Genomic DNA, 57,111 nt, shown 5'->3' with positions numbered 1-57,111 from the left:
GCGAGCGGATCTGGCCGACACGGTAGCGGTCGTCCAGCTTCGGCGTGAACAGCAACGGGTTCATGCCGCGCTCACGGTAGTTGTGCGCAGACTGCAGCAACACCGTGGTCTTGCCGGCATTCATCGCGGAGTAATAGAAATACAGCTTGGCCATTACGGTTTCACCAGCACCGGGATCTCGGTCGCCCAGAGGTGCCATTGTGCCGTATGCCGGTCGAGCAGGTCGGCGACGAAGGCATTGACGCGGCCAATCGCGGCGTCCAGGTCGTCAAATCGCACAGGCTCAGAAACTTCCAGCACACGCTTACCCAGCGCATCGTCCCAGAACATGCCAAAGGTGGCCGCCGGGGCCTGGCTGGCCACGACCAGGTCAAGCCCCCTGGCGTTGATGGGCAGGTCATGCCCCAGCAGTTTCAGCTTGTCGCCGCGTGCACTGGCGGCCGGCGCATCGGGCACAAATACGATCGCGCAACCCGGCCTGCCAATGGCCTCGGCCAACGCGCCACTGCCACCTGGCACACGAATTGCGCCGCCGGTACAGATGCGCAACAGGTAACGAATCCGCCAAACCTGGTAGAGGTGGTATAGCGGCGCGCGGCGACGTTCTTCTCCAGTGACATCCCGGTAGACGATGACCGGCTTGAGCCCGGCATCGGCCATGCACCGCAATGACAATGTCGCCGGCCCCAGGTGGGCGCCCATCATGACGATGCTCTCGACCCTGGGCCAGGACTCCGGGCCATGGACCAGCGTCTCATTGATACGCCTGGTCGAACTGTAACGGCCATGCCAGGCATCGACGGCATCCAGGAAGCGCACTACGCGTAGCGTATAGGCCCATGATTCGGCGTCGACGTCGCCCAGCACCTCGCCGGCGTTCCGCAGCGCGTGCATGACGTGGCCGCGGTAGAACAGCGAGCTGCGACCGACGGCACGGATGATGACATTGGCGCCGCGGGCGGGCAGCGCGAAGCACAGCAGCGGCAACAGCCAGTAGGCCGCCAGGTCATGACATTGACGAAGGATCCAGCGCATCGTTGTGGCCCGCGACTACTTTCGATTCCAGGCGGACACGTAGAGCTCGGTATTGGCCAACTGCTCAAAACCGTACTGCTGCAGCTCCGGGGTGTACTCCACCAGGTTGCTGGTCCGCAGCGCCACGCGCCAGGGCTCGAAACCGAGATCCCGCAATTCCTTTTCGAAATCGGTGACGGTGATCGGGTTCAGCTCGGTGTACCACTGCCAGTAGTCGTCCGGGCTGGCAAACTCGCCGCCGCGATCCATGTAATCGGGTGGCGTGGCCTTGACCCGCTTTTCCAGCTCTTCAGGCGGCAGCTTCAGGTGGATCCAGGGGTCGTCGAAAAACTCGCCCAGGTGGTTGCCGTATTCGCCGTAGAACAGGCCCGGATGCGCGAACAGCAGGCCGCCGGGCTTGAGCACACGGCGAATCTCGCGCAGTGACTGGGCGTAGCCGCCGACGATATGCTCGAACGACCCCCAGGACAGCACCACGTCGAAGTGGTCGTCGTCGAAGGGCAGGGCGTTGGCATCAAAGGGCTCGAACCGCAGCGCCGGGTCGCGCTTCCAGTCATCGGGAATGTGGTTGCGCGCGGCCACCTCGTCCAGCAGGTCGAACCGGCGTGACGGGTCGATGCCGACGAATTCGCGCGGTCGGCAGCGCAGGAACACGCCCAGGTCGGTCATGCCGTCACCACAGCCGACATCCAATACTCGACCCTTCAGCAATTCGTTGTCAGCCAGCATCAGGTTAACGATCACGCGGGCGGCATGGTCGAAGTGCTTGAAGAACCAGTCGTCGTGGCCGCGGTTCCAGCTCAGGTCTTCCAGCGCCAAGCCGTCGAGCGAGCGCAGCGACCACGAGGGCTTCTGCAACCGGTCCGGCACGGCGATCCTGCCTTCCGTGATCGGCGTGCCTGATTCCAGCGCCGAAAGCAGTCGGGGCTTGTTGTTGGTCTGGTCCCAGAGCAATGCCTTGGGCCGCGCGCCGGTTGTCGGCAGGGTGACGCTGCCTGCGTCCACCTCGGCCACGTAACGTCCACGCGGTAGCCAGGCGACATCCCAGCCGGCCTGGCGGATATGGATGGACTGCAGTTCCTGGCCGCTGGCCACGCAGAACAGCTGCAGCTGCAAATCGATGTCGAACAGCATGTCATCGGCGATGGCGAAGGTGATCTCGAACCGGCCATCACCCAGCGACTTCAGCTGCTCGATCGAGTTTTCACCGCTCACGCGCGCACTCCTTCCAGGCGCACCCAGCCGTCCACGCTGTTGGCCACGGCCAGGTCGATGCCGTGTTCGCCGAAGGCGGCGATGACCGAATCGGCCTGGTCGTCGAGCACGCCAGCCAGCACCAGCGCGCCGCCGGGGCGGACCGAGGCGGCCAGTTCGGGGGCCAGGCGCTGCAGGATGCCGGCCAGGATGTTGCTGATCACGATGTCGGCCTGGCCTTCGCCCGGGGTTTGGCCCTGTGATACGTCCAGGCGGTCGGCGATGCCGTTGCGCTCTGCGTTGTCGGCAGTGGCGGTGACGGCCTGGGGGTCGTTGTCGATGCAGCGGACGTGGCGGGCGCCGACGATGGCGGCGGCAATGCCCAGCACGCCGGAGCCGCAGCCGTAGTCGAGCACATCACGGCCGTTGACGTCGGCGGCGTCGAGCCATTCCAGGCACAGGCGCGTGGTGGCGTGGGTGCCGGTGCCGAAGGCCAGGCCGGGGTCCAGGCGGACGATGTCGGCGTCCGGCTCGGGCGCGTCCATGCCGTGCGGGACAATCCACAGGCGCTCGCCGAAGCGCATCGGCTTGAACCGGTCCATCCAGGCGCGTTCCCAGGCCTGGTCGCGCACTTCCCGAACGCTCACGGTGTTGGGATCGACCAGTAGCGACAACGCCGCGCGCACGCGTTGTGCGTCGATATCGCCGTTAAAAAGGCCGATCATGACGACATCGTCCCACAATGGCGTCTCGCCGACGCCGGGCTCCAGCAGCGGCTGGTCGCCGGAATCGGACAGGGTCACGGCCAGCGCGCCCTGGCCCAGCAACAGGGATTCAACGAGGTCCGCCCGCGCCTTGCCGGTGCGGACGGCAACCTCGATATGGCCTTCACTCACTGCTTCTTGCCCTGGCGCTGTTCCAGGCGTTTTTCCAGGTAGTGGATGTTGAAGCCGCCTTCCAGGAAACCCGGGTCGGACAGCAGCCACTGGTGCAGGGGAATGTTGGTCTTGATGCCGTTCAGCACCATCTCGTCCAGCGCCACGCGCATACGGGCGATGGCCGAGTCGCGGTCCTGCCCGTGGGCGATGATCTTGGCGATCATCGAATCGTAGTTGGGCGGTACGCGGTAGCCGTCGTAGATATGCGAATCCACGCGAATGCCGGGGCCACCCGGCGTGTGGAAACCGTTGATGGTGCCCGGGCTGGGCATGAAGGTTTCCGGGTCTTCGGCGTTGACGCGGCACTCGATGGCGTGGCCGCGTATCTGGATGTCGTCCTGCGTGTAACCCAGCTTTTCGCCGGCCGCGACCAGGATCTGTTCGCGGATCAGGTCGACGCCGGTGATGCGCTCGGTCACCGGGTGCTCCACCTGGATGCGCGTGTTCATCTCGATGAAGTAGAAGTTGCCATCGTCGAACAGGAACTCGAAGGTGCCGGCACCGCGGTAGCCGATGCGCTTGCAGGCCTCGACACACACCGAGCCGATCTGCGCGCGCTGCTCCGGCGTAATGCCCGGCGCCGGCGCCTCCTCGATGACTTTCTGGTGGCGGCGCTGGGTGGAGCAGTCGCGCTCGCCCAGGTGGATGGCATTGCCGTGCTGGTCGGCCATGACCTGGATCTCGATATGACGCGGGTTCTCCAGGTACTTCTCCATGTAGACGGTGTCGTCGCCGAAGGCCGCCTTGGCCTCCTGCTTGGTCATCTGCAGGGCGTTTTCCAGGTGCGCCTCGGTGTGGACGACGCGCATGCCGCGCCCGCCACCGCCCGCAGCCGCCTTGATGATCACCGGGAAACCGATGCGCTCGGCAATCGCCGCGTTTTCTTCCGGGTCGTCGCCCAGCGGGCCGCCGGAGCCGGGCACGCAGGGCACGCCGGCGGATTTCATGGCCTCGATGGCCGAGACCTTGTCGCCCATCAGGCGGATGGTTTCGGGTTTCGGGCCGATAAAGATGAAGCCGCTTTCCTCGACGCGCTCGGCGAAGTCGGCGTTTTCGGCCAGGAAGCCGTAGCCCGGGTGGACGCCGACGGCGTCGGTGACCTCGGTGGCGGCAATGATGGCCGGGATATTCAGGTAACTCTCGGCGCCTGGCGGCGGGCCGATGCAGACCGACTCGTCGGCCAGGGCCACGTGCTTCAGGTTACGGTCGACCGTGGAATGCACCGCCACGGTCTTGATGCCCAGCGCCTGGCAGGCGCGCAGGATGCGCAGCGCGATTTCACCGCGGTTGGCGATGACGATCTTGTCCATGATGGCCATGTCGTCGACCGGCTCAGCGAATGACGAACAGCGGCTGGTCGAATTCCACCGGCTGGCCGTTCTCGGCCAGGATGGCGACCACGGTGCCGGAGAAGTCGGACTCGATCTGGTTGAACATCTTCATCGCCTCGATGATGCACAGCGTGTCGCCGACGGCCACGGTCTGGCCGGCGCTGACGAAGGATTCGGCTTCCGGGCTGGAGGCGGCATAGAACGTGCCGACCATGGGCGCGCGCACCACCTGGCCTTCGGGCAGCTCGGGCTCGCCACCGGCGGCAGACGCATCGGCCGCGGGTGCCGGCGCTGCGGCAGCCGGCGCGGGCGCGGCCATCACCGGGGCCGGCATGGCCACGGGCGCGGCCTGCACGGCACGGGAAATGCGCAGCGACTCTTCGCCCTCGACGATTTCGATTTCGGACAGGCTGGACTCTTCCAGCAGCTCGATGAGTTTTTTGATTTTACGAATATCCATGTCCGTCTCCGGTCAGGGTTTATACCTGGGGTTCGATTCGATTGATGATGGCCTGCAGCGCCAGCAGGTAGCCCTCGCCGCGGAAGCCGCTGATCACGCCTTCGGCGATATCAGCAAAGTACGACACCTGGCGGAATGGCTCACGCGCCGAGACCGCGGACAGGTGCACCTCGATAAACGGGATCTGCACTGCCAGCAACGCGTCCCGCAGCGCCACGCTGGTGTGCGTGTAGGCCGCGGGGTTCAGAATGATGTAGTCGACGCCATCCGCGCCCGCCTGCTGGACCGCGTCCACCAGGTCGCCCTCGGAATTGCTCTGCACCGCGTCCAGCGTGACATCACAGCTATCGGCGAAGACGCGCAGATCGGCGATGATCTCGTCCAGGCCGCGCCGGCCGTACTTGTCAGGCTCGCGTGTACCCAGAAGGTTCAGGTTGGGGCCGTTGATTACCAGGACGCGGGTCATTCAGGCGGTTTCCGAATGCGGGACGAAGGGGGCGAGAGTCTGACGCAACATCCTCTCATTGTAAACCGTTCGGCGCCGTTTTGGCGACGTTACCGACAAACGGCGTGTTGGGAAGGGTGTGGGAGTGGTTAGCTATACCCGGGACTCGCTCGAGTCCATCCATGGATCGCTCATCGGCAGCTTCCCTGCCGCCGAAGGTCCCGGGTATAGCTAACCACTCCCACACCACCAAACGCCATTGCGGGCTGAAGGGGTGGGGTCAGAGTCGACTCTGACCCCACTCTGACCCTACGCCGACCCCTTTATTATGGACTGGAGGGCGGGCCAGACGGCGGGGGCGGCGGCGAGCATGGGGGCGCCGGTGAGCAGGTCGTTGACGTCGCGGACGGGCTCGTTGGTGCGGCCGCCGGCTTCGCGGACCAGCAGGTCGCCGGCGATGGCGTCCCAGGCGTTCATGTGCGGCTCGTAGTAGCCGATCAGGCGGCCGGCGGCGACGTGGGCCAGGGTCAGGGCGCCGCTGCCGCAACGATGGAACATGCCGTTGGCGTCGAGCAGGCGCCGCATCGGGTCCAGGGTGTCGTCGGTGGTCACCCGGTTGGAATGGCCGATGCCGACCAGCCCCTGGTCCAGGCCGGTGGCGCTCGAGGCACGCATCGCCTGCCCGTTCAGCGTCGCGCCCTGGTCCAGGGCCGCGCTGAACAGTTCGTCACGGTTCGGGTCGTAGATCACACCCAGGCGTACCCGGCCCTCGGCGAACCATGACAGCGACACGCACCAGGTCGACAGGCAGCAGATGAACGGCTGGGTGCCGTCGATGGGGTCCACGACCCAGGTGCCGCGCGATGCATCGGGCCGGAACAGCTCGCAACTTTCCTCGCCCAGGAAGCCATCGTCCGGATAGGTGGCCTCGACCGCGTCACGAACCAGCCGTTCGACGGCGTCGTCGGCCTCGGTGGCCATGTCCTGCACGCCCTTGCTGCGCACATCGAGCGCGCCGATGTCGGCGGCATAACCCAGCGCCCGCTGCCCGGCCCGCCGGGCCAGGGCGCAAGCAAAATCCAGCCGTTCGGTGACATCAATAGCGTTCATGCTCACTGCAGCCGGTACAGGGGCGCGGGACAGGCGCGCAGAATAGCGAAGGTCTTGGTCGTCGCCGGCGTGGTCACCCGCACCAGCACCTCGTCCAGCGCCGGCAGGGTATCGAAGGCGGTGACATTCAGGGTCTTGATCACGTCTTCTCCTTCACACGTCATGTCGAATTCCAGGGCTTCGCCGCCATCGGCCATCTCGACACCGGACGAGCAGGCACCGGCATCTCCCGCGGTGAACAGCGCGCCCGTGGCCGCCAACTGTTCCAGCGCGCCAGCCGGCAGGTCCGCAGACGGGCTGAACCGGCCCCGGACGCTGCCGTTGTCATCGAAATCCAGCGTCAGCCTGGCGACCGCGTCAGCGTGCCCCGGATGCACCTGGTAGTGGTCCCGGCACGGGTCCGGCCCGCCGCTATCACCGCAGGCGGCGAGCAGCGTGGCGCCCAGCAGCGCCAGGGCCAACACCCCGCCGCGCCTAGTCACGCGCCTTCACCCGCCACAGGCATGCCGCCAGCAGCACCGAGACCACCGAGGCGCCCACCCAGAACACGATGGGCGCGGAGTAATCATAGAAATAGACGGTGGGCGTGGCATCACCCATATTGAACACCACCCGTGTTTCACTCTGGTAGATCAGCTTGCCGCTGATGTAGTCCTGCATGCCGGCGCCGATATAGCTGAAAATGCCGATAAAGCCCATCGCCGCGCCGGCCACGTTCTTGGGCGCCACGTCGATGGCGAACAGCCCTCCCAGCGAGGCCAGGATGCCGCTCAGGCCAAAGCCATACACCACCAGCGCCACGGCCAGCAGGACGTCATTCTGCGGCCCGAAGAAGATCACGAACAGCGGCACCAGCTCCATCAGCCCGAAGATCAGGTTGGCCGGTGGCCGCCGCGCGGAGAACCACTTGTCGGAGATAAAGCCAAAGGCGACGCAGCCCAGGATGCCGGCGGCCGTGTTCAGGAAGATGAACAGGTTGGCGTCGAACAGGTCGAAGCCGCGGATCTCCTGCAGGTAGACGTTGCCCCAACTGTTGATGGCGTAGCGCGTGATGTACATGCTGGCGCTGGCCAGCGCGATCACCCAGATCGACGGGATGGCCAGCACGCGCAGCTGGTCGCGCAGGATGGTGCCGGCGTCGCGCGCCCGGGTCGAGACCTGGTTGATGACATCGTTGCGCCACTCGGCCACCGGCGGCAGGCCCAGCGTCTGCGGCCGGTCCTGCAGGAAGCGTAGTGCAATCAGCGAGGCGAGCACGCACACCGCCGCCGGCGTGATGAAGCCCCACGACCAGTGCAGGCCCAGGCCCTTGGGCGGCATCGCCACCAGCAGGGCGATGCCCAGGTAGGTCAGGCCCTCGCCGATGGAATGCGCGGTGCTCCAGATGCCGTAGTAGCGGCCGCGCTCGTTGTTGCTGAACCAGTTGGCCAGCGCCACCACGCTGGACGGCGCGCCGAAGCCCTGGAACCAGCCGTTCAGCGCCCACAGCGCCGCGGACAGCCACACCACCGTGGACATCGACATGCCAAAGTTCATCAGCGCGGAGAGCAGCAGTCCGGCGGCGAAGAAGCGTTTGACGTTGGCGTAGTCGGCGAGGATACCGTTGCTGAACTTGCCCAGCGCGTAGCCGTACAGCAGCATGGAGCCGATCAGGCCCATTTCCTCGGGCGTGAAGATGCCCGCGTCCATCATCGGCTTCTTGACCACGTTCAGCGCCAGGCGGCAGACATAGCCCAGGCCGTAGCACAGCGTGATGACGACGATGACATTGCGCCGGTGGCGGCGGAATTCCGCGTCGATGGCGCCCTGGTCGCCCAGCGGCGGCGCGTCCGGTTGCGCGGCAAAGTATCGTAGGATCGAGTTCAAGCGGTTTTTACCCGTCTGTTCTGTTTATAAGAGCGTCCAACGAGTGGCATTATGCCCTCGAATGAAATAATATTTCCAGTCTTACTTGGTTAGGAATATTTGTTTCATGTCGTCTACGGTCCAACATTACATCAACGGCGCGGTGGTTTCCGGTGGGGAACGCCAGGCCGACATCATGAACCCCGCGCTCGGCGCCGCCAGCGGCCAGGTCGCCCTGGCCGACGTCGCCACCGTGCACCAGGCCATCGACGCCGCGGAGAAAGCGGCCGCCGGGTGGCGTGATGTCCCGCCGGCCAAGCGAGCGACGATCCTGTTCGAGTACAAGCGGCTGCTGGAAGAGAACTTCGACGCCATCGCCGGGCTGATCACGCGTGAGCACGGCAAGACCTTCAGCGACGCGCAGGGCGAACTGCGCCGTGGCATCGAGGTGGTCGACTACGCCTGCGGCGCGCCGGAACTGCTGAAAGGCGAGTTCTCCAAGAACGCCGGCCCCGGCATCGACACCTGGGTCGAACGCCAGCCACTGGGCGTGGTGGCCGGCATCACGCCGTTCAACTTCCCCGCCATGGTGCCGATGTGGATGTTCCCGATGGCCATTGCCTGCGGCAACGCCTTCATCCTGAAGCCGTCGGAAAAAGACCCGTCGGCCGCCATCGAGCTGGCGCGCCTGTTCAGCCATGCCGGCCTGCCGGACGGCGTGTTCAACGTGGTGAACGGTGATGTCGAGGCCGTCAGCGAGCTGCTGACCGAGCCGCGGGTGCAGGCCGTCAGCTTTGTCGGCTCCACGCCGGTGGCCGAGCATATCTACCGCACCGCCTCGGCGGCCGGCAAGCGCGTCCAGGCCCTGGGCGGCGCCAAGAACTGCGCCGTCGTCATGCCCGACGCGGACCTGGACAACGCCGCCAGCGCGCTGGTGGGCGCCGCCTATGGCTCCTGCGGCGAGCGCTGCATGGCCATCTCGGTGGCGATCTGCGTCGGCGACGAAACCGCCGATGCCCTGGTCGGCAAGATCAGCGCCCAACTCGATGGCCTGTCAATCGGCAACGGCATGGACGACGGCGTGGCCATGGGCCCGCTGATCACGGCCGAGCATTTGGAGCGCGTCCGCGGCTATGTCGCGAAGGGCGTTGAAGAAGGCGCGGACCTGGTGATCGACGGCCGCGACACCGTGCCCGCGGGGCTCGACGGCTACTTCCTGGGCGGCTGCCTGTTCGACCGCGTCCAGCCCGGCATGACCATCTTCGAGGAAGAGATCTTCGGCCCGGTGCTGTGCGTCATGCGCGCCGCCAACCTGGACCAGGCCATGACCTGGATCAACGACCACGCCTACGGCAACGGCACCTGCGTGTTTACGCGCGACGGCGAAAGCGCCCGCCGCTTCACCGACCGCATCCAGGTGGGCATGGTCGGCGTCAACGTCCCGCTGCCTGTGCCGGTGGCCTCGCACAGCTTCGGCGGCTGGAAGCGCTCACTGTTCGGCGACCTCTACGCCTACGGCCCCGACGCCGTACGCTTCTACACCCGCACAAAAACCATCTCGCAACGCTGGCCCGATTCCCGCACCCGCGAAGCTGCCAACTTCGACTTCCCCTCAAACGGGTGACTGGTGACACGTGACGCGTGACGCGTGACGCGTGACGCGTGACGAAAAGCGTTCCACGCCCTGGGGAGGGGGTTACTCTTTTCCGGACCTTCGGCGGCATGGATGCCGCCGATGAGCGATCCATGGATGGACTCGAGCGAGTCCGGAAAGGAGTAACCCCCCTCCCCAGGGCATGCGACGCCACCCCACCGTCACGCGTCACCTACTGCGCCAGCAGGATGTAGGTCGCGAGCGTAGCGAGAACGACCAGCGCTGAAATCGGCCGCGCCATGCGCCAGGGCGTCATATCGACGGGAGCCGGCGCGGCGGGTGCGTGTGAGCGGGTGTCGGGGCGCCAGGCGCTGATGGCGGTGATCAGCGCCACCGTGAACACGAACACCACGGCCAGCCAGTGCAGGAAGTGGATCTCCTCCTGCAGGCCGAAGGCGGACTGCACGGCGGCCTGGATGGGTTCGCGCCAGGCGAAATTCACCATGTAGAACACGACGGGGCCGACGACCAGCGCGGTCTTGGCGGCCAGCGCCGAGGCCCTGCGCGTAAACAGCGCGGCCAGGATGACCGCCAGCATTGGCCCGAAGAACGTGGCGTTGATCTGCTGCAGGTAGTTGTACAGGCTGCCACTGGTATCGATGCGGGGCGCGGTCACCATCGCGGCAATGGCCAGCACGATGGAGCACCAGCGGCCCGAGGCGACCATCTGCCGGTCGCTGGCGTCGCGTTGGAACAGCGGACGCCAGATGCCGTGGCTGAACAGCGTCGCGGCGCTGTTCAGCACACTGTTGAAGGTGCTGAGCACCGCACCCACCATCACCGCCGCGAACAGGCCGGCCAGCGCCGGCGGCAGCACCTCGGCCACCAGCATCGGGTAGGCCTGCAGGTAGTCTTCGCGCTGCAGCTCACCCTTGAAAAGATGCCAGGCGATCACGCCGGGCAGCACCACTACCAGCGGCCCCAACAGCTTGAACAGGGCCGCCAGCAACACGCCCTGCTGGCCGGCAGCCAGGCTGCGTGCGCCCAGCGCGCGCTGCAGGATGGACTGGTTTACGCACCAGAAAAACACCTGGTTGACGATCATGCCAGTGAACAGCACGCCGAACGGCAGGAAGCTGCCGGGCTCATTACCGGTAATGTCGAATTTCGGCTTCTCTTCCGTGTAGACCGTTTCCAGCCCGGCCAGCATGTCGCCGTCGCCCACCGCCATCAGAGCCAGCACCGGGATCATCAGGCTGGCCAGCAGGAAGCCGACGCCGTTGATGGTGTCGGAGATGGCGATCGCCCGCAGGCCGCCGAAAATGGCGTACAGGCTGCCCAGGCCGCCGATGCCCCAGACCAGCAGCCAGCGCGCCTGACCTTCACTGATGCCCAGTGTGCCGGACACATCGAACAGGCTTTCCATGCCGCTGGCGCCGAACAGCAGCACCACCGGCAGGATCGCCACCGCGTAACTGAGCAGGAACAGCGCCGACATGATGACGCGGGTGGTGGAGTCGAAGCGGCGGTCGAGAAATTCGGGGATGGTGGTCAGGCCGTTGCGCAGGTACAACGGCAGGAACACCAGCGCGGTCAGCACCATGGCAAGGGCCGCAGTGGTCTCCCAGGCGGTCACGGCAATGGTGTGCTGGAAGGCGTCGCCGTTCAGGCCAATCAGGTGCTCGGTGGACAGGTTGGTCAGCATCAGCGAGCCGGCGATAAACAGCGGCCCCAGGCTGCGCCCGGCCAGGAAATAGCCTTCGGCGGTGGCGCCCACCTGGTGACGCCGGGTGCCGAGCCAGGCGATCACCGCCACCAGGGCGGTGAAACCGACAAACCCGACCCAGTTCACGGTGAGGCCTGGGTCAGCGCTCCTGCATCACGGCCCGATCGGCGTTTGAAACGGTGGGTGAAGACTTCGTCGATGGCGCTCGAGCCGTCATCGGGAATGGCCAGCAGCGTCACCTCGGCCTCGTCCTCGCCCAGTTCCAGCGTGGCAAAGCCCCACACCTGGCCGCGCGCGTACAGCGTTTCTTTCTGCGGATAGGTGCGGTCCAGGTAATCCATGAACGTGCTGTGCAGGGCGCGCTGCTTGCCGGCCGCGCCGGAGACCAGGGTCATCAGCGGGCGGTCGTCGGGCTGGCCCAGGCCGTCACGGCAGTCATCCATGTGCACCTCCAGCGTGTGCTCGTGGCCGGCCAGGAACATGTCGGCATAGCGGCACAGCGCCGGGTAAAGCTGCTCGCGCAGCACCTTGGCCTGCTCGTACTTACCGCCCGAGCCGGACCACAGCGGGTGATGGGCGATGACGATCTTCCAGTGTGCGTCCGACTCGGCCAGGGCTTTCGCCAGCCAGGCGACCTGGTCGCGTTCCGCGCCGCGCGGGACCGTCCAGGGGTCCGCCTCGTCGATCTCGCCGGTATGCACGGGCGTACCGTCGTCGGCAAACGCGTATTCAGGCTCTTCGAAGGCCGACAACAACAGCGTGGTGTCGATGCCGAACACCTCGACCCCCGGCACGGGCTCGCTCTTCCACCAGAAGCCGTCCATGCGGTACAGCGGTGACGCCTGCAGGTAGGCCAGTTGCGCCTCGGCGCCCTCACGCGAGGTCTCCCAGTCGTGGTTGCCCATCACCGGGTAGATGACGAAGTCCTCGTCCTGCTCCTGCAGGCCGATGTACGGCTTGTTCATCAGGTCGTCGAAGCGCGCCGCGTCGTCGCGGCCGTCGGCGCCGACGGTAGCACCGGAGGGGTAGATGTTGTCGCCCAGCATGACGCCGAAGTCACAGCGGTCGGGTGACGCGCACCAGTCCTGGATCGCCCGGGCCACCGGCCACATGCCGCTGGCCGGCACCCAGCCGCCGGTCTGCTCGGCAAAATGAAATGGCGAGAGGCGGAATTCCTGGATCGGCATGTTGTCCTCGATCCAGTCGTCCAGTTCACCGACGATATAGGTCCGCGCGTCCAGCGGGTCCTCGTAGTCGTCGGCCTCGAGCCAGTCATAGTCGTAGCCGGTATCGCCAAAGGCCAGGATGTTCGCTTTAAACGTTTCCGCCCCGGCGGGCGTCGAAGGGTTTATACCCGGAGACGCCGGCGCCGAAGCGGGCGTCGTGCCGCAGGCGGAAGCCAGTACCGCAACCGCCAGCGCCGTGGCCTTCCAGGCGTGACGACGAACTGTCACGAACAGGTCATGGTCATCAGGCAATTTGCCCTGTTGAACGCGATTTTCCGGGATGAATTCGGTCATGTCGTGAGCCTTGTCCTGGGGCCGGGCGAATTTTCGGCGGCCGTATATTGAAAATTTCATTCGATTATAATAGATAATGAAATTATTATTCCATACCAAGCAACCGGTGACAGGAACATGATGAACAGACTTTACCCCTTGGCACTCGCCACTTCATTGCTGGCCACGCAGGCGACCACGGTCGCCGTGGCCGACGACGGCGACGCGGTGATGCCGTCGATCTCGCCCGCCGCGCACACGCAGCCCGCCGCACTGGGCGCCGCCATCGACGCCGCCTTCTGGCCGCATGCCGACCGCGTCGTGCTGTTGGCCGCCGAGGGCGAGGGCGGCCTGAACACCTACGGCACCGACGGCCAGCGACTGCAGGCCTACCCGGATGTCCAGGCCGGCATGGTCGAGGTGCTGCGCGACGGCCAGTCCGCGCCGGTGGCCGCGATCGTCTACGACGGCGCCGCCTCCACCCTGTCACCGTGGCAACTGACGTCCGGCGACGGCCAGTTGGCGCCGCTGGCGGCCGAGCCGATTCCGGTGCACGACGAGCTCACCGGCCTGTGCAGCTATCGCAGCACGCTGTCCGGCGCCTGGTTCCTGTACGGCACCACCGACGAGGGCCTGCTGCACCACTGGGAACTCTATCGCGACGGTGACCGCTGGCAGGGTCGCCTGTTGCGGACCATCCCGGCCGGCAAGGGCGCCGGCTTCTGCGCCGTCGATGCCGGTGACGCCGCCGTCTACGTGGGCGACGAGGAACTGGGCATCTGGCGCTTCGGCGCCGAGCCCGAGGCCGATACCACCCGCGAGCTGATCGACCTGGTCACCCCGCGCGGCCAGCTGGGCGAGGAGATCAAGGGCATCGCCGTGTACAGCGTGAGCCCGGAACTCGCCTACCTGCTGGTGGCCGACGCCGGCGAGGGTTACCTTAGCGCCTACGGCTTACCCGATGGTGACCGCGTAGGCGCGATCGCCATCGACGGCCTCTCCGAGGCCGAGGGCATGGCCGCGCTGGCCACCACCGACGGCGGCTGGCTGGCCATTGCCGATGAAGACCAGTCCGACGGCGCCAGCGAGTACGCGCTGGTGCCCTGGGAAGCGCTGGCGGCGGAACTGGGCCTGGCCGCCAGGGCCGAAGCGGGCGCGCAAGCGCCGCGCGTGGCCACGGTCACCGCCACCGTCGAAACCGAGGTGGTCGCGAGCTGGGGCGACGCGGCCGATGATCCCGCCATCTGGGTCAACCCCAACGACCCGGAAGCCAGCCTGGTGTTCGGAACCGACAAGAAGGGCGGCCTGCATGTCTACAACCTGGCCGGCGAGTCGCTGCAGTTCTTCGCCCACGGCCGCATCAACAACGTCGACCTGCGTGACGGCTTCGAGCTGGACGGCAAGACGGTGACCCTGGTCACGGCCAGCAACCGCACCCAGAGCAACATCTCCATCTACGCCATTGACCCGGCCACCGCGACAGTGACCGAGATCGCCGACGGCCTGCAGCCCACCGGCCTGCCGGACCCCTACGGCATGTGCATGTACCGCGATGCCGAAAGCGGCGCCTTCTACGTGTTCGTCAACGGCAGCGGCGACGGCCTGACCCGCCAGTACGAGCTGACCGAGACCTCGAAGGGCAAGGTCAGCGCGAAGCAGGTCCGCGAAATCGAAGTTGGCGGCCAGGCGGAGGGTTGCGTCGCCGACGACAACACCGGCACGTTCTACATCGCCCAGGAAGACTACGGCCTGTGGAAGTACTCGGCCAGCGCGGACGCCGGCAACGAGCGCAGCCTGATCGACAGCGTCGAGGGCGAGCACATGGTCGCGGATATCGAGGGCATCTCCATCTGGCACGGCGCCAATGGCGGCGGCTACATCGTCGCCTCCAACCAGGGCGAGAACAGCTACCTGCTGTACCGCCTGGAGGGCGAGCATGACTACGTTGGCAAGTTCCACGTGGTCGCCGACCCGGCCAGCGGCATTGATGGTGTTTCCGAAACCGACGGCCTGGACGTGACCAGCGCGCCGCTGGGGGACACCTACCCGCAGGGCATGCTGGCGGTGCAGGACGGCCGCAATATCGCCCCGGCGGAACGCCAGAACTTCAAGTTCGTTTCCTGGGCGGACATCGCCGAGGCGCTGGAACTGGAGTAACTGGAGCTGGAGTAGAACGAAACCGGGGCCGCCACCTGGCGGCCCCGGCTATTTTTGCGGTCTGATTGTTGGCTGACTGCAAGCCAACAGATGGCGAGCTGACGGCCTACCAGGCCAGGGATGACAGGTATTCGCGCCCGGCCCGTGCAAAGGTCAGGGGATCCGCCACGGTGGGATCCTGCTCGGCCTCCACCACCAGCCAGCCTTCATAGCCGGCCCCGCGCAGCGGCGCGAACACCGCCGGGTAATCCACGCAGCCGTCGCCCGGCACCGTGAACACCCCGCGCACCACGCCGGCCAGGAAAGAGGCATCCTCGTTCAGCACACCGGACAACACACCGGGACGGATGTCCTTGCAGTGCACATGCGCAACCCGGGCGGCGTAGTCGTTCGCGGCCCGGACGGGGTCGCCACCGGCGAAGGTCAGATGGCCGGTGTCGAGCAGCAGTTCAACGTCGTCGTCGCAGCCGGCCATCAGCCGGTCGACGTCATCCGCCGACTGCACCACGGTGCCCATGTGATGGTGATAGGCCAGGCGCATGCCGGCATCGCGCATCATCCGCGCGAGCTCACCCATGCGCCGGTTGAAGCGCGCCCAGTCGCCGGGAGCGATGACCGGCCGCGCGGACAATGGCGCGCGGGCGTCGGAATGCGTGCAGCCCGTGACCTCGGCGCAGACCATGACGTCCGTCCCCAGCGCCGACAACAGCGCCAGGTGGGGCTGCATGGCCTCGAACTCCGCGGCGGCGTCGCGCTCCAGCAGGCGCAAGCTATACCAGCCTGACACCAGCGCCAGCCCGTGCGGAGACAGCAGCGGCCCAAGCACGGCGGCGTCGCGGGGGAACTTGTGCCCCAGCTCGACGCCCTGGTAGCCCACTTCTGCAGCCTCGCGCAGGCAGGTGTCCAGCGAGATATCGCTGCCCAGACGCGGCAGGTCGTCGTTGCTCCAGGTCAGCGGATTGATGCCCAGTCGCGTGTTCATGGCTTGCGCACCTTGTGATACGCGCCCAGCGCGTCGCGCACGGTGGCGCTGTCGGACACTTCTGCCACCGGCACATCCCACCAGGCCCCGCCTTCCGCGGTGGCATGCAGCGGGTCGGTATCGATAACGATGACATTCACCCCGCCGCGTTCACGGGCGGCATCCAGCGCCGCTGCCAGGCCTTCAAGGTCCGGTACGTGCACGGCCTGGGCGCCAAGGGCCGCGGCATGGGCCGCGAAATCCACGCGGCTGGGCCGGTCGGCGGGGAACAGGTTGTTGAAGGAATCACCGCCACAGGACGTCTGCAGCCGCTCGATACAGCCGAAGCCGCCGTTGTCCAGCAGCACGACGGTCAGGTCCAGGCCCATGGCGACGGCGGTCGCCAGCTCGGAATTCATCATCAGGTAGCTGCCGTCACCCACGGTGACCACCACCTCGCGGGCCGGGTCGGCCAGCTTGATGCCGATACCGGCGGCAATCTCGTAACCCATGCAGGAGTAGCCGTATTCCAGGTGGTAGCTCCCGGGCCCGGAGGCGCGCCACAGCTTGTGCAGCTCGCCCGGCAAGCCGCCGGCCGCGCAGACCACCGTAGTGGCGTCTGAGGCGAAACCGTCCAGTACACCCAGCACGTGGGCGTCGCCGGGCAGGCCGGATGCCGGCGCGGTGAACGCCGCCGTGATGGTCCTGTCCCAGTCATCCCGGGCCGACGCCACGCGCTCGCGCCACTCCGGCACGGCAGTGTCCGTGGACACCAGGTCTTCCAGTTCCGCCAGCGTCTCGTCGGCGTCGCCCGACAGCGCCAGCGCGCCCGCCTTGATGGCGTCGTGGCGGCAGGGGTTGATGGCGATCACCCGGGCATTGGGGTTGAACAGTGTGTTCGACGCCGTGGAAAAATCCTGCAGGCGCGTACCGATGGCCAGCACGACGTCCGCCTCGGCGGCCATGGCATTGGCGCCCTCACTGCCGGTCACGCCGAGCGCGCCGACGTTGGTCGCGTGGCCCCAGGGCAATGCACCCTTGCCGGCCTGTGTCTCGGCGACGGGAATGCCGCGGCGCTCAGTGAATCGGCCCAGGCGCTTCTCCGCACCTGAATACAGCACGCCACCGCCGGACACGACCAGCGGCCGCTCCGCTTCGTTCAGCCATTCCGCCGCCCGCGCCAGGCGCTGGCGGTCGGCCCGCGGCCGCGCGGGCACGTGCAGCACCGGCTCAAAAAACGATTCCGGCCAGTCGAAGGCCTCGGGCTGCACGTCCTGCGGCAGGCACAGGGTCACCGGGCCGCAATCGGCCGCGTCGGTCAGCACCGACAGGGCGCGCGGCAAGCTGTCCAGCAGTTGTTCTGGCCGCATGATGCGGTCGAAGTAACGCGACACCGGCCGGAAGCAATCGTTGGCGCTGACCGTGGCGTCGTTGAAATCCTCCACCTGCTGCAGCACCGGGTCTGGCCGGCGCGAGGCGAACACGTCACCGGGCAACAGCAGCACCGGCAGGCGGTTGACGTGCGCCAGCGCCGCGGCGGTGACCATGTTGGTCGCGCCCGGGCCGATCGACGTGGTGCAGGCCATCATCCGGCGCCGCTGGCTGGCCTTGGCGTAGGCGATGGCCGCGTGCGCCATGGCCTGCTCGTTATGGGCGCGGAACGTCGGCAGCCGCGATTGCTGGTGCTGCAGGGCCTCGCCCATGCCGGTGACGTTGCCATGGCCGAAGATCGCCCAGCAGCCCGCGAACAGCGGTACGCGTTCGCCATCAACCTGCGTGTGTTGCGCGGCCAGGTAGCGCACCAGCGCCTGCGCGGTTGTCAGCCGAGTGGTCATGCCGCTCATGATACCGCCCCGCCCATGGCCGCCTGGCGCCAGATGTCGACCATGCGCCGGTAGCGGCGGGCGACATCGGCGCGCGCCGCGGCGTCATCCATTTCACCGGCGAACCAGGCCCGGGCCGGCGCGCCGAAAATGCTGCGGCCCACCGCGAAGCCCTTCATGTACGGCACCCCGGCCGCGCTGGCGAAGCCTTCGCGCAGGGCATCCTCCGACGCGTCCAGGCCCAGCAGCACGATGCCCTTGCAGTGCGGGTCGCAGTCGTCGATGACGCTCGCTACCGCGCGCCAGCCGGCGGCGGACTGCGACTCCACCTTCCACCAGTCCGGGAACACGCCCAGGTTGTAGAAGCGCCGCATGGCGCGGGGCAGGGTGTCGTCGTCAACGGGCGCGCCGGTCGACGGGCAGATCACTTCCAGCACCAGCTTGCGGTCTTGGGCGCAGATCTCCGAGTACAGCGCCTGTACCCGTTCCTCCTGCGCCAGCCGCAGCTCCAGCGGGTCGTCCGGGTGATAGAACACCAGGCACTTGATCACGTTCAGCGGCGGCAGGCCCAGCAGTTGCTGGCCCATGCCATGGCCATGCTCGAACGCCAGCGGCCGCGAGCCGGGCGTCTCCACCGGGCAGGCCGTCCACAGGCCGGCCGCGGACAGCCGGTCCATGGCCTCGCCGCCAAACCGCTGGTCGACGATAAAACCGCCACGGACGTCATCCGGAAGCCCGGCGGCCACGTCGAGCGCGGCCTCGGCGATCAGCGTCTTGAAGCGATCAATACGTGCGTGCGGCTGCCCGGCCTCGTTGGCCATGTCGATAAACTGGCTTCGATGGTCGAACGCCATCACGCACAACGGCTTTGGGTCGTCTTTCCAGGTGGTCGAGCGGTGCAACCGGATCAGCTCCGGGTCCAGGCGCGGTACACGGGGCGGCGGGTCACGACGCAGGAAGGCATCGAGCTCCACGCGGCTGGGAATCGCCGGCGTGCAACCGTGGCGCGCGACCACCAGGGCGCCGCTGGCGTTGCCCATGGCGCCGCAGGTCGCCGGCGATTCGCCGGTGAGCCATCCACCCAGGAAACCGGACAGGAAGGCATCGCCGGCGCCCAGGGTGTTGAACACTTCCACCGGCGTGCCTTGCGCGACGATGCCATCGTCCAGTGAGCCGATGTCGCCGGGGGCGAACACCACGCAGCCGTCCGGACCACGCTTGAGCACGATCCAACCGTCACTCAGCGCGCGCACCCGCTGCACGGAGGCCAGCAGGTCGTCTTCACCGCCGGCGGCAATGCGGATTTCTTCCTCGGTGCCGACCACCAGGTCGCACAACGGCAGGATATCAGCGAGTACCGCGCTGGCCTCGGCGCACTCGGCGTAGCGGCTGGCGCCGTCACCGGCGCTCACCAGCCCCCACAGTACTGGCCGGTAATCGATGTCCAGGGTCACCTGGGTGCCGCGCTCGCGCGCGCAGGTCATCGCCTTGACCACGGCGGCGCGCGTGGTGGCTGTCGAAAGATGCGTGCCGGTCACCGACAGCATGCGCGAGGAGCCAATGAAATCCGGGTCGATGTCGTCCTCGACCAGGCCCATGTCGGCGCAGCGCTCACGGTAGAAAATATGCGGCACGTCCTCGCCGGCGCCGATACCCAGGATCACCAGCGCCGTCAGGCGGTCCGGGTCCGTGGTGACGTGGCTGACGTCCACGCCCTCGGTCGCCAGCGCCTCGCGCACAAAGCGGCCCATCTGCTCGTCGCCCACACGCGCCAGCATGGCGCTGCGCAGCCCCATGCGCGCCGCGCCGGCGGCCAGGTTGGCGGACGAGCCACCCAGGTACTTGGCGAAGCTGCGCATGTCTTCCAGCCGGCCGCCCACCTGCTGGCCGTAAAGATCAACGGCGGCGCGGCCCAGGCAGATCACATCCAGCGCGCGGTCCTGTGCTTCAGGCATCACGCTCAACCCCCTCCGGCCACCAGAAGCGGGCGTCCTTTTCCATGGTCCAGGTGTGCGCCTCGGTGAATTCGGGCACGGTGTAGGGGTTGTCCGGCAGGTGGCGGATCACCCAGCTGTAGTACATGCCATAGCCCGGCGCGGAGCACTGCGCGTGGTCGAGCCCGGCGGGAATGCGGATGGTGTCGTTGTGGCAGACCTTGTAGACGTCATCGCCCAGCTCGGCATGGCCGTAACCCTGCGGCTCGGTGAACCGGTAGTGGTAGATCTCCGGCTGGTCGTGGTGGTGCGGCGGATAGCTGGACCAGCCGCCGGGCATGTTCACCACTTCGCCCAGCACCAGCTGCGCGCCTTCCGGGGCGTTGGTCGCGTCGAAAATGGTGCGCACGAAGCGCAGGCAGCGCCCGGCGACCTGGCCGGCGCCGCGATGCTCGTTGGGCACGTCTTCAGGCAGGTAAACACGGGCTTCGAAGGGATCGGTATTGCCGCAGCGGTAGAGTGTGAACTCGGTGGCGCTGTCCGCGCGGAGCGTGACCGTGGCCCCCGCCGGCACGTGCACGCAACTGGCCGACTCGTCGAACAGGGAATCCCTGCGGAAGCCGAACGCCGGGGGCGACTGGCCGTCGATGTCGACCTGCCCGGAGACCACGCCTGACATCAACAGCAGCGCCGTTTCGGTGGTCGCCTCAAGCGACAGCGTTTCACCTGCCGCCAGGCACAGCGCCGCCATTTCCAGGCCGTCGTGCGCGGCGATTTCCGTCAATCCGGGGCTGAATCCGTCGCGAAACGTGCGAACGGGATTGTCCTGCGGTGTACTCATAGATCTGAACCTCGTTATTCGTTGGCTTCGACGCGCACGGCCTGCCCGGCGGCGGCCGAGCGCTCGATGGCGTCCATGACGCGCTGCACCCGCAGCCCGTCGCTGAAGTCCGGCCACGCGGCCCGGCCCTCCATGGCGGCGCACAGGAAGTTGCGCGCCTCGATGACCTTCAGGTCGTTGTAGCCCAGGCCATGCCCGGGCGCGGGGTTGAAGGCGGCGTAATCCGGGTGCGCGGGCCCGGCGAGCAGGCGGCGGAAACCGTCCCGCCCGGGGCGCTGGCCGGCTTCGAACAGCTGTAACTCGTTCATGCGCTCCTGGTCGAACCGCAGCGCGCCACGGCTGCAGAACAGGTCGAAGGCCAGTCCGCACTTGTAGCCGCTGGCGACCCGGCTGATATCCAGGGTCGCCGGAACCCCGCTGGCCAGGCGCGCATGCGCCGAGGCGATGTCCTCGTTCTCGACAGCCCGCATGGCGCCGGTGACCGGGTCCTGGCGCGCCGCGACCGCGGTCGATACGTGGCCCGTCACCGTCTCTACCGGCCCCAGCAGCGTTTCCAGCAGGTGCACCAGGTGCGAGCCCAGGTCCGCCAGCGCGCCGGAGCCGGCCAGTGAACGATCACAGCGCCAGCTCCAGGGCACGGCCGGGTCGGCCATGTAGTCCTCGTAATAGCGTCCGGAGAACGCCACCGGTTCGCCAATCTCGCCCGAAGAGAGAATCTCGCGGGCCAGCGACAGCAGCGGGTTGACCGCGTAGTTGAACCCCACCAGGTGGGCGCGACCGGAATCCGCCGCGGCGGCGGCAAGCCCGGCGGCCTCGTCGACGGTCAGCGCCAGCGGTTTCTCGCACCAGACATGCTTGCCGGCGGCCAACGCCGCCATCGCCATTTCGTGGTGCAGGTGGTTTGGGGTGCAAATGCTGACGGCGTCGACATCGGGGTCTTCCAGCAGCGCCTGCCAGTCATCGCCATGCCGTAGGAAGCCCAGCTCCTCCGCCGCCTGGCCGGCGCGCCCGGCATCGGCGTCGACCACGTGGACCAGCCGCGGCGGCGGTACCGCCGCGAAGACGCCGCCTACCGAGCGCAGCGCAATGGCGTGCGCCCGGCCCATGAAGCCGGTACCCACAAGGCCAATGCCAAGCGATCGATAGGACATGCGTTCAGAACTCCATTTGCACCCGCCCAAAACCGGACGGAATCATTATTCCATAAAATGAGTTTATAAAAAATACATTTCATTTTCACGGCGACTCGGCGGCCCCGCTGGCCAGCGAACGCTGTGCCGCGGCGGCGAGACGCAACGACTGCACCGCCTCTTCACCCGTGGCCAGCCCGGTCTGCGTGGCATCACGATGACCACCGACGGCGTCGATAAAGGCATCGAGCTGCAGCCGGTAGGCCTGCTCGTAACGCTCCAGGAAGAACGGCAGCGCCGGTTCCGTAACGAAGCCCTCGCCGGTGCCCACCGCCACGGTCGTCGCCGTTTCATTGCCGGCCCGGGCCACGCCGCCGGCACAGAACACTTCCAGCCGCTGGTCATAGCCATAGGCGCAACGACGGCTGTTGGTGACCTGGCATTGCACGCCCGACGCCGTCGTCAGCACCACGGTGGCGGTATCGATATCACCCGCCTCGCCAATCGCCGGATCAACCAGGCAGGCCCCCGAGGCGTACACGCTGGCCGGCATTTCGCCCAGCATCCACAAGGCCATGTCCAGGTCATGGATCATCATGTCGCGGAACAATCCGCCGGAACGGCCCACGTAGTCGGCCGGCGGCGGCGCCGGGTCACGGCTGGTGATGCTGATCACCTCGATCGCGCCCAGCCCGCCGCCGCGCACCGTGTCATGCACCCGCCGGAACGACGGGTCGAAGCGCCGGTTGAAGCCCAGGAACAATGGCACCCCGGCGCGTGCGGCCACCTCGACACTGGCGCTGGCGCGGTCAAGATCCAGGTCCAGCGGCTTCTCGCACAGTATGGCCAGGCCCCGTGCCGCCGCCCGTGACACAAGGTCATGGTGGGTATCGGTGGAACTGGCGATGATCACTGCGTCCAGGCCGTCGGCGTCGAAGGCCTGTTCAGGCGCCAGTGCGCGGGCGCCCTGCGCGGCCGCCAGTTCTTCCGCCGCCGGGACGTGAACATCCACTACCGCGGCCAGCCGGGCACGCGGGTTGGCGGCCAGGTTGGCCGCGTGAATCCGGCCGATGCGGCCGGCGCCGATCAGGCATACGTTGAGCATTCTTTTCTCCGGGTTCTTATTAAGGTGTCAGGTCGCGTCCCGGGCATCGAGACGCTGGGCCAGGCTGATGACCAGGGTCTGGGCCAGGCAGAATGACGCGGTCAGCGAGCGGAACTTCATGACCTCCGCATCACGGACTTCAAAACTGATATCGGCCTCGCGCGCGGCCGGGCTGAGCAGGCTGTCACTGATCGAGACGATGGTCGCACCGCGCTCGCGGGCGCGAGCGACGATGTCGCTGGTCTCGGGCGCGTAGGGCTTGAAACTTACAGCCACCAGCAGGTCATCGGCCGTGATCATCGAGCTCTGCTCCAGGATCATCCCCGCCAGGCCGTCGATCAAATGCGTGGGCTTGTCCACGTGCCGTAGCGCGTAGGCCATGTAAGCCACCACGGGAAATGAGCGCCGCAGGCCGACCAGGTAGATGGACTTGCAGGCCTCCAGCGCGTCCACGGCCTGGTCAAGCAGGCTTTCGGGAATGGTGTCCTGCAGCTGTTCCAGCGCCATCGTGTTGCTGCGGGCGAATTCCTGCAGCAGCTGCGCGGGCTGCCACGGGCCCTCGGTACCGGCACGCTCCTGGAACTGGTGCACGCGCTTGGTGTAGCTGGGGCTGGGCACCGAATTGATGAGTTCTTCGCGGAACAGCATCTGCATGGGGCTGGCGCCGTCATAGCCAAACGCCTTCGCAAAGCGGACGATGGTCGACGGCTGCACGCCACAGCGCTGGGCGATCACTGCCAGCGTCTGCAGGCCAACCTCGCTGGGGTTCTCAAGTACATAGGCAGCCACCTGGCGAAGGCGGGGGCTGAGCTCATCGTGACGTGCGACGATCTGGTTTCTGAGGGTTTCCAGGTCCCGTGGGGCTTCTGACAATGTCCTGACTCTTTTTGGGTTGCTTTTGGGATCTTCGCCATGATGATACAAAAATTCCAATGCTGGAATACCGATTTAGCATTGGTGTATCAACATTTCACCAAAATAGAACGTATTTTCTATACTTGCATAATACAGAAATTTCATTCTATACTGCAAATGTAAAGAAAGTGTCACCTTCGGGCCGAACAATAGTGCGGTTTGACGTTACGGCAGCCTCTTGCCGGCCCGAAGTAGAGCGAAACGCGCACACCGGGCTCGGTGCCGACAGTCGCCAGGACGATTCAGTCTTTTACAGGAGAACCAGACATGTTTGCCAAGAAAACGAAGCAGCGCCACGTGGGAGCGCGCTTGCTGGTGTTGGCCTCGGCTTTGGCCGTCGGCTCAACGGCTTACGCCGACGCGCTGTTGCGCGGCCGCGTCAACGATGCCGATACCGAGCGTCCGCTGGCGTCGGCGGAGGTCCGCATCGCGGAACTCAACCGCCGCGTTCGCACCGACTCTTCCGGTAACTTCACGTTGCCCAACCTGCCCGCCGGCGAATACACGCTGGAAGTGCAGTCCGTGGGTTACGAGCCGACCGAACTGGTCGTCACCGTGCCGGACGCGGGCTCGATCACCGAGAACATCGGGCTGAACGGCTACGGCGTTACCGAGGAAGTCATGGTCACCGGTTTCCGCGCCTCGCAGCTCGATTCCGTGCAGGACAAGAACTCCGCCGACATCATCAAGGACTCCATCGACGCCAATGACGCCGGCAAGCTGCCCGACCAGAACGCCGCCGAGGCCCTGCGCCGCGTACCGGGCGTGTCGATCTCCATTGACCAGGGCGAAGGCCGCTACGTGGCGGTCCGCGGTATCGACCCGGGCCTGAACAACGTCACCATGGACGGCCAGACCATCGGCGCACCGGAGGCGGACGACCGCCGCATCGCGCTCGACACCATCCCGGCCGACGTGCTCTCCAAGCTGGAAGTCATCAAGACGGTGACCCCGGACCTGGACGGCAACTCCATCGGCGGTACCGTCAACCTGGTCACGCCCAGCCCCTACGATGATGAAGACGGCTTCATGATCAAGGGCTCGGCCGACATCGGTTACTACGACATGAATGGCGAGAGCCCATACAGCGCATCTGCCGCGTACTCGCAGGTGTTCGGCTCCGAGAACCAGTTCGGCATGCTGCTGAGCGCCAGCTACAGCCTGCGTGAGTACCAGTCCGAAAACGTCCAGACCGATATCTGGGAAGAGGAAGACGGGTACTACATCCCGGGCGAGATGGTCTACCGCGACTACACGCTGGAGCGTGAGCGCACCGGCGTGGTCGCCAACTTCGAATGGCGCCCGCGTGATGACTTCAAGGTCTACTTCCGCAACCTGTTCAACGAGTTCGCGGACACCGAGCAGCGCATCGAAACCCTGTACGACTACCGCGAGGGCGACCTTGAAGACCAGACCGCCACGTCCGGTACGTTTACCGAAGGCGAAGGCGAAAAGGCCTACAAGAAGCGCCTGGAAGAACAGTCGATTTCGCAGTCCACGCTGGGTGGTGAATGGCTCTATGGTGCCAACACGCTGTCGCTGAGCGCCACTTTCGGCCACACCGAGCAGAAGACGCCGTACGACATCGAGTGGAGCTTTGAAGTCTCCGATTCGCTGCCGATGAGCTACGACACCTCCGACTTCTTCCCGCGCGTGACCGCGCCAGGCGATTTCATGGACCCGTCGTTCTTCGAGTTCAACCAGGTGGACCGCAACAGCCAACTGGTGGAAGAAGACCTGTCGATTTTCCAGCTGGACTGGCGTCATGACCTGGATTTCGGCGACAACCCGGGCTACATCAAGACCGGCCTGAAGTTCACCGGCCGCGACAAGACCAGCGACAACACCGGCCCCAGCTACGACGGCTACGAGGACGACCTGTTGCTGTCGCAGTTCTCGGTGCCCGGCAAGGAAGGGTTCTACGACTCGGTCCGTCCGGGCTTCTACCCCTTCGGCCCCATTCCGGACTTCGCCGGCTGGGAAGGTTTCTTCGCCCAGAACGAGGCGGGCTTCGAGCTGAACAGTGACGACACCAACGAGAACGAGTTCGCCGAGGACTTCACGGTGACCGAAGACGTTTACGCCGCCTACATCATGGCCGGTGTCGACATTGGCGATGTGACCATCACCGGTGGCGTACGTTTCGAGGAAACCGAATCCGAGTATGGTGCCTACGCGGTGCTGTTTGACGACGGTGATTTCGATCGCGCCCAACCGACCAGGGGCTCCAGCCGCTACGACGACGTGCTGCCGGGCATCCAGGCCCGCTGGCAGGTGACCGACGGGTTCGTCGCCCGCGCCGCGTGGACGAACACCATCGGCCGCCCCGGCTATATCCAGCTGGTGCCCTACCGCATCTTCGACTTCGAGCCCAACGACGACGACGAGCTCGAGGGTGAAGTGGAAGAAGGCAACCCGAACCTGGACCGCCTGCAGTCCGAGAACTGGGACCTGTCGTTCGAGTACTACACCGAATCCGGCGGCATCCTGGCGGCCGGCCTGTTCTACAAGGACATCGACAACCCGATCTTCTCGCGCTCGCAGACGTTCGAGAACATCAATTACGAAGGCCGTGAGTTCGCGGAGCTGGAAATCACCCGTCCCGAGAACGCCGAGGCCGGCGAACTGCTGGGTCTCGAGTTGAACTGGCAGCAGCAGTTCCTGTTCCTGCCCGGTTTCATGTCCGGCTTCGGTGCCAGCGTCAACTACACCTACACCGACAGTGAAGCGACGGTCTTCGATCGCGACGACAAACTGCCGTTCTTCCTGCAGTCCACGGACGTGGCCAACGCCGCGCTGTACTGGGAACGCTCCGGACTGGAACTGCGCCTGGCGTGGACCTACCGCAGCGAGTACCTGGACGAGGTGGGCGGCGATCCCGAAGAGGACCTGTATGTCGACGACCACAGCCAGGTCGACTTCAAGGCCAGCTACGCCATCGGCGACCACTTCGATGTTTACTTCGAAGCCCGCAACCTGACCGACGAACCGCTGCGCTACATCAGCGGCAAGGACTCAGGCCGCCTGGCAGAGAACGAGATCTACGGCTGGAACGCCACGCTGGGCCTGCAGTTCAACTACTGAGGTCATTGCCTGCAGGCAGCGTGCTGCCAACGAATAAGCCCCGGCCTGTCCGGGGCTTTTTCGTTGGGGGAAGGAGGGAGGAGGGAGGAGGAAGGAGGAAGACCCTCCTTCGAGAAATGCGCTGACTTCTCACTACTCACCACTCGCTACTCACTACTCACCACTCACTCCTACCTCCTCCCTCCTACCTCCTCACTCCTCACGCACCTCGTCCAGCCACCCCAGTTCAGCGATTCGCTCGCCAAAATACGTCGCGCCCTCAATCGTGTAGTGGCCGTAGTCATAGAAGGTCTTGTAGCCCTCCGGGGTGACCCCGTCACAGGTCTTGGCTTTCCGGTTACAGACGTACTCGGTCTTGTCCAGCAGGTCGATGTCGTGCTGACGCGCGAACTGGCGGAGGCTGGCGTTGACCTTGCGCGGCGCCTGTTCCCGCCTGGCCCAGAACCGGCGGTTGACGTTGCCGGGCGACATGTCCATGCCGGACCTCAGCATGCCATCGAACAACGGCATGCCCTGGTGCGGCCGGAACTCCTCCGCCGTGGTGGTGACCAGGAACTGTTTGCCCCGGCGGTCGGTGAGCTGCTTGAACTTCAGGTAGGGCTGGAACCGCGTGTTTTTCTTGCGGATGCTGTAAATGATGACATCGGCCAGCTGGAAATTGGCCGACTGGTCCAGCGCGGCCAGGGCTTCAGGGCTGGCATTGGCCATGGCGTAGCGGGCGAATTCCATTCCGGGAAAACGCTCACGGTTGAGCCACAGGGCGTTGAAAACATCCTTGGCATGCGAGTTTCCGACCACCAGGACCCGGGTGACACCGGCGCCGTTGCTGAACCAAAGATGCTCGGATTCAAAGGCCGTGGGCCGGAACTGGTGCACCGGACCGTATCCGTGCTCCGCCGCCATGTCATCGAGGATGGCCCACGAGTCATCACGCAGCAGTTCGTTGTCCATCTGGTTCTTGCCGTACAGCGCCACCAGTTCGGGCAGCCGTTGTGGCAGCCCACGGGTGACATTGCTGGCCACGAACACGGCGACCATGATGCCCAGCACCAGCACCAGGCCCGCGACAATCGTACGCAGTCGCACCCGTGATGCATCACGGCAGGGCTTCTCCACCAGGAAGTAACCGGCAATGGACAGGACGAACGTCAGCGCGAAGGGCCACACCCAGTCCTTCGGGTTCATATGCCCGGGCTGCAGCCTGAAGAGCGCAAAAATGGGGTAGTGCCAGATATACAGCGAGTACGACACCAGGCCGATGCCCGCCACCGGCCCCCAGGACGCCAGCCGCCCGACCCAGTTACCCGGCCCCGCGAACGCGATAAACAGCAGTGTGCCGACCACCGGGACCACGGTGGGGAAGCCGGGGTGACTGCGGCCATAGGGCAGGAAGACATAGGCCAGGATGATCAGCGCGACACCGGTCGCGGCCAGCAGCCCGGCGCCGCGGCGTTCCGCCGGCAACGCGGTGCCGCGCGCCTGGACCATCGCCAGCACCGCGCCCGCGCCCAGCTCCCATGCCCGTGCCGGCAACATGAAGAACGCCCAGTCCCGGCTGAGCCAGGTCATCGCCTGGCCGGCCAGCAACCCGGCCACGACCAGGGCCGCCAGGGCCAGCGCCGTGAAACGCGAGCCCCGGCGCAACAACAACAGGAACAGCGCCGGGAACACCAGGTAGAACTGCTCCTCGACGGCCAGGGACCAGGTGTGCACCAGCGGCTTGATCAGCGAAGAGGTTGCGCCGTAATCGAACAGTGTCGACCACCAGTACACATTGGACACAAAGCCCAGGCTGGCCAGTGCCGAACGGGTGAAGTCGATCATCTGCGCCGGCATCAGGATCTTCCAGCCGGCGACCAGCGTGGCCAGCACGACAAGGAAAAGGATCGGCAACAGCCGGCGCACCCTGCGCTCGTAAAACCGGCGGTAGGAGAAGGCGCCGGTTTCCGACCATTCTTTCCAGATCAGCGCGGTGATCAGGTAGCCGGAGATGACGAAGAAGACATCGACGCCCAGGTAGCCGCCCTTGAACAGGAAGCCGTCGCCCAGCGGCAGGCGGGCGTGGTAGAGCAGCACCGGCAATACCGCCAGTGCGCGCAGGCCATCGAGTTCAGGGCGATACCGGAGCCGGCTCACAACGTGGATGCTCCGCGCGCGGATTCAGCGCTCACGCCCTTCAAAGCAAGGGCTTCAACTGCTCGACCAGTTCCTCGCGATGCACTTCGCCCAGCTTGGTCCAGCGCACAATGCCGTCGCGGCCGATCAGCACCGAGTAAGGCAGCATGCCGGCCAGGTTGCCGTAGTCACGGCTCATGGTCATGACGTCGGCCTGGCCGACGGCCACGGGGTAATCGATGGACAGGCTGTCGAGAAATTCCCTGGCCGGCTCGAGGTCATCCATGGCCACGCCCACCACGGTGAAGCCCTGGTCGCGGTACTCGGCGTCGACCTCGGCCAGCATTGGCATCTCGGCGCGGCAGGGCGCGCACCAGGTGGCCCAGAAGTTGACCAGCACGACACGACCGTCGAAGTCCGCGGCGGTGACGGGCTCGGTGTCCAGCCCCGCGACTGACCAGTCGGGCCGGTGGCTGCCGACCAGCCCGGACTTGGCGTTTTTCGCCTCGGCCTGTTCGACCATGGACTCGCCGGCCTGCTGGGCCCGGCAGGTGGCGACCACGCCGCCGGCCGTGGCGGCCAGGATGGCGACCGCGGTGAACAGGATCAGTTGACGGTTCATTGTGCCTCCAGCACTTTTTCCAGGTGGGACGCGAATGAATCCGCATCAAAATAGCCAACCAGCCGGTAGGCGGGCATCTCGCGGCCGGCGCGATCGAAGAACAGGATCGCCGGCGGGCCGATGACATCGTATTCGGCCATCAGCGCCTGGTCGACCTTGTCGTGTTCGGTGACATCCGCCTGCAGCGGATGGATGCGCTCGAACAGCGCCTGGATTTCCGGCTTCGGAAACGTGTTCCGCTCCATCCGCAGGCATTCCACGCACCAGTCGGCATAGTAGTCGAGCATGGCCGGCTTGCCGGCGGCATTGGCGCGGGCGACGGCCGCCGCCAGGTCGTCCAGCGACTTGATCCGCTCCGGCTCGATGTGCGCGGAGCGCGATGCCCCTTCGCCACTATGCCGCGCCGACGCGCCCAGGTGCTGCAACGGTCGCATCCAGTTGTCGCCGCCCGACACCGAGCCGACGATCTCGGCTGCGCCCACCAGCAACAGCACCAGGCCCAGCGCCTTCCAGGCCCGTGGCCAGCCACCGGCGCCTTCCGGCACGCGCTCCAGCGCGCCCAGGAACACACCGCAGCCAATGGCCAGCACGCCCCACAGCGCCATGATCACGGCACCGGGCAGGATGCGCTCCAGCAGCCAGATGGCCAGCGCCAGCAGGCCGACGCCGAACACGGCCTTGATTGCGCCCATCCAGCGGCCGGCGCGCGGCAGGTAGCGACCGGCGGTGACGCCGAACACCAGCAGCGGCACGCCCATGCCCATGGACAGCGCGAACAGCGCCGCGCCGCCCAGCAACGCATCGCCGGAACTGCCGATCACGATCAGCGCGGCGGCCAGCGGCGGCGCCACGCAGGGCCCGACAATCAGCGCCGATAACAGCCCCATGACCGCCACGCCACCCAGCTTGCCGCCGCCCTGGCGGTTGCTGCGCTCGGCCAGGCGGGTCTGCCAGCTCGACGGCAGCTGCAGTTCGAAGAAGCCGAACATCGACAGCGCCAGCACGATAAACACCAGCACGAAAAAGGAGATCACCCACGGGTCCTGGAACACGGCCTGCAGGTTCTGCCCGAACAGGCCGGCCAGCACGCCGGCCACGGTGTAGGTCAACGCCATCGCCAGTACGTAGACCAGCGACAACCAGAACGCGCGCCCGGTGGTCACGTTTTCGCCTTCGCCGGCGATGATGCCGGAAAGGATCGGCACCATCGGGAACACGCAGGGCGTAAACGCCAGCAGGATGCCAGCAATGAAAAAGGCCACCATGGCGGCCACCGGCCGCTCCAGCAGCAGCCGCGCCAGGCGGCCCTGCTCACCGATCGGCACCTCGGGCGCGGCCGAGGACACCAATGCCGGCCCACTGACTGCCACGCTGGCCGCGGCCAGCTCCGCGGTCAGCTGGCCGCGTTGCGGCGGGTAGCAGATATCGCCATCGCGGCAACCCTGCCAGTCCGCCGCCAGCACAATCTCGCGGTCGGGCCCGGCGGGCCGAGACAGGTGCACGGGAATCTCCACCTGGTCGTAAATGACCGGCACCGGGCCGAATTCGGGGTCGTCCTTTATGGTGCCTGTCGGCAACTCAACCCGGCGAACCTGCACGTCACTTGCGCCGATCACTTCAAAGGCGAACTTGTCGACGTACAGGTAATAGCCCGGCTGCGCCGTAAACCGTACCAGCACCGTGTCCTCGTCCAGGCCGACAGCCTCGTAGACGAAGGCCTCGTCGGGTGCCAGCGCCGGTGGTTTGTCCTGCAGCGGCGCGCCGGTCGCCGACGGCGTGGCGCCCAGCCCGGACAGCAGCTCATCCAGGCCTGAAGGTGCGCCCGTCACGCCGGGTTCGGCCGCGCCGGCGGGCAGGTTCACGCTCACCTGCTGCGTGGTCGGCGGGTAGCACAACACGTCTTCCAGGCAACCCTGGGAGCGCGTTTCGATCACCAGCTCGTCGACATCAGCGGGCACGGCGACCATCGGCAGCGTCACCACCATCTGGCCGTGATACTTCTCCACTTCCTCGCCCAGCAGCGCGTCGAAGCTGCGCTTGCCCGGCGGCAGGACGGGCTGGCCCAGCGTGACGCCGGGCGTGGGGCTGGTGAACCCCAGGAACTGGTTGTTATACAGGTAGTAACCGTCGGCGATGGTCCACTCGAGCACCAGCTGCGCGCGTGTTTCGGCCCGCGCCTGCAGGCTGAAGACCTCGGCATAGGGTTTCACTTCCTGCGGCGATACCGCCTGGGCCGCCGCCGGCAGCCAGGCCGCCAGCAGCAGGCAGGCCATACCCAGCCAGCCGGGCAACGCGGCCCGCTGTCGCCAACTGCTCACACCGACACCGACTGTCGCAGCCAGGCCAGGTAGGGCTCGGACACGTGCTCGGCGCGCACGGCCACCAGTTCGGGCACATCGTAGGGATGGTGCTCGGCCATCCAGCGCTCGATAACAAAGAAATGTGTGGACGTGGTCTTGATGATCATCAGCGCCTCCCGCGCGCGCTCTACCCGGTCTTCCCAGCGGTATACAGACCGCACACCGGGCAGGATGTTCACACAGGCGGCATGGCGCGCCTCCACCAGGCCCTCGGCCAGCCGGCCGGCGGTTTCCTCGTCGGGACAGGTGCAGAAAATCGTGATGGTCTCGTTCATGGCGCAATTCTACCGGCTGAAGGTCTCTCCGAAGAAATCACCGGCACGCCAGCGCGGCCTGGCCGACTGGCCCGCGACCACCTCGCCGGTGCGGAACGCCAGCCGCGCGAACCGATCGGCGGCCGCGTAATCAATGCCGATGCCCGGCCGGTCCGACGGCCGGTGGTAACTCTCCGCCAGGAAGCGGTCGAAGCGAATCGCGTTGTCCCCGCCATCCGGTCCGGGTGCGGGCCCGAGCATCAGCGCCGGCACGCCCTGTCGAACGAAGGCGTAGTGGTCGCTACGGGTGAAGATATTCAGGCCCGGGAAAGGGTCATCCGCCACGCTGATACCGCTCTCTGCGGCCGCCACGGCGAACGCGTCGCCCAGGCTCGAGCGCTCACCGCCCCAGGCCACCGCTTCAGTAAAGTCGAACAGCAACACCGGCATGTCGATATTGATGACCGCCACGGGGCGATGGCCGGCCGGCAACGGCTGGCGCGCGTACCAGTCAGCGCCTACCAGCCCGGCCTCCTCGGCGGTGGTCGCCAGGAACACGACGGTGCGCCGTGACGGCTGCTTCACGAAGCGGCGTGCGACATCCAGCATGACCGCCACACCAACCGCGTTGTCGAGCGCGCCGTTATGGACCACTGGCTCGCCATCGATGGGGCGAACCCCGATATGGTCGAGGTGGGCAACGTAAACGACCAGGTCCCGCGCCAGCAACGGGTCCGTCCCGGGCACCATGCCAACGACATTGGCGCTGTGGATGGCATCGTGCCGGCTGGCCTGCGCCAGTTTGATTTCACCGTCGAGCCCGAACACCGGCACCCGGCCGCCCTCGCGGTCCAGCGCCAGGATGTCGGTAAGTTCATGGCCGGAGCCGTCGAATAGCGGCCCGGCGGCGTGGTGACTGATGGTCGTCGCGCTGTGCAGCCCCGGAACGGTGCCGGTGACCCGGCCGTTACCGTTGATCGCGCCGATCGCCGGCGCCGTGGTCATCGCCTGGATGTCATCCCAGGCAGTGACTGCCTCGTTCAACGGCGTGAACACGAACACCACCCCGGCCGCGCCGTGCCTGGCGGCGGCTTCCAGCTTGGCCTGCTCGGTGCCAAAGTAGCCGGCGGCATCACCGTCCAGCGCCGCCGGTGTGCCTGCGAGCATCACCACGACCTTGCCGCGGACGTCCACATCCGTGTAGTCGCTGTAGCCCAGCGCCGGCGCGTCCACGCCGTAGGCCACGAACACCATGGCGGCGCGCAGCCGCGACTGCTCCAGCAACAGGTCGGGCCTGCGGAAGAAATCAGCAGGAAAGTCGAGCTCGATGCGTCGCCCCCGCTGTATCACGGCTGCCGTGTCGCTGCCCTCGACGCGCGAAGCGGAGCGCAGCGGCACCGGCTGGAACCAACCATCGCCAGGTGCGGCGGGCGACACGCCCAGGTTGCGGAACTGTTCAGCAACGTACCGGGCGGCCAGGTCATAGCCCGCCGTCCCCGGCTGCCGCCCACCCAGGCGATCGTCCGCCAGGAATTCCACCTGCGCCTGGATCGCATCCGCCGTGACGGCGGTGGTGCACAGGCCGCAAAGTAGCGCCAGGAGCCCGGCCAGGGCCGGGCGCGCCGGGGCAATCAGTCGTCGACCTCGAAGGGATCGAGCTTCTTCGGCGCCAGCTTCTTCTGCAGGCGCACGTATTTCGGCAGGCCCTGCTTATCGTACGGCGGGTAGTCCTCGCCACGAATCAACGGCTCCAGGTACTTGCGCGCCGACGGCGTAATGCCGAAGCCGTCTTTGGTGATGTACCGCGCCGGCATCTTCTTCTCGCGATTGGCGACCCTTGAGAGCGGCGCCTCGCCCACCTTCCAGCGATAAGGCTTGTCGGAGGTGCGCTCGATGGTGGGCATCACGCCGGACTTGCCGGCGATGGCGAAATCCACCGCCGCCTTGCCCATGGCATACGCCTGGTCGACATCGGTCTTCGAAGCCACGTGGCGCGCGGAGCGCTGCAGGTAGTCGGACACGGCCCAGTGGTATTTGTAGCCGAGCTTCTCTTTCACCAGTGAGGCGATGACCGGCGCCACGCCGCCCAGCTGCGCGTGGCCAAAGGCATCGCGCACGCCGGAGTCGGACAGGAACTTGCCCTTCCTGTCGCGCACGCCCTCGGACACGACGATCGAGCAGTAGCCGTACTTTTCCACCGATTCCTTCACGCGCTTCAAAAACGCGCGCTGCTCGAACGGCCGCTCGGGGAACAGGATGATGTGCGGCGGGTCGCCGTCCTCGCGCTGCGCCAGGCCGCCGGCCGCGGCGATCCAGCCCGCGTGGCGCCCCATCACTTCCAGGATGAACACCTTGGTGGAGCTCGATGCCATCGATTCGACATCCAGGCTGGCCTCCATGATCGACACGGCCACGTACTTGGCCACGGAGCCGAAGCCCGGGCAGTTGTCGGTGATCGGCAGGTCGTTGTCGATGGTCTTGGGCACGCCGATGCACTGCACGGGGTAGCCCAGCTTCGAGCCGATCTGCGAGACCTTGTAGGCGGTGTCGGACGAATCACCGCCACCGTTGTAAAGGAAATAGCCGATGTCGTGCGCCTTGAACACCTCGATCAGGCGCTCGTACTCGGCACGGTTGTCCTCGATGCCCTTGAGCTTGAAACGGCAGGAACCAAACGCGCCACCCGGCGTGTGCCGCAGCGCGGCGATATCGCCCTTGCGCTCCTTCGAGGTGTCGATCAGGTTCTCGCGCAGCACGCCGATGATGCCGTTCTCGCCGGCATACACCTTGCCGACCTGGTCACGGTTGACGCGCGCGGTTTCGATCACCCCGCAGGCGGTCGCATTGATCACCGGCGTGACGCCGCCGGACTGGGCGTAGAGCAGGTTCTTCTTCGCCATGGTTCCCCCGAATCGGTCGGTAAGTGTGGGTCCGGCCTATTCTAGTGGAGGCGGCGCCGGCGTGCCTCAGGCTTCCGGCGACCAGCCATCCTGGTACTCGCGGCTCCATGCGGCCATGGCCTGCTCATCGCCGAGAATGCGGCCCGTCGTGGTATCGATTTCCAGCGTGCGCCCCACATCCTGCGCGATGTTTCCCAGGTGGCACATCAGCGTGCTGACCGCACCCTCGTCAATCGGTGAGTGCAGTACGCCGTTGCCGCGGATGACATCGAAATAGTTGCGGAAGTGGAAATCGACCAGCGGCCCCTCGCCGACGACATCGGTGGTGGCGGACGTCGCGCCTTCGTCGACCCGCTCGACTTCATTGCCGGCCAGGTCATAGCGGATGTAGCCGTTGCGGTCGATCAGCATGGAGCCCTCGGTGCCATGAATTGTGGCGCCGCGCCCCCGGCCGAAGAATTTCAGGTCGTTGCAGCTGCGGCCTTCCCAGGTGATGGAGCAGTCGCCGGCATAGTCATAGCTGGCCACCTGCGTATCGTAGAACTCCCAGTCGTCCTGGAAATGGAAACGCCCACCCGAAGAGGTCACCCGGTCGGGCAGCCCAACCCCCAGCGCCCAGCGGCAGATATCCAGCTCGTGTAACGCGTTGTTATTGATCTCGCCGGTGCCCCAGTGCCGGAACCAGTGCCAGTTGTAGTGAACGTAGTTGTCCCGGTAGGACCGCCGCGGCGCCGGGCCCTGCCACAGGTCCCAGTCCAGCCAGTCCGGCACCGGCACCGCCTGGCCGGTGCCGATCGAGCCACGCTTGTTCGAGTACCAGGCCTTGCCCATGTACGGCCGGCCGATGGCGCCATTATGAATGGCGCCGATGGCCGCGATGGTTGTGGGCGCCGAGCGTTGCTGGTTGCCCATCTGCACCACCCGGCCGGTGCGCTGCTGGGCCTCGACCAGCAACTCGCACTCCCGGGCGTTGTAGCTGCAGGGCTTTTCGACATAGACATGCTTGCCCGCCTGCATGGCCATGATCGCGAACGGTGCGTGGGTATGGTCCGGTGTGGCGATCACCACCGCATCGATATCGGGGTTCCCGGCCATGCGGCGGAAATCGGCGTCCGCCGCCGGCGCCTGGCCGGTCGCGGCCAGGATCGAAGCACCCGCCGTGTCCAGGACACGGCTATCGACATCGCAGATGGCGGGGATGCCCACGCCCGAACCACCCACGGACAGGGTCGATTTCACCAGCGCCTCGCCACGACTGCGCAAGCCCACGAAGCCCAGGTTGATGCGCTCGTTCGCGCCCAGGATCCGCGCGTAACTCGCCGCGCTGGTCAAGGAGGCCGCCAGCCCCACGGAGGCGGTTGAAGTCAGAAAATTTCGCCGGGTCGGTGCCATCGGCCTGGTCTCCTGGTGTCTTGTGCGTTAACTCAGAGCTCGCGAAGCTTGATGCTGCGGTAGCTGACCGTATCACCGTGATCCTGTAGCAGGATCCGGCCGGCCGGCCACTGGCAAAAGCCAGGCCAGATTTTGTACTTGCTGTAGGCCACCAGTGCGCGGAACACCTGGCTGTTGCGATCGAACTCCACCACCCGCTCGTTGTTCAGCCAGTGTTCGACGCGGCCATCACGGGACACGATGCGGCCGTGGTTCCACCGTCCCACGCCCTTGAACTGCTTGGCCCGGCCCTCGGTCTGCAGGTTTTCCGCGGCCACCAGGTCGTACAGCGAGCCCAGGGTCCGGTTGCCATTCACGCCAGCCTTCGCGTCCGGGTGACGCTGGTCGTCCAGCACCTGGAATTCGCAGCCAATGGCCGAGCCCTCGCCCTGGTTCAGCGCCGGGTCGACGAAGTACTTCACTCCACTGTTGGCGCCCTCGGTGATGCGAAACTCGAAGGCCAGTTCGAAATCGCTAAAGGCCCGCGTGGTAACAATGTCGCCGGGGCCGGTCGCCTCGCCGCCGTTGGTGGCCTCGATGGTCAGCACGCCGTCGCTCATGGTCCAGCCGGACTCGGGAAAGTGGTCGAGCTTCGCGCCCTGCCAGCCTTCACTGGTCTCTCCATCCCAGAGCAGCTGCCAGCCTTCCCCGGTCTCACGCTCCGTTAACCGGTTCACCAGGTAGCTGGCCTGGGCCACGCCCGGGTCCGGTTGCCGGGCATGTGCCGCGACGTCCTCGGTGAGGATGCGCAGCTTGCGCCAGCGAACCGTGGCGCCGGTCAGTTCATCACCACGGATGGAATGCACCTGCAGGGCGACAAAGCCCGCAGCCTGGCCGTCATCGACCAGGTCAACGGCCTGGACGTCATTCACCCAGACCCGGATCGAATCGCCAATCGCCTCGACACGAAACCGGTTCCACCCGCCCACTGTGAACGCAGTTCGCGCGGGCTCGTTCAGCGACAGCGGATAGAGCCACCCGCGCAGGCGCTCCTCGTAGATGCCGCCGGAAAACCCCCGCGGGCTCGGGTCGATCTCCACCTGGTAGCCCTGCACGAAGCCGTCGTCGCCCAGCGCGCTGCGAACCTGCACGCCGGAATTCAACGCGGAGTCCACGCGGGCCTCGTATTCCAGGATGAAATCACCGTAGCCATACTCGCTGGCCAGGAAACTGTTGGGTGAATCGGCCACCGCGTGACCGACGATGGCCTCGCCGTCCGCCTCGAACAGCGCGGAACCGGTCACCTGCGTCCAGCCGGACAGGTCCTTGCCGTTGTACAGGGACTGCCATTTTGCAGTGGCTTCGGCCAGGGCGCTGTTCGCCGTGGTCGAGAACAGGGCAAGCAATAACACGCTGCGGACCAGGCGAAGAGCCCGTCCATTCCGGTGAGTTGAGCGGTTCATCCGGCGGCTTCTCCTTGTTGTTGTCTCCCCTAGGGTAGCGCAGCGCAGGCCGCATTTACATTGACTGCGAGGCACCGAGCGGGTAGCTTTACGCGTTTGGCACCAGCCCTGCTCCAAACGACGGGAACCGTCTCATGCGAATCGTGTTACTGGGTGCGCCCGGGTCCGGAAAAGGCACCCAGGCGGCGCTCCTGAAAGACCATTTTGAAATCCCCCACATTTCCACCGGTGACCTGCTCCGCCAGGCCGTCGCCAACCAGACCCCGTTGGGCCAGCAGGCGAAAGCCATCATGGACCGCGGTGAACTGGTGCCGGACGATGTGATGCTGAACCTGATCGAGGAGCGCCTGGCCGAGGCCGACGTGGCGCCGGGCTTTATCCTCGATGGCTACCCGCGCAACCTGGCCCAGGCCGAGGCGCTGGAGGCCCTGCTGGGCAAGCTCGACCAGCCGATCGAAGAGGCAGTGATGATCGAGGTCAGCGAAGACCGCGTCGTCGAGCGCATCGCCAAGCGCGCCACCGAAGAAGGCCGCAGCGACGACACCGAGGAAGTCGTCCGCAACCGCATGCGCGTTTACGATGAGCAGACCGCGCCGGTCGCCGGCTTCTACGAGGAGCGCAGCCTGCTCACCCGTGTCTTGGGCGAAGGCAGCATCGAGGAAGTCCTCGAACGCATCAAGTCCGCCCTGTCGATGGACGGCGCGGCCTGACGGCCGCGTTGCCGACGAGGGCACGCCTGGCCCCGTGGATAACCCGCTCAAGACCCTGTGGGCCCTGCTCAGGCTGAAGGCCGGCCCGCAGGACCTGCCCTCGTCGTGGGCACTGACCCTGATCGTGATGATGGCCTCGTTCGGGGCCTCGGTCCTGACCGCACAGCACCTGGGCAATGAGACCGCCGCCGGCCGCAGCCTGCTGGCGATTGGCATCCAGGCCATCGCCGTGCTGGCGATACTGCGCTACCGCCGTCGTCCCGAGCGTGCCGCGCAGACCCTGCTGGCGCTGGCCGCCGTCGGCATTGCCATGGGCCTGCTGTTGTTCGTCCTGCTGGTACAGGCCGACAGCAACGTCAACCAGCCGCTGCTGTTCTTCGTCTGGTTCTTTATTTTCTGCTGGGGCCTGGCCGTCGATGCCAACATCTACCGGCACGCGCTGGACACCTCGCTGTCCATCGGCGTGCTGATTACCGTGTTGCTGATGGCCATGACCTACGTGATCCTGCATTTCGCTTACACCACATGAAACATATCCACATTCTTGGCATCTGCGGCACCTTCATGGGTGGCGTCGCCCTGCTGGCGCGGCGCGCCGGTTTCCGTGTCACCGGCACCGACCAGAACACCTACCCGCCCATGAGCACGCTGCTGGAAAAAGAAGGCATCGAGCTCACCGAGGGCTACGAAAATGCGCCGCTGGACCCCGCCCCGGACCTGGTCGTCATCGGCAATGCCCTGACCCGTGGCAACCCGGCCGTCGAGAAGGTCCTTAACGAGGGCATGAACTACGTCTCCGGACCGCGCTGGCTGGGTGAAAACTACCTGCGCGGCAAGACCGTACTGGCCGTGGCCGGCACCCACGGCAAGACCACCACGTCCAGCATGCTGGCCTGGATTCTTGAAGACGCCGGCCTGGCGCCGGGCTTCCTGATCGGTGGCGTGCCGCGCAATTTCGGCCTGTCGGCACGCGATGGCGAGCAATTCTTCGTGGTCGAGGCCGACGAGTACGACACCGCGTTTTTCGACAAGCGCGCCAAGTTCGTCCACTACCGCCCGCGCGTGGCGATCCTGAACAACCTGGAATACGACCACGCCGACATTTACCCCAACCTGGACGCCATCAAGACCCAGTTCCACCACCTGGTGCGCACCATTCCCGGCGAGGGCACGCTGGTGGTCAACGGCGAAAGCTCCGAGCTGGAATCGGTGCTGAAAATGGGCTGCTGGAGCCAGCGCCAGTCATTCTCCACCGGCGACGGCACGGACTGGCAGGTCGAGCGGCTGAACCCCGGCGGCACCCGCCTGGCCTTCCATCGCAACGGCGAGTTGCAGGGCGAGGTGGAGTGGGACAACTGCGGCGAACACAACGCCATGAATGCCTGCGCCGCGGTCGCGGCCGCGGTGTCTGTCGGCGTGGCGCCGGCCACCGCCATCGGCGCGCTGGCGCGCTACCAGGGTGTCAAGCGCCGGCTGGAACCCATCGGCGAGGCCGACGGCATCCACGTCTACGATGACTTTGCCCACCACCCCACGGCCATCCGCATGACCCTGGAAGGCCTGCGCCGCCGCGTCGGCAATGACCGCATCCTGGTCGCGCTGGAACCGCGCAGCAACACGATGCGCGCCGGCGTACACGCCGACCTGCTTGGCCCATCACTGATTGCCGCCGACCGCGTCTGGCTGCTGACTCCGGGCGACATCGACTGGGACCCGCAGGTGGCCCTGAAGCCGCTCGACGGCCGCGGTCGCGTCGTCACCCGTACCGACGACATGCTCTCGCAGATGCTGGAGTTCGTGAAACCCGGCGACCACGTCGTGTTCATGAGCAACGGCGGCTTCGAGGCTGCGCCGCGCCGATTCGCGCGCGACATCGGCGCGATCGACTAGAAACCCGGGCAGCTCGTCCCCTGCAGCGTTGAGATTCGCGTGTACTGGTGGCTGCCGCTGCCATATCCAGGCACGCTGGAATCGTAGCTGAACGACAGGTTATTGCAGTCGCTCCAGCTCAGCGTAAACGTGCCCCAGACGGGCAGCTCGATCTCGCCGGCATCGAAGCCGCGGCCCCAGCGCGTGGACGTCCCCGGGTAAACCACGTCCATCGTGACCGAGCGGCCGTTGGGCGCCCCGGTACCGGTGACCCAAAACTGGTCGCCCTCGGTATCGAAGGTGAAGAAAATGGCCGTCACCATACCGTTGTCCAGCCACTCGACGATCACGCCCTCGCCGTTTCTCTCGGGCGCGAAGTACGACCCGGACAGCCCCGCATCGGCCGATGGCGTGAAATCACACCCAACGACGCGCGATAGCCGTTGCGCCCTGCTAAGCACGCCTTCGTACCCAAGTTCTGGCGCCCCGGTGTAGGCCACGCTGCCGCCTTCACCCGTAACCCCGCAGTCAGGAAAGACCATGGACATGGAACCGGCCGGCGTTCGTTCGATCTCCGCGGCATCAAATTAGGCGCCAAACGACGTCCCGGTGGGCCGCTGGAGTTCGTCAATGACAATCGAGTTGCCACGGATCTCGCCGGCACCAACAAACCAGGAAGGCCCGGAGCCATCCGGCCGGTAGCTGAACGTGTATACCACCGCCAGTTCGTCATTGAGGATCTCGACGTAATTGCCTTCGCCATTGCGGGCCGAGTTATAGAAAGCGCCGCTGTGGCCGGCCGAAACCATGCCCGTACCGGCCATCTCCACCGCGCCACGGTCGCACACGAATTCGCCATCACCATCGGCATCCTGCGGACGGCCCAGGCCGGTCATGTCGACATAACCGCAAGGCAGGGAGGCGAGCTCGCTGCCATCAACCACCACGACTTCAGAAGCCCCGGACTCAATTGCCGGACTGCTCGGACCAGGAACAGGCAGTCCGTCCTGCCCAATGACCAGGCCTGGATCCGTGTTGACCTGGTCCGTGGGATCATCCAGGCCACACCCGTCCACCGTGGCAATGTTGTAGCCGAGCGAAACGAACTCACCAATGCCAAAATCGTTGCACAGCGCCTTGGTCACCGGCGCACCTCTGCCTTGCGCGCCCTGGCTGGAACTGGGTTGCGGAGGCTCGAGGTCGAAAATGTTGCCCAGGACATGAACGATGTCGGTCGAATCGAATGCCTCGCCGGTGCCGAAGAACGTGTTGCCCTTTGCCTCAATCTCGCCGAGCGGGTTTTCCACGGTGACATTGTTGCAGCTCGCCTCGAAAATCGAATTTTGAAGTTGAAGAACCGTGAACCCGTTCCCGATACCCCCGGACGCCACGTTGATATCGCAACCGAACACGCCGGCACGGTTGTTTTCAAACCGGGAGCTGACAACTTGCCCCTGGGAATTGCCTTCGAGAGAAATTGAACCGCCCACCTGGTTCGCATGGTTATCGACAAAACGAACGCCAACGGTCCTAACCAACGTCTGCCCGGTGGCTCGCAGCGCACCGCCGTTTCCGGAAGAATCATTGCCCGCCAGCGTTGCCGAGACCAAGAACAAGGCACCTGAACCACTGACCAAAATGGCCCCACCTCCTTCTGTGCCAGCCGAAAAATCGACGATGTTGATATCAAAAATGTGCACCGAGGACGGCGTGTTTCCGGCCATTCCCTCAAAGTGAATCGCCCTGAATTCCGGGGCGCCTGCAGCCCGCCTGAAGGTCATCCGGCCCGCTTCACCCGGCACATCGGAGACGACCACTATATCGATAGGCGACGTAATGACGGGAAGGGCCGAGCCCGTTGACTGGTACGGCATGTCAAACACGAATTCCGTGTTGCCATCGGCATCAGGTACCAGGGAAATGGTGGTTTCTTCGCCGTTGGCATTGGCCGTGTTAATCGCGTCAATCAGCCCCTGGTTGTCTCCGGCTTCGACCGTGATGGTGGCCGCCGACACGATGACCGGCGCAAAGACCCCGGCTACGAACAAAAAGCTGACAATGACCGTGCGCGCAAAATTCATGGTCTCCCCCCTGGTAACGCGACATGACTTCAGTCCAGCTTAGTACAAAAAGACGGTTGCTTCTGTCGCGGCGGTTTGAACCGGGCGATCAGGGCGCAGGGCGGAGCAGGAAGAAGTAGGGCAACGCCTGTTGAAACTGCCAGGCTGGACCGAGAAGCTCTTCCAGGTCACTGACATCCGCCTGCGCTGGTTCTGCCGCGTTCCAGTAGCTGAACAGCCAGACGCGCTTGACCAGCCTTTCACGGTGAAACTGGCCTAACCACACCGTGTCACCCCCGGGAACCAGTCGGGTACCCGAGTCCCAGAGCCTTAATACCATCTGCTCGTCGGCACTCCCGGGCAGGCGCAGCACCAGCGTCTCCCGGTGGCCCAGGTAGTTTTTGCCAGTGAGCGGCAGGGTCGCCTCGTCGGCGTTCGGGTTCAGGGCGCGCAGGAACCAGCGCCAGTCGTCGGCCTCGGCCGGTGCCCAGCCTTCCGCTTCCAGCGCCTCGCGCAGGGTTTCAATGTCACCGACCATCTGGAAGTTAAAACGGCGCGAGGCGACCGAGCGCGAGTACGTGCGACGCTGCGGCAGTTCGGCCCAGGCGCCGTCCCACCACTCGCTTTCGGCCAGCGTGGCCTCCGGCAGCGGCACGCGGACGGCCTCCAGGTCCCGGTCCAGGTGCACATCGGCCTGCCAGGCGATGGTCATGACCAGGGTGCCGAAGAAGATGGCGCAGGCCACGCCACCGGCGAAATGCCGCTTGGCGCGGGCGCGGTAGGCCATGCCGACAATCGCCGTCCAGGCCAGCCCCAGGATCACGCCGGCCAGCGCGCCGCTGAACCAGTCCAGGCCCAGGTAGATGCGCGCGAACAGCAGCAGCGTGACCAGCAGCGTGGCCGCCAGGTAGGGCCAGCGGCGGTGTTTGCGGCGTAGCTCCTTGGCCACCATCACGGAGAAAAAGCCCAGCAGCACGGTCACCAGGGTCAGGTGCGCGCTGGGCACATAGACGTGCTCGCTTCCGGCCGCCTGCAGCGCGGGCGTGGCCCGCAGCGACATGGCCATCAGCGCCTGCAACACCATGGCCCCAGCCATCGCCACCAGCCAGTGGATGGCGGCATCCAGCCGCTCCGCACCCAGCAGCCACAGCAGCGTGGCCACCAGCGTGGGCAGCAGCACCCACCAGCGCGACAACTGGCTGACCACCACCATGAACGGGTCGGTGATGTCATTGCGCAGCGTCTGCGCCCAGTTCATGACCGCCAGGTCACGCACGCCGGGCTCGGGCCCGAACGGCGCCAGGAACATCAGCAGCACGAAACCCCAAAGGGCGACCACCAGCAGCAGGCCGAGCATGCTGACCGACAGCACCTCCGGCTGCGACGGGTCGAGAATGGGGCCGGCCAGGCGGCCAAGCACCGGGTGGCGCCGCGACCAGCGAATGGCGCGCCGCAGCCAGCGCGCCGAGTACACGGCGGAGATCTCGTACAGCATGCGCACCGCCCACAGCGCCAGCCAGACCACGCCGACGGCGAGCGCCAGCACCAGCGCCAGGCGCCCCGCGTAATCCGAGGCCACTTCCAGCGACGCGCCAAACAGCATGCCCGGCACCAGGTAGGCCGGCGTCCACAGGATGCAGGCCGGCACGCTCACCCAGGCGAACTGCGACAGCGGCATGCCCAGCATGCCCGCCGTGGCCGGCACCACCGGCCGCAACGGGCCGATAAACCGGCCAATGATCACGCTCTTGGCACCATGCCGGGCGAAGAATTCGTCGCCGCGCAGCAACATGCCGGGGTAGCGGCTGAACGGCCACAGCGTGCGCAGGCGCTGCTGGTAACGATGGCCAACCCAGTAGCTGACCAGGTCACCGGCCACCGCGCCCAGCGACCCACCCACCCAGATGGGCAGCATGCCGGTCATGCCCAGGCCGATCATCGCGCCGATGGCGAACAGGATGAAGATGCCCGGCAGCAAAAAGCCGATGATGACCAGCGACTCCAGGAACGCCAGCACGAACACCGCGAAACCGGCCCAGCCGGGGTTCGCGGCAATCCAGTCCAGCAGTGGCTGTATCCAGCCTGATTCCAAGGCATGCTCCGGTGTGTATCGGGCGGGCGGTCAGCGCCGCGCGCCGGGTCGGTTATGATACGTCAGCACCCGCGCGATGGCCCGCGCGTCGCCAGCCTGGAGACCCATCGACATGAGCAACCTGGATAACAAGACGCTGTTCATCACCGGCGGCTCGCGCGGCATCGGCCGAGCAATCGCGCTGCGGGCCGCAGCCGACGGCGCCAACGTCGTCATCGCCGCCAAGACCGATACTCCGCACCCGAAACTGCCCGGCACCATCCACACGGTAGCCGAAGAAATCGCGGCGGCCGGTGGCCGGGCGCTGGCCATCAAGCTGGACGTCCGCGACGATCACGCCATCGACGACGCCATGGCGCAGGCCGCCGGTCACTTCGGCGGCATCGATATCCTGGTCAACAACGCCAGCGCGATTACGCTGCGCAACACGGCCGACCTGCCCATGCGCCGCTTCGACCTGATGTTCGACGTCAACGTCCGCGGCACCTATTCCTGTTCACGCGCCGCGCTGCCGTACCTGTCGCAGGGCAGCAACCCCCACATCCTGACGCTGTCGCCGCCGCTGAACCTGGGGGCGCACTGGTTTAAGAATCACACCGCCTACACCATGTCGAAGTACGGCATGAGCATGTGCGTACTGGGCATGGCCGAAGAGTTCCGCAAACGCGGCATCGCGGTCAACGCACTGTGGCCACGCACGGTGATCGCCACGGCCGCCATCAACATGCTCGACGGCATGGTCAAACCGGAAAACTGCCGCACCGAGGCCATCATGGCCGACGCGGCGCACGCCATCCTGGTGCAGGACGCCAGCCAGTGCACCGGCAACTTCTTTATCGACGAAACCGTCCTGTCGAAGGCCGGCGTGCGCGACTTTGACCAGTACGCCGTCAAGCCCGGCACACCGCTGATGAAGGACCTGTTCCTGGACTGAAACGTGGTGGCCAGCAACGGGGCGATCTGGCATCCATGCCGGACAGGTGCTACTTTATAGTCACCTCCTCAACACGCGGCAGGGTCATGGCCTCAACAACCACCATTAAGCTGGCGCCCGAACTGAAGGCCAGGGTTATCGAACTGGCCGGGCGCACCGGGCGTTCCACCCACGGCTTTATTATCGAAGCAGTTGAACGCCTGACGGCGCACGAGGAGAAAATGCGTGACTTCGTCGAAGAGGCGCTGGCCGCTGACGCTGACATCGAACGCACCGGCGAGGTCTATCGCGCCGATGACGTGCACGCCTGGCTTGACCAACTGGCCGCCGGAGAGCATGCCAAGCCGCCCAGGGCATGGCGCAAGTAGTCTATTCCGCCAGGGCCATTGCCCACCTGCAACGTAGCATCAGTTTCCTGGCAGATGACAACCCCGGCGCCGCCACCAGGGCCGCAGCGGCCATTCGCTCAGCCGTCGACCTGCTCGGCGCCCATCCCCTGATCGGTCACGAGCGCGAGCACGGGCTTCGGGAACTGGTCATCTCTTACGGGCAGAGTGGGTATATCGCGCTGTACCGGTTCCGGCCCCACGCCGAAGAAGTCCGAGTGCTGGCGATTCGCCACCAGCACGAACTCGACTACCCGTTCTGATCGTCAGAAGGTCTTCAGCACATCCGCCGCAGCGGCCACCGTTTCGCGGATATCGTCTTCGGTATGCGCGCTGGACACGAAGCCAGCCTCGAAGGCCGATGGCGCCAGGTAGACGCCGGCGTCGAGCAGGCCGTGGAACAGGGTCTTGAAGCGTTCGGTGTCGCAGGCCATCACTTCGTCGAAACAGGTCACCTCGGTGGCCTCGGTGAAGAACAGGCCGAACATGCCGCCCACCTGGCTGAAGGCCATGGGCACGCCGGCGGCCTGGGCCGCGTCGCGCAGGCCGTCGACCAGCATCGTGGTCTTGGCTTCCAGGTCTTCGTAGAAACCCGGGCGTGAGATCAGGTCCAGGTTGGCCAGGCCTGCGGCCATGGCCACCGGGTTGCCGGACAGCGTGCCGGCCTGGTAGACCGGGCCCGTGGGGGCGACCTGTTCCATGTACTCGCGCTTGCCGCCGAAGGCGCCCACCGGCATGCCGCCGCCGATGACCTTGCCGAAAGTGGACAGGTCCGGCACCACGTCGTACAGCGACTGCGCGCCGCCCAGCGCCACGCGGAAGCCGGTCATGACCTCGTCGAAAATCAGCAGGGTGCCGTGCTCGTCGCACAGGCGCCGCAGGGCCTGCAGGTAGCCCTCCGCTGGCGGGATGCAGTTCATGTTGCCCGCAACCGGCTCGACGATGATCGCCGCCACTTCGCCGACGTTGGCTTCCAGGCACTGGCGAACGGCCTCGGCATCGTTGAAGGGCAGGGTCAGCGTCAGGTCTGCCAGCACCGCCGGCACGCCGGGCGAGGTGGGCACGCCCAGGGTCAGGGCGCCGCTGCCGGCCTTCACCAGGAACGAGTCGGCATGGCCGTGATAGCAGCCCTCGAACTTGATGATGCGGTCGCGGCCGGTGGCGGCGCGCGCCAGGCGCACGGCGCTCATCGTCGCCTCGGTGCCGGAATTGACCATGCGGACCATGTCCATGGCCGGAACCAGTTCGCACAGCTTTTCGGCCATGGTCACCTCGCCCGGTGCGGGTGCGCCGAAGCTCAGGCCGCGCTCGGCCGCCTGTTTCACCGCCGCCAGGATATCGGGGTGCGCGTGGCCGGCGATCATCGGCCCCCAGGAGCCGACATAGTCGATGTAGCCGCGGCCACTGACATCGTAGATGCGCGAGCCCTCGGCACGCTCGATGAACAGCGGCTCACCGCCGACACCGTTAAAGGCCCGTACCGGGGAGTTCACCCCGCCGGGAATGTGCACGCGAGCGCGCGCCAGCAATTCTGAGTTGGTCGTCATGGGCGCCATTTTCCGGCCTGCCGCGGCCGGTCGCAACCGCCATTGGGTTTCGCGCCCGGGCATGGCACACTACGCCCCTTTTTCGGGACGGCGAAACCATGGCGGACGACGACTACAAGGTCTGGATGTGCATCATCTGCGGCTGGATTTACGATGAGCAGAAAGGCGCACCCGAAGAGGGCCTGGCGCCGGGCACCCGCTGGGAAGACGTGCCCGAGTTCTGGCTCTGCCCCGACTGCGGCGCCGGCAAGGAAGACTTCGAGATGGTGGAGATCTGAGCGCCTAGGTCCCCGCGCGCAGGATTTCCGACTCCACCGCGCCATCCCGGCGCAACACCAGTCCACGGCAGGCCGGCCCGGCCGGGTCCAACGTGAACTTTTCCCTACCCGGCAGGCTGTTGGCCGCCGTTGAGGGCCCCGAAAGCGCACGCACCTGGCCCACCCGCGCCTCGAAGGCCTGGTGCACGTGGCCCCAGCACACCACCCGGCAGCAGGACCCGTCCAGCACGCGCCACAGGTTTTCCGGCGCCTGCAACGGGTAGCGGTCGATCCACGGGCTGCCCACGTCCAGCGGCTGGTGATGCAAGGCCACCAGCGCGTGGCCGGTCCACTCATCCAGTGCCCCCGCCAGCGTCTGCAGGTCATCGTCGCCCAGGTGTCCGTCGATCTTGCCCGGGCGGGCGCTGTTCAACAGCACCAGCCGCCAGTCACCCCGGTCATGCACCAGCGGCGATGCCGTCGCCGACAGCGGGAACTGCGCGGCGATGACGGCGTCGAGGTCATGGTTGCCTGGCGTGGCCAGCACCGGTACGCCCAGCCCCACCAGCCGTTCGGCCACCCAGGCACAGGCTTCGGCACTGCCGTCCTCGGCCACGTCACCGGTCAGCAGCACCAGGTCGGGGGCCCAGTCATGGGCCGCGGGCAGCAGGCGCTCGAACTCAAGCCGCGCGTCCAGGCCACGGTAGTCCGTGCCGGCGCGGGCCGAGACATGGCAATCGGTGACCTGCAGCACGCGCAGGGTGGAGGCGTCGGTCATGTTGTTTAAACCCCGGAAACAAAAAAGCGGGCATCAAGCCCGCTTTTTCGGTGATGTCGCGGGCCGTTCAGGCTTCGACAACCGTCGCGTCAGGCGCGTTGGTGGCGACCGACTTCATGCCGTTGGAGCAACCGCTGGCCGACTTGTACATCTGGCTGCGGCCGATTTCCTGGCCATTGGCGGCCTTGAGCACGAAGTACGTGCGGCCATCTTTGGCGGTGCGGCACTCGAAGCGGTTCGGGTCCTGCGAGTTCTTGCGCACGGACTCGATGCCGTTGGCGCAGGACTTGCGGGTCTTGTACCGCTCACTCTGAAGAATGGTCTGGCCGTTGGTCGCTTTCAGGACGAAAAACTCCTGGCCATCTTTACTCTTGGAACACACGAATTTACCAGCCAATGTCAGGTTCCTCCTCTTGCTGACGTTTACCCCCCCGAAGAAAAACGGCCGCGCCGAACCTCGTTCGGGAATTCGTGAATCGAGTCTACATGATAGCCGCGGGCCGTGCAGTTAAAGGCCCGTAAAATCAGGGCGATTGCGGGTCGAAATGCAGCACCAGCACATCGCCGGGCTTTGCGCCCAGCGCGCGGGCCTTGCCTGCGTTCAGTTCCAGCACGTACTGCGCGGGGCCGGTGCTGGGGTAGCCCGGGCAGTCCTGTACCACGCAGGGGCGGGCGTTTTCCGCCACGCTGACCAGCGCCAGCTCGGCATCAAAGTAGAAAATGTCCAGCGGAATGCGGGTGTTGCGCATCCAGAAACTGCGGGGCGCCTCGCCCGGGAATATGAACAGCATGCCGTGGTTGTCGGCCATCTCATCGCGGAACATCAGCCCGCGCATCTGCGATTCGCGATCCAGCGCCAGTTCGACTTCGAAGCGCTCGCCGTTCAGCTCGACGGTGTGGACCGGCTGGGACGCACAAGCCGCCAGGGTCCAGGCGGCCAGTACAACGATCAGGAGGGATTGCCATGGTCGGTATGCCATGGCGCGATCATATCAGGGGAGGGCGGGCTCAGGGGAGGGCAGCCACCTGCACTTCGGGGGCCGGCACGTCCAGCGCCACCATGGTGTCGGTGAACAGCTCCGGCTTCAGGTTCCCCATGACGTTCACCACCACGGCCTCAACGCCGTCCGAGCTGATCACGGTCAGGCCGTCGATGCGCGATTCCGAGCCCTTGACCATCATCCAGGTGCGCTCGCCATCCTCGGCCACCACGGCCACCGGTTCCCAGCCGTCGTCGACCAGCTTCTCGCTCATCCGCGCCATGCGGCCGTTGACGCGGTCCAGGTCGCCGTCGATCTCGTAAATCCGCACCCGCACGCCGTCCAGGCTACGCATCATGGCCTGGGTCTCCGGCTCGTCGTCCATGAACCCGGCCGCAAAATGCAGCAGGCCGGGGCCGATGGACAGGGACATCACGCGATCGGTGTCGGCAATGCCCAGCGAGTCGAGGTTGGCGTAGCCATCGTTACTGCGCGGCGCGGTGATGCCGCAGGCGCTCAGTACCACGGCCAGGGCGATGGCGGCGACGCCGTGGAAAACCAGTTTGCGATCAGGCATGTCCGCGCTCCTCCAGTCAGTCGATTTCGACGTCGAACTTTTCCATGACCTCGCCGATCTTTTCGGGATCGATCTGGCCCAGGATATTGACGAACACGGCTTCCTCGGCGTTGACGGCCATCACCGTCAGGCCCTGCATGCCCTCGCCATCGGCCTTCATGAAGATCTGCACCTGCTCGTCGTCCTCGTTCACCTGCACGATGGGCTCCCAGTTCTGGCCAGCCAGCAGGTTCTTCACCTGCTGCAGCTGGTCCATGGCCGGGGCCAGCTCGCCGCCGGTCTCGAACACGTTCACGCGGATGCCCTTCAGGCCGTTCAGCAGTTCGGTGGCCTCCGGGTCGTCCTTGGTGGCCGCGGTCATGAAGCTGAGCAGCATGCCGCCAATATTGATCATCACCTTGGGTTCGCCATAAAAGCTCTGCAGCTCGCCGAAATCGACATAGCCCGGCAGGTCCTTCAGGGCGTCTTCCTGGGCCGCGGCGGGTGCGCTCAGCACCAGCACCGCCAGGGTCACCAGGGCCTTGCCGGCCCAGCTCTGTTTCATTTTCAGTCCCCACGTTTTCATGCGTCTTGCTCCTTATCCAGGTCGAACGGCGCCGCCACGGCCCGCACGGTTTCTTCAGTCACCGGCCGGCTGAAACCGTCACCGATGGAGTCTTCAATTTCCCGGTTCGCGGCCCGGGTGACCTTCTGCAGGTACCCCATTGCCACGACCAGGTCACGTTCGGCCTGCGCCAGTTCGGCGGCCGATGGTTCTTTCGGGCCCAGCTGCGTGACCACCAGCATCACGGCCAGCGGCACCGCCGCCAGCCCCATGCCCATGGCCCACCGCGGGCCGAAGCTGGCCGGTTTCGCCAGCGCCTTCTGTTCGCGCGGCACCGCCTTCAGCTTGCGCCGCAGCGACCGCGGTGCCGGCTCGTCCGGCAGCGACGCCATCAGCTGGCGCAGCTCGTAGGCCTCGATGATGGCCTTCGCCAGCGCCGGGTCGCGCTCGGCCTCGGCCTTCAGCGCGGCGGCTTCGGCCTCGTCCAGTTCGCCGTCCACCAGCGCGTTGATCTGCAGTTCATATCGGTCCATGTCATTCATGGTCTGACCTCCGCCAGCTGCTCCCGCAGCTGCTTCCTGGCCCGGTGCAGGTAAACCTTCACCTGCGACAGGCTCAATTCCGTGGCCCGTGCCACTTCGTCGTAACTGTGCTGCTGGATATCCCTCAGGATCACCAGCGAGCGATACGGCTCCTTCAGGCCCTCGATGGCCTTCTTCAGCCACCGCCCCAGCTCACCGCGCTCGGCGCCGGCCGCCGGGCCCTGGTGTTCGACGACATGTTCGTCGGCCACCTCGTCCTCCGGCTTGCGCCGGCGCAGCCGGTCCAGGCAGGTGTTGCGCGTGACCTTCATCAGCCAGGGCTTCACCCGTTCCGGGTCGATGGCCTCGCGGTGGTTCCAGAGCTTGATGAAAGCGTCCTGCACCGCGTCCTCGGCCTCGGCCGCGTCCTTGAGCAGGTAGCGCGCCAGTGACCATGCCTGGTCCTGGTGCTCACGCACCCATTTCTGGTACTCCCTGCTCATCCTTACCGCGGCCTTTTATCTCGTGTTTGTCCGGCGTTCATGACTCTATACGCAGCAGCGCGCGTTTGGTTACAGATTTTCTTTCGCGGGCCGCCGAAATTTGTTGCCCCCATTGCCCTTGAAATGAATTGTCCACAGCCCCACGTGATGGTGCAGGTTGCTTACGCGTTGAAAAAGCGCGATGCAACACAGGTTCAGGCGGGCCCGGCGCGACCGGGTTCGCCGAGATTTCATTCAAAAACTTGTTTAGGGAGTTAACCCAGATGAACCTTCGTCCTTTACACGATCGCGTGATCGTCAAGCGCATGGAAGAAGAACGTGTCTCCGCCGGGGGCATCGTGATTCCCGACTCAGCCACCGAGAAGCCGGTCCGCGGCGAAGTGCTGGCCGTCGGCAACGGCAAGATCCTGGAGAGCGGCGAGAAGCGCCCGCTGGACATCCAGGCCGGCGACAAGGTGCTGTTCGGCAAATACGCCGGCACCGAGGTCAAGGTCGATGGCGAGGAACTGCTCGTCATGCGCGAAGAAGACGTCATGGCCGTGATCGAATCCTGATCACGACCCGTCAAACGAACATAGAACTTTCGAGGATTATGCAATGAGTGCAAAAGACGTACGTTTTGGTGAAGACGCGCGCAAGCAGATGCTGAAAGGCGTCAACACGCTTGCCAACGCGGTCAAGGTCACGCTGGGCCCGAAAGGCCGCAACGTGGTTCTGGACAAGAGCTTCGGCGCCCCGACCGTGACCAAGGACGGTGTGTCCGTGGCCAAGGAAATCGAGCTGGAGAACAAGTTCGAGAACATGGGCGCGCAGATGGTCAAGGAAGTCGCTTCCAAGACCTCTGACGTGGCCGGCGACGGCACCACCACCGCCACCGTGCTGGCCCAGTCCATGCTGACCGAAGGCCTGAAGGCCGTGGCCGCCGGCATGAACCCGATGGACCTGAAGCGTGGCCTGGACAAGGCCGTCATCGCCGCCGTGGAAAGCCTGAAGGGCCTGTCCACCCCGTGCACCGACAACAACGCCATCGCCCAGGTGGGCACCATCTCCGCCAACTCCGACACCGAAATCGGCAACATCATCGCCGAGGCCATGGAGAAAGTGGGCAAGGAAGGCGTCATCACCGTTGAAGACGGCTCCGGCCTGGAGAACGAGCTGGACGTCGTGGAAGGCATGCAGTTCGACCGCGGCTACCTGTCCCCGTACTTCATCAACAACCAGGACACCATGAGCGCCGAGCTGGATGACCCGTACATCCTGCTGCACGACAAGAAAATCAGCAACGTCCGTGACCTGCTGCCGACCCTGGAAGCGGTCGCCAAGTCCGGCAAGCCGCTGCTGATCATCGCCGAAGACATCGAAGGCGAAGCGCTGGCCACCCTGGTGGTGAACACCATCCGTGGCATCGTCAAGGTCGCGGCCGTCAAGGCCCCGGGCTTCGGCGACCGTCGTAAGGCCATGCTGGAAGACATCGCCATCCTGACCGGCGGCACCGTGATTTCCGAGGAAGTCGGCCTGTCACTGGAGAAGGCTTCCCTGAACGAGCTGGGTTCTGCCAAGAAGATCCAGATCACCAAGGAAAACACCACCATCATCGACGGCGCCGGTTCACACGAAGCCATCGAAGGTCGTGTCGGCCAGATCCGCGCGCAGATCGAAGAGTCTTCTTCGGACTACGACCGCGAGAAGCTGCAGGAACGCGTGGCCAAGCTGGCCGGCGGTGTGGCAGTGATCAAGGTTGGCGCCGCCACCGAGGTCGAAATGAAAGAGAAGAAGGCCCGCGTTGAAGACGCGCTGCACGCAACCCGTGCCGCCGTCGAAGAAGGCGTGGTCCCGGGCGGTGGTGTCGCGCTGATCCGCGCGCTGGCCGCACTCGAAGGCCTGAAGGGCGACAACGACGACCAGAACGTCGGCATCTCCATCGCGCGTCGCGCCATGGAAGAGCCGCTGCGCCAGATCGTCCGCAACGCCGGTGAAGAAGGCTCCGTGATCCTGAACAAGGTTCGCGAAGGCGACAGCAACTTCGGCTACAACGCCGGCACCGGCGAGTACACCGACATGATCGAAGCCGGCATCCTGGATCCGACCAAGGTGACCCGTTCTGCCCTGCAGCACGCGGCTTCCATCGCCGGCCTGATGATCACCACCGAAGCCATGATCGCGGAACTTCCGAAGGAAGACGCGCCGATGGGCGGTGGCGACATGGGCGGCATGGGCGGTATGGGTGGCATGGGCGGCATGATGTAAGCCAGCCCCTGGCAACCCCGGGGTCAGAGTCGCGACTCTGACCCCAGCGTTCCCAACGTTCAAAAAAAACCCCGCCCTCAAGGCGGGGTTTTTTTATGGCCAAGCTCCGCCCCATCCGGGGCCCGGNGGCGACATGGGCGGCATGGGCGGTTTGGGTGGCATGGGCGGCATGATGTAAGCCAGCCCCTGGCAACCCCGGGGTCAGAGTCGCGACTCTGACCCCAGCGTTCCCAACGTTCAAAAAAAACCCCGCCCTCAAGGCGGGGTTTTTTTATGGCCAAGCTCCGCCCCATCCGGGGCCCGGCAAACCGACCCCAATCCCGGTTCGCCGACCGGCGACGATGACGCCGCCGCCGAACTGCTGGCCGAACCGTCATCTTTCGAGCCGATGAACTTCAACACCCTGCTGTCGCCCGGTTACGGCGGGCGGTTCTACGACATGTGCGACCAGGGCATTATCGTGCTCCAGGTGATGCCGGCCAGGAACCAGCCTTCGCCGACGGCCCCGGGACCGCAGTCCGGCACGGATTTCCCGCGCGACGCCCCAGGCCATCAGCCCAAGCATCGCGGTCGTCACCAGCACGAAGTAGATGACGATCAGGGTCCGTGCCGGCACACCGGGCACCATGAATGGCAGGAACAGGGCGCTGACGCCAAAGCCGTAGGCCGCGTGTGACCACCAGGACCCGGAGGCATGTTTTCGGCATGGTTCGCGCCGCGTGGTGGTGTCGATGTTGGATTTCTGGTCTTCCATTGGGTTTCTCCTTGGCCCGCCGGCACCATCCGGGCGCGGCGGGCTTGCTGCAGACAGTCGCCTGTCCGGGTTCGTACCCGGAAAGACGGCTATCCGCCGGGGCAAACGCTCGCCCCGTGTTCATGACTGGGTTGTCTGTATTAAGCGAAGAAGGAGAATCGCGGCGGGGCGCGGATACCCGGTGTGACAGGCGTTCGGTTGGCCGGCGCCACGTCCGGAAAGGCCATGACGAGCACGGAGCGCGCGGAATCCGGCCCCTGCTGGTTAACGGTGTCGACGAGCGGGTCCGGGTCGGACTCCCACTCGGGCAGGTCGCCCCGCAACGGGCTGGCCCAGTTCGACTCAACCACGTGGGTGACGCCTGGCGCGCCTTTGCCAGCCAGCTCACCGGTGGCGTAAGGCTGCCCTGCCGCACCTGCCAGTTGCCCCACCCAGACGAGCGCGGCCAGCAGCAACGTGATGGCTGACCAACGCAGGTTGGAATGGGATGGGCTCATGGCACGACGTCCGTTAGGGCCGGGATGGCGGCTATGCAAATGTTGGAGCCGGACGCGGGCTAATTCAAGTCCGGCTGGCCTGTCACCCGGCCTGGATGGCCGTGATCGCCACGGTGTTGATGATGTCCTTGACCGTGGCGCCGCGTGACAGGTCATTCACGGGCCTGTTCAGGCCTTGCAGCACCGGCCCCACGGCCACGGCCCGGGCCGAGCGCTGCACGGCCTTGTAGGTGTTGTTGCCGGTGTTCAGGTCGGGGAAGATCAGCACCGTGGCCCGCCCGGCCACGGGCGAATCCGGCGCCTTCGAGCGGGCCACGTCCGGGTCGACGGCGGCGTCGTATTGCATCGGGCCGTCCACCACAAGTTCGGGGGCGCGTTCGCGCACCAGCCGCGTGGCCTCGCGCACCTTTTCGACGTCCTCGCCGCGACCGGACGTGCCGGTGGAGTACGAGAGCATGGCAATGCGCGGTTCGATGTTGAACTGGCTGGCGGTGGCCGCCGATGAGATCGCGATATCGGCCAGCTGGCTGGCGTCCGGGTCCGGGTTAATGGCGCAGTCGCCGTAGACCAGCACGCGGTCGGCCAGGCACATCAGGAATACCGACGACACCAGCGACACCCCCGGCGCGGTGCGAACCAGCTGCAACGCCGGCGTGATCGTGTGCGCGGTGGTGTGCGCGGCACCGGACACCATGCCGTCGGCCAGGCCTTCCAGGATCATCATGGTGCCGAAACAGCTGACGTCCTGGACGGCGTCCCAGGCGGCTTCCGGCGTGACACCCTTGTGGGCGCGCAGCGCCTGGTAGCGTTTTGCGAAGCGCTCGACCATCGCGGGATCGCCGGGCGAAACCACCCGCGCGGCGCTGATATCAACGCCCAGCTCACCCGCCTGGGAGCGGATGGCCGGCTCGTCACCCAGCAGGGTCAGGCGCACCACGCCGCGGGTCAGCAGCGTCGAGGCCGCACGCAGGATGCGGTCGTCATCGCCCTCGGGCAGCACGATGTGCCGGTCCAGCGCCCGCGCGCGCTCGAGCAGGTCGTATTCGAACATCAGCGGCGTCACCACGTCGGTGCGCGCCAGGTCCAGCAACGATTTCAGCGCCGCCGCGTCGACATGGGCGTCGAACAGTGCCACGGCGGTATCCACCTTGAGCTGGTTGTCGCGGGTAAGGCGGCCGCGCGTGGCCGAACAGCGCGACACGGTCTCGATGGTGCCATGCGGTGACAGGATGACTGGCAACGTCGCGCCCATGCCTTCGGCCAGCCGCAGCACGGCCGGGTCCGGCGCCAAGCCGCCGGTCAGGATAATGCCCGCGAGCGATGGGAAACCCTCCGACACATGCGCCGACACCAGCGCCAGCAGCACATCCGCACGGTCACCCGGCGTGATCACGACCGTACCTTCAGCTATTCGATCAAGCAGGTTGGGGATGGTCATGGCGCCGACGGTCAGCCCGCGGGTCTCACGGGCCAGCAGGGCCTGGTCGCCAGACAGCAACTCGCCGTCCACGGCCTGTGCCAGCTGGCGCAGTTCGGGCGCCGAGAGCAGCGGCTCTTCGGGCAGGATGCCGACGCAGTTCTGTCCGGCCAGCGCCGTGGCCACGGCGGCCTCCTGGCCGGGTGTGCAGCGGTTGACGAACACG

53 protein-coding genes (2 of these 53 only partly in view) are annotated in these 57,111 nt (G+C 66.0%); 12 read left to right on the top strand and 41 right to left on the bottom strand.

Features of this window, described 5'->3' with window-relative positions; translation table 11 throughout:
- The 10 genes from F3N42_RS09980 to F3N42_RS09935 all read right to left on the bottom strand — a co-directional run.
- Positions 1-154 carry the beginning of a thymidine kinase gene (locus tag F3N42_RS09980; protein WP_150864309.1) on the bottom strand. The gene continues 485 nt to the left of window position 1, outside the view, so only the first 154 of its 639 coding nucleotides appear in the window; its start codon is at positions 152-154; the stop codon falls past the left edge of the window.
- The gene (locus tag F3N42_RS09975; protein WP_150864308.1) at positions 154-1,035 is read right to left on the bottom strand and encodes a hypothetical protein; all 882 of its coding nucleotides are present in this window, start codon (positions 1,033-1,035) and stop codon (positions 154-156) included. Before F3N42_RS09975 ends, F3N42_RS09980 begins: the two co-directional genes overlap by 1 nt.
- A 15-nt stretch (positions 1,036-1,050) precedes the next feature.
- On the bottom strand, positions 1,051-2,250 hold the full coding sequence (locus F3N42_RS09970; protein WP_150864307.1) for a class I SAM-dependent methyltransferase: 1,200 nt from the start codon (positions 2,248-2,250) through the stop codon (positions 1,051-1,053).
- Positions 2,247-3,125 (bottom strand): 50S ribosomal protein L11 methyltransferase, encoded by an 879-nt coding sequence (gene prmA, locus F3N42_RS09965; RefSeq protein ID WP_224784838.1) that lies wholly within the window; start codon positions 3,123-3,125, stop codon positions 2,247-2,249. Before prmA ends, F3N42_RS09970 begins: the two co-directional genes overlap by 4 nt.
- On the bottom strand, positions 3,122-4,480 hold the full coding sequence (accC, locus tag F3N42_RS09960; protein WP_150864380.1) for an acetyl-CoA carboxylase biotin carboxylase subunit: 1,359 nt from the start codon (positions 4,478-4,480) through the stop codon (positions 3,122-3,124). Before accC ends, prmA begins: the two co-directional genes overlap by 4 nt.
- 19 nt (positions 4,481-4,499) lie before the next feature.
- The gene (accB, locus tag F3N42_RS09955) at positions 4,500-4,958 is read right to left on the bottom strand and encodes an acetyl-CoA carboxylase biotin carboxyl carrier protein (protein ID WP_150864306.1); all 459 of its coding nucleotides are present in this window, start codon (positions 4,956-4,958) and stop codon (positions 4,500-4,502) included.
- Positions 4,959-4,977: 19 nt separating this feature from the next.
- On the bottom strand, positions 4,978-5,424 hold the full coding sequence (aroQ, locus tag F3N42_RS09950; RefSeq protein ID WP_150864304.1) for a type II 3-dehydroquinate dehydratase: 447 nt from the start codon (positions 5,422-5,424) through the stop codon (positions 4,978-4,980).
- A 288-nt stretch (positions 5,425-5,712) separates the two neighbouring features.
- On the bottom strand, positions 5,713-6,513 hold the full coding sequence (locus tag F3N42_RS09945) for an inositol monophosphatase family protein (RefSeq protein WP_150864302.1): 801 nt from the start codon (positions 6,511-6,513) through the stop codon (positions 5,713-5,715).
- A 2-nt stretch (positions 6,514-6,515) separates the two neighbouring features.
- Positions 6,516-6,995, bottom strand: a complete 480-nt coding sequence (locus F3N42_RS09940; protein WP_150864300.1) for a hypothetical protein — start codon at positions 6,993-6,995, stop codon at positions 6,516-6,518.
- A complete protein-coding gene (locus tag F3N42_RS09935; RefSeq protein ID WP_150864298.1) occupies positions 6,988-8,379 on the bottom strand; it encodes an MFS transporter in 1,392 nt (463 codons plus the stop codon). The genes F3N42_RS09940 and F3N42_RS09935 overlap by 8 nt, the downstream gene beginning before the upstream one ends.
- Before the next feature lie 106 nt (positions 8,380-8,485).
- On the opposite strand from F3N42_RS09935, the gene F3N42_RS09930 reads away from it, so the two are divergent.
- The gene (locus F3N42_RS09930; RefSeq protein WP_150864296.1) at positions 8,486-9,982 is read left to right on the top strand and encodes a CoA-acylating methylmalonate-semialdehyde dehydrogenase; all 1,497 of its coding nucleotides are present in this window, start codon (positions 8,486-8,488) and stop codon (positions 9,980-9,982) included.
- Positions 9,983-10,184: 202 nt separating this feature from the next.
- Here the strand turns inward: F3N42_RS09930 and F3N42_RS09925 are convergent, their stop codons facing one another.
- Together F3N42_RS09925 and F3N42_RS09920 are read right to left on the bottom strand one after the other, a co-directional pair.
- Positions 10,185-11,804 carry a solute:sodium symporter family transporter gene (locus F3N42_RS09925; RefSeq protein WP_150864294.1) on the bottom strand — a complete coding sequence of 540 codons (1,620 nt, stop codon included), beginning with the start codon at positions 11,802-11,804 and terminating at the stop codon, positions 10,185-10,187.
- Positions 11,801-13,198: a metallophosphoesterase gene (locus F3N42_RS09920; RefSeq protein ID WP_191621345.1), complete on the bottom strand. Its 1,398-nt coding sequence runs from the start codon at positions 13,196-13,198 to the stop codon at positions 11,801-11,803. Before F3N42_RS09920 ends, F3N42_RS09925 begins: the two co-directional genes overlap by 4 nt.
- 117 nt (positions 13,199-13,315) lie before the next feature.
- On the opposite strand from F3N42_RS09920, the gene F3N42_RS09915 reads away from it, so the two are divergent.
- Positions 13,316-15,334 carry a phytase gene (locus F3N42_RS09915; RefSeq protein WP_150864290.1) on the top strand — a complete coding sequence of 673 codons (2,019 nt, stop codon included), beginning with the start codon at positions 13,316-13,318 and terminating at the stop codon, positions 15,332-15,334.
- A gap of 106 nt (positions 15,335-15,440) precedes the next feature.
- Here F3N42_RS09915 and iolE read toward each other — a convergent pair whose 3' ends face one another.
- The 7 genes from iolE to F3N42_RS09880 all read right to left on the bottom strand — a co-directional run bounded on the left by iolE (position 15,441) and on the right by F3N42_RS09880 (position 24,001).
- Entirely contained in the window at positions 15,441-16,316 is an 876-nt protein-coding gene (iolE, locus tag F3N42_RS09910; RefSeq protein ID WP_150864288.1) for a myo-inosose-2 dehydratase, read from the bottom strand.
- On the bottom strand, positions 16,313-18,139 hold the full coding sequence (gene iolD, locus F3N42_RS09905; RefSeq protein WP_224784837.1) for a 3D-(3,5/4)-trihydroxycyclohexane-1,2-dione acylhydrolase (decyclizing): 1,827 nt from the start codon (positions 18,137-18,139) through the stop codon (positions 16,313-16,315). The genes iolE and iolD overlap by 4 nt, the downstream gene beginning before the upstream one ends.
- Positions 18,136-20,073, bottom strand: coding sequence for a bifunctional 5-dehydro-2-deoxygluconokinase/5-dehydro-2-deoxyphosphogluconate aldolase (locus F3N42_RS09900; RefSeq protein ID WP_150864286.1), 1,938 nt, complete (start codon positions 20,071-20,073; stop codon positions 18,136-18,138). Before F3N42_RS09900 ends, iolD begins: the two co-directional genes overlap by 4 nt.
- Positions 20,066-20,893, bottom strand: coding sequence for a 5-deoxy-glucuronate isomerase (locus F3N42_RS09895; RefSeq protein ID WP_150864284.1), 828 nt, complete (start codon positions 20,891-20,893; stop codon positions 20,066-20,068). Before F3N42_RS09895 ends, F3N42_RS09900 begins: the two co-directional genes overlap by 8 nt.
- Positions 20,894-20,907: 14 nt before the next feature.
- Complete coding sequence (locus tag F3N42_RS09890; RefSeq protein ID WP_150864283.1) at positions 20,908-22,044, bottom strand: Gfo/Idh/MocA family protein; 1,137 nt, start codon at positions 22,042-22,044, stop codon at positions 20,908-20,910.
- Between the two features lie 85 nt (positions 22,045-22,129).
- Positions 22,130-23,128, bottom strand: coding sequence for an inositol 2-dehydrogenase (iolG, locus tag F3N42_RS09885; protein ID WP_150864281.1), 999 nt, complete (start codon positions 23,126-23,128; stop codon positions 22,130-22,132).
- Positions 23,129-23,155: 27 nt separating this feature from the next.
- Positions 23,156-24,001, bottom strand: a complete 846-nt coding sequence (locus F3N42_RS09880; RefSeq protein WP_150864279.1) for a MurR/RpiR family transcriptional regulator — start codon at positions 23,999-24,001, stop codon at positions 23,156-23,158.
- A gap of 309 nt (positions 24,002-24,310) precedes the next feature.
- Between F3N42_RS09880 and F3N42_RS09875 the strand changes: the two genes are divergently transcribed.
- Positions 24,311-27,127 carry a TonB-dependent receptor gene (locus tag F3N42_RS09875; RefSeq protein ID WP_150864278.1) on the top strand — a complete coding sequence of 939 codons (2,817 nt, stop codon included), beginning with the start codon at positions 24,311-24,313 and terminating at the stop codon, positions 27,125-27,127.
- A gap of 192 nt (positions 27,128-27,319) precedes the next feature.
- Here F3N42_RS09875 and F3N42_RS09870 read toward each other — a convergent pair whose 3' ends face one another.
- The 8 genes from F3N42_RS09870 to F3N42_RS09835 all read right to left on the bottom strand — a co-directional run bounded on the left by F3N42_RS09870 (position 27,320) and on the right by F3N42_RS09835 (position 38,212).
- Positions 27,320-29,263 carry an acyltransferase family protein gene (locus F3N42_RS09870; RefSeq protein WP_191621344.1) on the bottom strand — a complete coding sequence of 648 codons (1,944 nt, stop codon included), beginning with the start codon at positions 29,261-29,263 and terminating at the stop codon, positions 27,320-27,322.
- Between the two features lie 40 nt (positions 29,264-29,303).
- Complete coding sequence (locus F3N42_RS09865) at positions 29,304-29,864, bottom strand: TlpA family protein disulfide reductase (RefSeq protein ID WP_150864274.1); 561 nt, start codon at positions 29,862-29,864, stop codon at positions 29,304-29,306.
- Entirely contained in the window at positions 29,861-32,182 is a 2,322-nt protein-coding gene (dsbD, locus tag F3N42_RS09860) for a protein-disulfide reductase DsbD (RefSeq protein WP_150864272.1), read from the bottom strand. The genes F3N42_RS09865 and dsbD overlap by 4 nt, the downstream gene beginning before the upstream one ends.
- On the bottom strand, positions 32,179-32,499 hold the full coding sequence (gene cutA / locus F3N42_RS09855; protein ID WP_150864270.1) for a divalent-cation tolerance protein CutA: 321 nt from the start codon (positions 32,497-32,499) through the stop codon (positions 32,179-32,181). Before cutA ends, dsbD begins: the two co-directional genes overlap by 4 nt.
- A 9-nt stretch (positions 32,500-32,508) precedes the next feature.
- Positions 32,509-34,017, bottom strand: a complete 1,509-nt coding sequence (locus F3N42_RS09850; protein WP_150864269.1) for a M28 family peptidase — start codon at positions 34,015-34,017, stop codon at positions 32,509-32,511.
- A gap of 92 nt (positions 34,018-34,109) precedes the next feature.
- A complete protein-coding gene (locus tag F3N42_RS09845) occupies positions 34,110-35,378 on the bottom strand; it encodes a 6-phosphofructokinase (RefSeq protein ID WP_150864267.1) in 1,269 nt (422 codons plus the stop codon).
- Between the two features lie 66 nt (positions 35,379-35,444).
- Positions 35,445-36,710: a Gfo/Idh/MocA family protein gene (locus F3N42_RS09840; protein WP_224784836.1), complete on the bottom strand. Its 1,266-nt coding sequence runs from the start codon at positions 36,708-36,710 to the stop codon at positions 35,445-35,447.
- 92 nt (positions 36,711-36,802) lie between these two features.
- Positions 36,803-38,212: a 3-keto-disaccharide hydrolase gene (locus tag F3N42_RS09835; protein WP_150864264.1), complete on the bottom strand. Its 1,410-nt coding sequence runs from the start codon at positions 38,210-38,212 to the stop codon at positions 36,803-36,805.
- A gap of 134 nt (positions 38,213-38,346) precedes the next feature.
- Between F3N42_RS09835 and F3N42_RS09830 the strand changes: the two genes are divergently transcribed.
- The 3 genes from F3N42_RS09830 to mpl are packed head-to-tail and all read left to right on the top strand — an operon-like array spanning position 38,347 to position 40,812.
- Entirely contained in the window at positions 38,347-38,922 is a 576-nt protein-coding gene (locus F3N42_RS09830) for an adenylate kinase (RefSeq protein WP_150864262.1), read from the top strand.
- 34 nt (positions 38,923-38,956) lie between these two features.
- Positions 38,957-39,451, top strand: coding sequence for a hypothetical protein (locus F3N42_RS09825; RefSeq protein ID WP_150864260.1), 495 nt, complete (start codon positions 38,957-38,959; stop codon positions 39,449-39,451).
- Positions 39,448-40,812 carry a UDP-N-acetylmuramate:L-alanyl-gamma-D-glutamyl-meso-diaminopimelate ligase gene (mpl, locus tag F3N42_RS09820; RefSeq protein WP_150864258.1) on the top strand — a complete coding sequence of 455 codons (1,365 nt, stop codon included), beginning with the start codon at positions 39,448-39,450 and terminating at the stop codon, positions 40,810-40,812. Before F3N42_RS09825 ends, mpl begins: the two co-directional genes overlap by 4 nt.
- Here mpl and F3N42_RS09815 read toward each other — a convergent pair.
- The 3 genes from F3N42_RS09815 to F3N42_RS09805 form a co-directional block, all read right to left on the bottom strand.
- A complete protein-coding gene (locus tag F3N42_RS09815; protein ID WP_191621343.1) occupies positions 40,809-41,339 on the bottom strand; it encodes a hypothetical protein in 531 nt (176 codons plus the stop codon). The two genes, mpl and F3N42_RS09815, sit on opposite strands and share 4 nt — an antisense overlap.
- 39 nt (positions 41,340-41,378) lie before the next feature.
- Positions 41,379-42,872, bottom strand: coding sequence for a hypothetical protein (locus F3N42_RS09810; protein WP_150864255.1), 1,494 nt, complete (start codon positions 42,870-42,872; stop codon positions 41,379-41,381).
- Positions 42,873-42,960: 88 nt separating this feature from the next.
- Positions 42,961-44,943, bottom strand: coding sequence for a VTT domain-containing protein (locus tag F3N42_RS09805; RefSeq protein WP_150864254.1), 1,983 nt, complete (start codon positions 44,941-44,943; stop codon positions 42,961-42,963).
- 112 nt (positions 44,944-45,055) lie between these two features.
- Between F3N42_RS09805 and F3N42_RS09800 the strand changes: the two genes are divergently transcribed.
- The 3 genes from F3N42_RS09800 to F3N42_RS09790 all read left to right on the top strand — a co-directional run bounded on the left by F3N42_RS09800 (position 45,056) and on the right by F3N42_RS09790 (position 46,526).
- A complete protein-coding gene (locus F3N42_RS09800) occupies positions 45,056-45,877 on the top strand; it encodes an SDR family oxidoreductase (protein ID WP_150864252.1) in 822 nt (273 codons plus the stop codon).
- An 86-nt stretch (positions 45,878-45,963) separates the two neighbouring features.
- On the top strand, positions 45,964-46,245 hold the full coding sequence (locus F3N42_RS09795; protein WP_150864251.1) for a CopG family ribbon-helix-helix protein: 282 nt from the start codon (positions 45,964-45,966) through the stop codon (positions 46,243-46,245).
- Positions 46,233-46,526, top strand: a complete 294-nt coding sequence (locus F3N42_RS09790) for a type II toxin-antitoxin system RelE/ParE family toxin (RefSeq protein WP_150864249.1) — start codon at positions 46,233-46,235, stop codon at positions 46,524-46,526. Before F3N42_RS09795 ends, F3N42_RS09790 begins: the two co-directional genes overlap by 13 nt.
- A gap of 3 nt (positions 46,527-46,529) precedes the next feature.
- Here the strand turns inward: F3N42_RS09790 and hemL are convergent, their stop codons facing one another.
- Positions 46,530-47,810, bottom strand: coding sequence for a glutamate-1-semialdehyde 2,1-aminomutase (gene hemL, locus F3N42_RS09785; protein ID WP_150864247.1), 1,281 nt, complete (start codon positions 47,808-47,810; stop codon positions 46,530-46,532).
- Positions 47,811-47,908: 98 nt separating this feature from the next.
- Here hemL and F3N42_RS09780 point away from each other — a divergent pair, with 98 nt between their 5' ends.
- Complete coding sequence (locus F3N42_RS09780; protein ID WP_150864245.1) at positions 47,909-48,088, top strand: rubredoxin; 180 nt, start codon at positions 47,909-47,911, stop codon at positions 48,086-48,088.
- A gap of 4 nt (positions 48,089-48,092) precedes the next feature.
- Here the strand turns inward: F3N42_RS09780 and F3N42_RS09775 are convergent, their stop codons facing one another.
- From F3N42_RS09775 to F3N42_RS09745, 7 genes are all read right to left on the bottom strand, one after another.
- Positions 48,093-48,845 carry a metallophosphoesterase family protein gene (locus F3N42_RS09775; RefSeq protein ID WP_150864244.1) on the bottom strand — a complete coding sequence of 251 codons (753 nt, stop codon included), beginning with the start codon at positions 48,843-48,845 and terminating at the stop codon, positions 48,093-48,095.
- A 67-nt stretch (positions 48,846-48,912) separates the two neighbouring features.
- Positions 48,913-49,242 carry a YegP family protein gene (locus F3N42_RS09770; RefSeq protein WP_150864242.1) on the bottom strand — a complete coding sequence of 110 codons (330 nt, stop codon included), beginning with the start codon at positions 49,240-49,242 and terminating at the stop codon, positions 48,913-48,915.
- A 127-nt stretch (positions 49,243-49,369) separates the two neighbouring features.
- Positions 49,370-49,825, bottom strand: a complete 456-nt coding sequence (locus F3N42_RS09765) for a DUF192 domain-containing protein (protein WP_150864241.1) — start codon at positions 49,823-49,825, stop codon at positions 49,370-49,372.
- 28 nt (positions 49,826-49,853) lie between these two features.
- Positions 49,854-50,402, bottom strand: a complete 549-nt coding sequence (locus F3N42_RS09760) for a DUF4252 domain-containing protein (RefSeq protein WP_150864240.1) — start codon at positions 50,400-50,402, stop codon at positions 49,854-49,856.
- Between the two features lie 16 nt (positions 50,403-50,418).
- Entirely contained in the window at positions 50,419-50,946 is a 528-nt protein-coding gene (locus F3N42_RS09755; RefSeq protein WP_191621342.1) for a DUF4252 domain-containing protein, read from the bottom strand.
- A 17-nt stretch (positions 50,947-50,963) separates the two neighbouring features.
- Positions 50,964-51,488 carry a hypothetical protein gene (locus F3N42_RS09750; protein ID WP_150864238.1) on the bottom strand — a complete coding sequence of 175 codons (525 nt, stop codon included), beginning with the start codon at positions 51,486-51,488 and terminating at the stop codon, positions 50,964-50,966.
- Positions 51,485-51,970, bottom strand: coding sequence for an RNA polymerase sigma factor (locus F3N42_RS09745; RefSeq protein ID WP_150864237.1), 486 nt, complete (start codon positions 51,968-51,970; stop codon positions 51,485-51,487). Before F3N42_RS09745 ends, F3N42_RS09750 begins: the two co-directional genes overlap by 4 nt.
- A 263-nt stretch (positions 51,971-52,233) precedes the next feature.
- Between F3N42_RS09745 and groES the strand changes: the two genes are divergently transcribed.
- Positions 52,234-52,524 carry a co-chaperone GroES gene (groES, locus tag F3N42_RS09740; protein WP_150864236.1) on the top strand — a complete coding sequence of 97 codons (291 nt, stop codon included), beginning with the start codon at positions 52,234-52,236 and terminating at the stop codon, positions 52,522-52,524.
- A gap of 43 nt (positions 52,525-52,567) precedes the next feature.
- Complete coding sequence (groL, locus tag F3N42_RS09735; protein WP_150864235.1) at positions 52,568-54,217, top strand: chaperonin GroEL; 1,650 nt, start codon at positions 52,568-52,570, stop codon at positions 54,215-54,217.
- Between the two features lie 373 nt (positions 54,218-54,590).
- Here groL and F3N42_RS09730 read toward each other — a convergent pair whose 3' ends face one another.
- The 3 genes from F3N42_RS09730 to pta form a co-directional block, all read right to left on the bottom strand.
- Positions 54,591-54,971, bottom strand: coding sequence for a hypothetical protein (locus F3N42_RS09730; protein ID WP_150864234.1), 381 nt, complete (start codon positions 54,969-54,971; stop codon positions 54,591-54,593).
- 140 nt (positions 54,972-55,111) lie between these two features.
- Positions 55,112-55,468 (bottom strand): hypothetical protein, encoded by a 357-nt coding sequence (locus tag F3N42_RS09725; RefSeq protein ID WP_150864233.1) that lies wholly within the window; start codon positions 55,466-55,468, stop codon positions 55,112-55,114.
- A gap of 82 nt (positions 55,469-55,550) precedes the next feature.
- On the bottom strand, positions 55,551-57,111 hold the 3' portion of the coding sequence (pta, locus tag F3N42_RS09720) for a phosphate acetyltransferase (RefSeq protein ID WP_150864232.1). Its footprint extends 491 nt past the window's final position; 1,561 of the gene's 2,052 nt are visible here — the last part of the coding sequence; its start codon lies beyond the right edge, outside the window — the gene reads right to left on this strand; it ends in the stop codon at positions 55,551-55,553.

It is taken from the genome of Marinihelvus fidelis (assembly GCF_008725655.1).
GTDB lineage: Bacteria > Pseudomonadota > Gammaproteobacteria > Xanthomonadales > SZUA-36 > Marinihelvus > Marinihelvus fidelis.
Note: the sequence above shows the minus strand (reverse complement) of the source record. Positions and strands in the feature narration are given on the sequence as shown.

Bases quoted from the DNA above. Each gene is read 5' to 3' on its own strand.
- F3N42_RS09975 (WP_150864308.1), bottom strand. From the start codon at position 1,035: ATGCGCTGGATCCTTCGTCAATGTCATGACCTGGCGGCCTACTGGCTG.
- accB (WP_150864306.1), bottom strand. From the start codon at position 4,958: ATGGATATTCGTAAAATCAAAAAACTCATCGAGCTGCTGGAAGAGTCC.
- aroQ (WP_150864304.1), bottom strand. From the start codon at position 5,424: ATGACCCGCGTCCTGGTAATCAACGGCCCCAACCTGAACCTTCTGGGT.
- F3N42_RS09945 (WP_150864302.1), bottom strand. From the start codon at position 6,513: ATGAACGCTATTGATGTCACCGAACGGCTGGATTTTGCTTGCGCCCTG.
- F3N42_RS09930 (WP_150864296.1), top strand. From the start codon at position 8,486: ATGTCGTCTACGGTCCAACATTACATCAACGGCGCGGTGGTTTCCGGT.
- F3N42_RS09920 (WP_191621345.1), bottom strand. From the start codon at position 13,198: ATGACCGAATTCATCCCGGAAAATCGCGTTCAACAGGGCAAATTGCCT.
- F3N42_RS09915 (WP_150864290.1), top strand. From the start codon at position 13,316: ATGATGAACAGACTTTACCCCTTGGCACTCGCCACTTCATTGCTGGCC.
- iolE (WP_150864288.1), bottom strand. From the start codon at position 16,316: ATGAACACGCGACTGGGCATCAATCCGCTGACCTGGAGCAACGACGAC.
- iolD (WP_224784837.1), bottom strand. From the start codon at position 18,139: ATGAGCGGCATGACCACTCGGCTGACAACCGCGCAGGCGCTGGTGCGC.
- F3N42_RS09900 (WP_150864286.1), bottom strand. From the start codon at position 20,073: ATGCCTGAAGCACAGGACCGCGCGCTGGATGTGATCTGCCTGGGCCGC.
- F3N42_RS09895 (WP_150864284.1), bottom strand. From the start codon at position 20,893: ATGAGTACACCGCAGGACAATCCCGTTCGCACGTTTCGCGACGGATTC.
- F3N42_RS09890 (WP_150864283.1), bottom strand. From the start codon at position 22,044: ATGTCCTATCGATCGCTTGGCATTGGCCTTGTGGGTACCGGCTTCATG.
- iolG (WP_150864281.1), bottom strand. From the start codon at position 23,128: ATGCTCAACGTATGCCTGATCGGCGCCGGCCGCATCGGCCGGATTCAC.
- F3N42_RS09875 (WP_150864278.1), top strand. From the start codon at position 24,311: ATGTTTGCCAAGAAAACGAAGCAGCGCCACGTGGGAGCGCGCTTGCTG.
- F3N42_RS09865 (WP_150864274.1), bottom strand. From the start codon at position 29,864: ATGAACCGTCAACTGATCCTGTTCACCGCGGTCGCCATCCTGGCCGCC.
- cutA (WP_150864270.1), bottom strand. From the start codon at position 32,499: ATGAACGAGACCATCACGATTTTCTGCACCTGTCCCGACGAGGAAACC.
- F3N42_RS09845 (WP_150864267.1), bottom strand. From the start codon at position 35,378: ATGGCGAAGAAGAACCTGCTCTACGCCCAGTCCGGCGGCGTCACGCCG.
- F3N42_RS09835 (WP_150864264.1), bottom strand. From the start codon at position 38,212: ATGAACCGCTCAACTCACCGGAATGGACGGGCTCTTCGCCTGGTCCGC.
- F3N42_RS09830 (WP_150864262.1), top strand. From the start codon at position 38,347: ATGCGAATCGTGTTACTGGGTGCGCCCGGGTCCGGAAAAGGCACCCAG.
- mpl (WP_150864258.1), top strand. From the start codon at position 39,448: ATGAAACATATCCACATTCTTGGCATCTGCGGCACCTTCATGGGTGGC.
- F3N42_RS09815 (WP_191621343.1), bottom strand. From the start codon at position 41,339: ATGTCCATGGTCTTTCCTGACTGCGGGGTTACGGGTGAAGGCGGCAGC.
- F3N42_RS09810 (WP_150864255.1), bottom strand. From the start codon at position 42,872: ATGAATTTTGCGCGCACGGTCATTGTCAGCTTTTTGTTCGTAGCCGGG.
- F3N42_RS09800 (WP_150864252.1), top strand. From the start codon at position 45,056: ATGAGCAACCTGGATAACAAGACGCTGTTCATCACCGGCGGCTCGCGC.
- F3N42_RS09795 (WP_150864251.1), top strand. From the start codon at position 45,964: ATGGCCTCAACAACCACCATTAAGCTGGCGCCCGAACTGAAGGCCAGG.
- F3N42_RS09790 (WP_150864249.1), top strand. From the start codon at position 46,233: ATGGCGCAAGTAGTCTATTCCGCCAGGGCCATTGCCCACCTGCAACGT.
- hemL (WP_150864247.1), bottom strand. From the start codon at position 47,810: ATGACGACCAACTCAGAATTGCTGGCGCGCGCTCGCGTGCACATTCCC.
- F3N42_RS09780 (WP_150864245.1), top strand. From the start codon at position 47,909: ATGGCGGACGACGACTACAAGGTCTGGATGTGCATCATCTGCGGCTGG.
- F3N42_RS09775 (WP_150864244.1), bottom strand. From the start codon at position 48,845: ATGACCGACGCCTCCACCCTGCGCGTGCTGCAGGTCACCGATTGCCAT.
- F3N42_RS09765 (WP_150864241.1), bottom strand. From the start codon at position 49,825: ATGGCATACCGACCATGGCAATCCCTCCTGATCGTTGTACTGGCCGCC.
- F3N42_RS09760 (WP_150864240.1), bottom strand. From the start codon at position 50,402: ATGCCTGATCGCAAACTGGTTTTCCACGGCGTCGCCGCCATCGCCCTG.
- F3N42_RS09755 (WP_191621342.1), bottom strand. From the start codon at position 50,946: ATGAAACAGAGCTGGGCCGGCAAGGCCCTGGTGACCCTGGCGGTGCTG.
- F3N42_RS09750 (WP_150864238.1), bottom strand. From the start codon at position 51,488: ATGAATGACATGGACCGATATGAACTGCAGATCAACGCGCTGGTGGAC.
- F3N42_RS09745 (WP_150864237.1), bottom strand. From the start codon at position 51,970: ATGAGCAGGGAGTACCAGAAATGGGTGCGTGAGCACCAGGACCAGGCA.
- groES (WP_150864236.1), top strand. From the start codon at position 52,234: ATGAACCTTCGTCCTTTACACGATCGCGTGATCGTCAAGCGCATGGAA.
- groL (WP_150864235.1), top strand. From the start codon at position 52,568: ATGAGTGCAAAAGACGTACGTTTTGGTGAAGACGCGCGCAAGCAGATG.
- F3N42_RS09730 (WP_150864234.1), bottom strand. From the start codon at position 54,971: ATGGAAGACCAGAAATCCAACATCGACACCACCACGCGGCGCGAACCA.
- F3N42_RS09725 (WP_150864233.1), bottom strand. From the start codon at position 55,468: ATGAGCCCATCCCATTCCAACCTGCGTTGGTCAGCCATCACGTTGCTG.